This window comes from Deltaproteobacteria bacterium (genome assembly GCA_035063765.1).
GTDB lineage: Bacteria > Myxococcota_A > UBA9160 > UBA9160 > PR03 > CAADGG01.
In genome coordinates this window covers 1-50,053 of the sequence record JAPSFT010000026.1, presented here as the reverse complement: position 1 = coordinate 50,053, position 50,053 = coordinate 1, and the positions used below count along the sequence as shown (strand labels likewise).

General features: G+C 75.9%; 45 protein-coding genes and 1 pseudogene. 27 read left to right on the top strand and 19 right to left on the bottom strand.

Going from position 1 to position 50,053, the window contains the following annotated elements:
• Both OZ948_16985 and OZ948_16980 read left to right on the top strand, forming a co-directional pair.
• A partial coding sequence (locus tag OZ948_16985) for a hypothetical protein (protein MEB2346423.1) occupies positions 1 to 1,590 on the top strand: 1,590 nt, incomplete at its 5' end.
• Between the two features lie 6 nt (positions 1,591 to 1,596).
• Positions 1,597 to 2,382: a 7-carboxy-7-deazaguanine synthase QueE gene (locus OZ948_16980; GenBank protein ID MEB2346422.1), complete on the top strand. Its 786-nt coding sequence runs from the start codon at positions 1,597 to 1,599 to the stop codon at positions 2,380 to 2,382.
• Here OZ948_16980 and OZ948_16975 read toward each other — a convergent pair.
• The 6 genes from OZ948_16975 to OZ948_16950 all read right to left on the bottom strand — a co-directional run bounded on the left by OZ948_16975 (position 2,367) and on the right by OZ948_16950 (position 9,334).
• Positions 2,367 to 2,936, bottom strand: coding sequence for an HAD family hydrolase (locus OZ948_16975; GenBank protein MEB2346421.1), 570 nt, complete (start codon positions 2,934 to 2,936; stop codon positions 2,367 to 2,369). The two genes, OZ948_16980 and OZ948_16975, sit on opposite strands and share 16 nt — an antisense overlap.
• Complete coding sequence (gene plsX / locus OZ948_16970; GenBank protein MEB2346420.1) at positions 2,933 to 4,030, bottom strand: phosphate acyltransferase PlsX; 1,098 nt, start codon at positions 4,028 to 4,030, stop codon at positions 2,933 to 2,935. Before plsX ends, OZ948_16975 begins: the two co-directional genes overlap by 4 nt.
• Positions 4,027 to 6,138: a DUF3488 and transglutaminase-like domain-containing protein gene (locus tag OZ948_16965; GenBank protein MEB2346419.1), complete on the bottom strand. Its 2,112-nt coding sequence runs from the start codon at positions 6,136 to 6,138 to the stop codon at positions 4,027 to 4,029. The genes plsX and OZ948_16965 overlap by 4 nt, the downstream gene beginning before the upstream one ends.
• A complete protein-coding gene (locus OZ948_16960) occupies positions 6,135 to 7,118 on the bottom strand; it encodes a DUF58 domain-containing protein (GenBank protein ID MEB2346418.1) in 984 nt (327 codons plus the stop codon). The genes OZ948_16965 and OZ948_16960 overlap by 4 nt, the downstream gene beginning before the upstream one ends.
• 23 nt (positions 7,119 to 7,141) lie before the next feature.
• Positions 7,142 to 8,182, bottom strand: coding sequence for a MoxR family ATPase (locus tag OZ948_16955; GenBank protein ID MEB2346417.1), 1,041 nt, complete (start codon positions 8,180 to 8,182; stop codon positions 7,142 to 7,144).
• Positions 8,183 to 8,281: 99 nt separating this feature from the next.
• Positions 8,282 to 9,334 carry an aminopeptidase gene (locus OZ948_16950; protein ID MEB2346416.1) on the bottom strand — a complete coding sequence of 351 codons (1,053 nt, stop codon included), beginning with the start codon at positions 9,332 to 9,334 and terminating at the stop codon, positions 8,282 to 8,284.
• Between OZ948_16950 and OZ948_16945 the strand changes: the two genes are divergently transcribed.
• The gene (locus OZ948_16945) at positions 9,288 to 10,160 is read left to right on the top strand and encodes a 50S ribosomal protein L11 methyltransferase (GenBank protein MEB2346415.1); all 873 of its coding nucleotides are present in this window, start codon (positions 9,288 to 9,290) and stop codon (positions 10,158 to 10,160) included. The two genes, OZ948_16950 and OZ948_16945, sit on opposite strands and share 47 nt — an antisense overlap.
• Here the strand turns inward: OZ948_16945 and OZ948_16940 are convergent.
• On the bottom strand, positions 10,144 to 11,037 hold the full coding sequence (locus OZ948_16940; protein MEB2346414.1) for a GDP-mannose 4,6-dehydratase: 894 nt from the start codon (positions 11,035 to 11,037) through the stop codon (positions 10,144 to 10,146). The two genes, OZ948_16945 and OZ948_16940, sit on opposite strands and share 17 nt — an antisense overlap.
• Before the next feature lie 49 nt (positions 11,038 to 11,086).
• Here OZ948_16940 and OZ948_16935 point away from each other — a divergent pair, with 49 nt between their 5' ends.
• Both OZ948_16935 and OZ948_16930 read left to right on the top strand, forming a co-directional pair.
• Positions 11,087 to 11,806, top strand: a complete 720-nt coding sequence (locus OZ948_16935; GenBank protein MEB2346413.1) for an HAD-IA family hydrolase — start codon at positions 11,087 to 11,089, stop codon at positions 11,804 to 11,806.
• A gap of 527 nt (positions 11,807 to 12,333) precedes the next feature.
• The gene (locus OZ948_16930; GenBank protein ID MEB2346412.1) at positions 12,334 to 12,810 is read left to right on the top strand and encodes a dCMP deaminase family protein; all 477 of its coding nucleotides are present in this window, start codon (positions 12,334 to 12,336) and stop codon (positions 12,808 to 12,810) included.
• 20 nt (positions 12,811 to 12,830) lie between these two features.
• On the opposite strand, the pseudogene OZ948_16925 reads toward OZ948_16930, so the two are convergent.
• The 6 genes and pseudogenes from OZ948_16925 to OZ948_16900 form a co-directional block, all read right to left on the bottom strand.
• Positions 12,831 to 14,159: pseudogene (locus tag OZ948_16925) on the bottom strand (DUF1254 domain-containing protein).
• A 265-nt stretch (positions 14,160 to 14,424) separates the two neighbouring features.
• On the bottom strand, positions 14,425 to 15,534 hold the full coding sequence (locus tag OZ948_16920; protein MEB2346411.1) for a hypothetical protein: 1,110 nt from the start codon (positions 15,532 to 15,534) through the stop codon (positions 14,425 to 14,427).
• Between the two features lie 7 nt (positions 15,535 to 15,541).
• On the bottom strand, positions 15,542 to 16,009 hold the full coding sequence (locus OZ948_16915; GenBank protein ID MEB2346410.1) for a hypothetical protein: 468 nt from the start codon (positions 16,007 to 16,009) through the stop codon (positions 15,542 to 15,544).
• A 16-nt stretch (positions 16,010 to 16,025) separates the two neighbouring features.
• The gene (locus tag OZ948_16910; protein ID MEB2346409.1) at positions 16,026 to 17,084 is read right to left on the bottom strand and encodes a phosphotransferase family protein; all 1,059 of its coding nucleotides are present in this window, start codon (positions 17,082 to 17,084) and stop codon (positions 16,026 to 16,028) included.
• A 33-nt stretch (positions 17,085 to 17,117) separates the two neighbouring features.
• Complete coding sequence (gene coaE, locus OZ948_16905; protein MEB2346408.1) at positions 17,118 to 17,738, bottom strand: dephospho-CoA kinase; 621 nt, start codon at positions 17,736 to 17,738, stop codon at positions 17,118 to 17,120.
• Positions 17,739 to 17,775: 37 nt separating this feature from the next.
• Positions 17,776 to 19,395, bottom strand: coding sequence for a diguanylate cyclase (locus tag OZ948_16900; GenBank protein ID MEB2346407.1), 1,620 nt, complete (start codon positions 19,393 to 19,395; stop codon positions 17,776 to 17,778).
• A gap of 267 nt (positions 19,396 to 19,662) precedes the next feature.
• Between OZ948_16900 and pheA the strand changes: the two genes are divergently transcribed.
• The 16 genes from pheA to OZ948_16820 all read left to right on the top strand — a co-directional run bounded on the left by pheA (position 19,663) and on the right by OZ948_16820 (position 38,852).
• The gene (gene pheA / locus OZ948_16895) at positions 19,663 to 20,823 is read left to right on the top strand and encodes a prephenate dehydratase (GenBank protein ID MEB2346406.1); all 1,161 of its coding nucleotides are present in this window, start codon (positions 19,663 to 19,665) and stop codon (positions 20,821 to 20,823) included.
• Positions 20,820 to 21,917 carry a histidinol-phosphate transaminase gene (gene hisC / locus OZ948_16890; GenBank protein ID MEB2346405.1) on the top strand — a complete coding sequence of 366 codons (1,098 nt, stop codon included), beginning with the start codon at positions 20,820 to 20,822 and terminating at the stop codon, positions 21,915 to 21,917. The genes pheA and hisC overlap by 4 nt, the downstream gene beginning before the upstream one ends.
• Positions 21,914 to 22,810: a prephenate dehydrogenase gene (locus OZ948_16885; protein MEB2346404.1), complete on the top strand. Its 897-nt coding sequence runs from the start codon at positions 21,914 to 21,916 to the stop codon at positions 22,808 to 22,810. The genes hisC and OZ948_16885 overlap by 4 nt, the downstream gene beginning before the upstream one ends.
• 89 nt (positions 22,811 to 22,899) lie before the next feature.
• Positions 22,900 to 24,588 (top strand): 30S ribosomal protein S1, encoded by a 1,689-nt coding sequence (locus tag OZ948_16880; GenBank protein ID MEB2346403.1) that lies wholly within the window; start codon positions 22,900 to 22,902, stop codon positions 24,586 to 24,588.
• Positions 24,589 to 24,624: 36 nt separating this feature from the next.
• On the top strand, positions 24,625 to 24,954 hold the full coding sequence (locus tag OZ948_16875) for an integration host factor subunit beta (protein MEB2346402.1): 330 nt from the start codon (positions 24,625 to 24,627) through the stop codon (positions 24,952 to 24,954).
• A 32-nt stretch (positions 24,955 to 24,986) separates the two neighbouring features.
• On the top strand, positions 24,987 to 25,361 hold the full coding sequence (locus tag OZ948_16870) for a LapA family protein (GenBank protein ID MEB2346401.1): 375 nt from the start codon (positions 24,987 to 24,989) through the stop codon (positions 25,359 to 25,361).
• Between the two features lie 66 nt (positions 25,362 to 25,427).
• Complete coding sequence (locus OZ948_16865) at positions 25,428 to 26,414, top strand: tetratricopeptide repeat protein (protein ID MEB2346400.1); 987 nt, start codon at positions 25,428 to 25,430, stop codon at positions 26,412 to 26,414.
• Positions 26,411 to 29,110, top strand: coding sequence for a DNA mismatch repair protein MutS (gene mutS, locus OZ948_16860; GenBank protein MEB2346399.1), 2,700 nt, complete (start codon positions 26,411 to 26,413; stop codon positions 29,108 to 29,110). The genes OZ948_16865 and mutS overlap by 4 nt, the downstream gene beginning before the upstream one ends.
• Positions 29,107 to 30,318, top strand: coding sequence for an N-acetylmuramoyl-L-alanine amidase (locus OZ948_16855; protein ID MEB2346398.1), 1,212 nt, complete (start codon positions 29,107 to 29,109; stop codon positions 30,316 to 30,318). The genes mutS and OZ948_16855 overlap by 4 nt, the downstream gene beginning before the upstream one ends.
• 19 nt (positions 30,319 to 30,337) lie before the next feature.
• Positions 30,338 to 33,064 (top strand): [protein-PII] uridylyltransferase, encoded by a 2,727-nt coding sequence (gene glnD, locus OZ948_16850; protein ID MEB2346397.1) that lies wholly within the window; start codon positions 30,338 to 30,340, stop codon positions 33,062 to 33,064.
• The gene (xerD, locus tag OZ948_16845; protein MEB2346396.1) at positions 33,057 to 34,025 is read left to right on the top strand and encodes a site-specific tyrosine recombinase XerD; all 969 of its coding nucleotides are present in this window, start codon (positions 33,057 to 33,059) and stop codon (positions 34,023 to 34,025) included. Before glnD ends, xerD begins: the two co-directional genes overlap by 8 nt.
• On the top strand, positions 34,022 to 35,398 hold the full coding sequence (locus OZ948_16840; GenBank protein ID MEB2346395.1) for a hypothetical protein: 1,377 nt from the start codon (positions 34,022 to 34,024) through the stop codon (positions 35,396 to 35,398). Before xerD ends, OZ948_16840 begins: the two co-directional genes overlap by 4 nt.
• Positions 35,399 to 35,469: 71 nt before the next feature.
• Entirely contained in the window at positions 35,470 to 36,336 is an 867-nt protein-coding gene (locus OZ948_16835; protein MEB2346394.1) for a segregation/condensation protein A, read from the top strand.
• 10 nt (positions 36,337 to 36,346) lie between these two features.
• A complete protein-coding gene (gene scpB, locus OZ948_16830) occupies positions 36,347 to 37,018 on the top strand; it encodes an SMC-Scp complex subunit ScpB (protein ID MEB2346393.1) in 672 nt (223 codons plus the stop codon).
• Positions 37,019 to 37,074: 56 nt separating this feature from the next.
• On the top strand, positions 37,075 to 37,917 hold the full coding sequence (locus tag OZ948_16825; GenBank protein ID MEB2346392.1) for a pseudouridine synthase: 843 nt from the start codon (positions 37,075 to 37,077) through the stop codon (positions 37,915 to 37,917).
• 50 nt (positions 37,918 to 37,967) lie between these two features.
• Entirely contained in the window at positions 37,968 to 38,852 is an 885-nt protein-coding gene (locus OZ948_16820; GenBank protein ID MEB2346391.1) for a hypothetical protein, read from the top strand.
• Positions 38,853 to 38,886: 34 nt separating this feature from the next.
• Here the strand turns inward: OZ948_16820 and OZ948_16815 are convergent, their stop codons facing one another.
• Together OZ948_16815 and OZ948_16810 are read right to left on the bottom strand one after the other, a co-directional pair.
• The gene (locus tag OZ948_16815; protein MEB2346390.1) at positions 38,887 to 39,393 is read right to left on the bottom strand and encodes a CAP domain-containing protein; all 507 of its coding nucleotides are present in this window, start codon (positions 39,391 to 39,393) and stop codon (positions 38,887 to 38,889) included.
• A gap of 10 nt (positions 39,394 to 39,403) precedes the next feature.
• The gene (locus tag OZ948_16810; GenBank protein MEB2346389.1) at positions 39,404 to 40,774 is read right to left on the bottom strand and encodes a hypothetical protein; all 1,371 of its coding nucleotides are present in this window, start codon (positions 40,772 to 40,774) and stop codon (positions 39,404 to 39,406) included.
• A 221-nt stretch (positions 40,775 to 40,995) separates the two neighbouring features.
• Here OZ948_16810 and OZ948_16805 point away from each other — a divergent pair, with 221 nt between their 5' ends.
• Positions 40,996 to 41,685 (top strand): SOS response-associated peptidase, encoded by a 690-nt coding sequence (locus OZ948_16805; GenBank protein ID MEB2346388.1) that lies wholly within the window; start codon positions 40,996 to 40,998, stop codon positions 41,683 to 41,685.
• A complete protein-coding gene (locus OZ948_16800; GenBank protein ID MEB2346387.1) occupies positions 41,682 to 41,948 on the top strand; it encodes a hypothetical protein in 267 nt (88 codons plus the stop codon). Before OZ948_16805 ends, OZ948_16800 begins: the two co-directional genes overlap by 4 nt.
• A gap of 24 nt (positions 41,949 to 41,972) precedes the next feature.
• Here the strand turns inward: OZ948_16800 and OZ948_16795 are convergent, their stop codons facing one another.
• Complete coding sequence (locus OZ948_16795; protein ID MEB2346386.1) at positions 41,973 to 43,247, bottom strand: MFS transporter; 1,275 nt, start codon at positions 43,245 to 43,247, stop codon at positions 41,973 to 41,975.
• A gap of 187 nt (positions 43,248 to 43,434) precedes the next feature.
• Between OZ948_16795 and OZ948_16790 the strand changes: the two genes are divergently transcribed.
• Positions 43,435 to 44,616, top strand: a complete 1,182-nt coding sequence (locus OZ948_16790) for an FIST C-terminal domain-containing protein (GenBank protein ID MEB2346385.1) — start codon at positions 43,435 to 43,437, stop codon at positions 44,614 to 44,616.
• Between the two features lie 45 nt (positions 44,617 to 44,661).
• On the opposite strand, the gene OZ948_16785 is transcribed toward OZ948_16790, so the two are convergent.
• Complete coding sequence (locus OZ948_16785) at positions 44,662 to 45,474, bottom strand: enoyl-CoA hydratase/isomerase family protein (GenBank protein MEB2346384.1); 813 nt, start codon at positions 45,472 to 45,474, stop codon at positions 44,662 to 44,664.
• Positions 45,471 to 46,658: a CoA transferase gene (locus OZ948_16780; protein ID MEB2346383.1), complete on the bottom strand. Its 1,188-nt coding sequence runs from the start codon at positions 46,656 to 46,658 to the stop codon at positions 45,471 to 45,473. Before OZ948_16780 ends, OZ948_16785 begins: the two co-directional genes overlap by 4 nt.
• A gap of 79 nt (positions 46,659 to 46,737) precedes the next feature.
• Here OZ948_16780 and OZ948_16775 point away from each other — a divergent pair, with 79 nt between their 5' ends.
• The 3 genes from OZ948_16775 to OZ948_16765 are packed head-to-tail and all read left to right on the top strand — an operon-like array spanning position 46,738 to position 49,927.
• A complete protein-coding gene (locus tag OZ948_16775; GenBank protein ID MEB2346382.1) occupies positions 46,738 to 47,607 on the top strand; it encodes a GTP-binding protein in 870 nt (289 codons plus the stop codon).
• A 3-nt stretch (positions 47,608 to 47,610) separates the two neighbouring features.
• Entirely contained in the window at positions 47,611 to 48,963 is a 1,353-nt protein-coding gene (locus OZ948_16770) for an MATE family efflux transporter (GenBank protein ID MEB2346381.1), read from the top strand.
• 40 nt (positions 48,964 to 49,003) lie between these two features.
• Positions 49,004 to 49,927, top strand: a complete 924-nt coding sequence (locus OZ948_16765; GenBank protein MEB2346380.1) for an LLM class flavin-dependent oxidoreductase — start codon at positions 49,004 to 49,006, stop codon at positions 49,925 to 49,927.
• Between the two features lie 15 nt (positions 49,928 to 49,942).
• On the opposite strand, the gene OZ948_16760 is transcribed toward OZ948_16765, so the two are convergent.
• Positions 49,943 to 50,053, bottom strand: a 111-nt coding sequence (locus OZ948_16760) for an adenosylhomocysteinase (GenBank protein MEB2346379.1), incomplete at its 5' end; no start/stop codon positions are given.

Sequence of the window (50,053 nt, the reverse complement as noted above, 5' to 3'; positions counted from 1 at the left end):
GCGGCCGCCGGGGACGAGGAGATCGGCCCGCGCCGCCGCTTCGAGGAGGTGTCGCTCTTCGACCTCGCCGGCGAAGGCGAGGAGGCCGGCGACCGCAGCGGCCCGCGCCGGGGGCGCCGGCGCGGGCGCCGGCGCGGGCGCGGGCGCGGCGGCCGGGCGGGCGAGGGTGCACCCGGGCCGGAGGCCGACGAGCGCGAGGACGCCGAGTCCGAGCCCGCGCTCGCCGGGAGTCGGGACGCGGTGGAGCCAGGCGCCAGCGAACGCGACGAACGCGAGGAACGCGACGAGCGGGGCGGCCGGCGGCGGCGGCGCGGGCGCGGTCGCGAGCGTGACCGCGAGCCGGAGCGGCCGCGCGAGAGGCGGGCCGGCCCGGCGCCCGAGCCCGCGCGCCCGGAGCCCGAGAGCGACGACGACGAGGACCTCGAGGACGAGGAGCTCGTCACCCTCGCCGAGGTACCCGAGGTGGCGGAGGTCGAGGAGACGCCTCCCGAGCCGGGCTTCGAGGACGAGGAGGACGAGGAGGAATCGCCCGAGGACGCCCGCCTGCGCCAGGAGCGCGAGGCTCGCCGGCGCGCGCGCATCGCCAAGGTCGAGCCCGAGGTGGTGGCGCCCCCGCGCCCGCCGCGCCGGCGCGCCGCCTTCCTCGCCCACGCCGACCGCGAGTCGATCGGCGCGGCCGTGCTGCTGGCGCGCGAGACGCGGCTGGTCGAGGGGATCTGGGTCTACCCGCAGGCCGACCTGATGACCTTCTTCCGCGGTGTGGCGACCGATCTGCGCGAGGACACGCCGATCTGTGTGATCGGCTTCACGGCCTCGCCGGCTCGCGACACCCTCCAGGCCGCGTCGCTCTACCGGGACCGCCTCACCTGGTTCGATCACCATGCCTGGCCGCCCGAGGATCTCGAGCGGCTGCGCGCGGCGATCGGGACCGAGGCGGTGCACGTGGAACCCGGGGCGGGCAGCGTGCTGCCGCTCGTGCTCGCCACCTGCGAGCGGCGCAGCCGCTTCTCGGACAAGCTCGTGGACCTGCTGGCGGGCCGCTTCACGCGCCACGACTGGGAGCGCTGGGGGCGGCTGTGGTGGTGGCGGCTCGGCGAGCTCGCCGGCAAGAGCGGCGAGCGGCGCGCCGAGCTCGAGGCCCTGGTCGGCGGGCGGCCGTCGGACCTGACGCGCGAGGCCTCGCGCGCGACGGAGCCGCCGCTCCCGGCCGAGGCCGAGTGGGCGGCGACGCGCGACTTCCGGCTCGCGCACTTCGGCGGCTACGCCATGGTGCGCGTACCGGTGCCGCCCGAGCTCGATCTGCAGCTTGCCGCGCGCATCGTGCGCGAGCGCTACGCCGCGGCGCTGTCGGTGGCCTGGAGCGAGGGCGGCGAGGTCTTCGCGCTCGGCTCGGACGAGGGCGCGAGCCGCCGCTCCTTCGACCTGGCCGCGATGGTCGAGCACCTTGCCGAGAAGTTCGCGTGGGTGAAGCCCCTGGCCGACGGGGATCACGTGGCGCGCTTCCGGGTCGAGGGCGCCGTGGCGGAGCCGTCGCGGATCGACGAGATCGCAGCCGAGATCGCGATGGGACGCTCGATCCTGGAGGGCTAGCACTCCGTGCCCTTGCGGGGCCGCTTCGTCGAGGTCTTCTCGTCGGCCCAGGGCGAAGGGCCGCACGTGGGCGCGAGCACGCTCTTCGTCCGGCTCGGGGGCTGCGATCTGCGCTGCCGCTGGTGCGACTCCCCCCATACCTGGCGCCCGACCGACACCTGCCGGCTCGAGACCCGGCGCGGGAGCGGGGCCTTCCGCGTGGTACCGAATCCGGTCGCGATCGACGAGATCGTGGCGGCCGCCGAGGCGCTCGAGGTCGAGCGCCATCGCTTCGTGTCGCTGACCGGAGGGGAGCCGTTGCTCCAGCCGGAGGTGGTGGCCGCGCTCGGCGCCGCGCTGCGCGGCCGCGGCCCGCGCCTCCTGCTCGAGACCGCTGGCCATCTGCCCGATGCGCTGGCGGCGGTGCGCGAGGCCGTCGACGTCGTGTCGATGGACTGGAAGCTCGCGAGCGAGGTGCGCCGGGAGGGCGAGCCGAGCGCGGTGCTCGCGCAGCCGGGCCGCTCGTTCACGGCCCTCCACGAGCGCTTCCTCATGGTCGCGCGCGGCGCGCCCGAGTCCTACGTGAAGCTCGTCGTGAGCGAGACGAGCCGCGACGAGGAGCTGCGCGCCGCGTGGGAGGCGATTGCACGCGTCGACCCGGCCACGCCGGTGGTGCTCCAGCCGGTGACGCCGCGTGCCGGGGCGCTCCGGCCCCCGGCGGAGCGCCTGCTCGCGCTCCAGCGCGAGGCGGCCCGCACCCTCGAGGACGTGCGGCTGATCCCGCAGACGCACCCCCTCTACGGCGCGCCGTAGCCGAGGATGCGGCGCGCGGCCTCCGCGAGATCGCGGGCCTCGAGCGCGAAGGGGTCCTCGCCCGCACGCGCGCGCGCGGGCGCCGCGATCCCCACCCGCACCGCGCCGCGACAGCCGGCGCGGCGGGCGGCCTCCACGTCGCGCGACCCGTCGCCCACCATCCAGCTCGCCGCGAGATCCGCGCCGAGCTCGTCGCGCGCGCGCAGCAGCAGGCCGGGCGCCGGCTTGCGGCACGCGCAGCCGTCGGCGGGGGCATGGGGACACAGGAGCGTGGCGCCGAGCACGACGCCGCCGGCGGCCAGGTCGGCCGCCAGCCGGCCCTGGAAGCGCTCGAAGTCCGCGAGCCCGAAGCGACCGCGCCCGATCCCGCTCTGGTTGGTGGCGATCGCGAGCACGTAGCCGGCGCGGGCCAGCGCGAGGGCGCCGGCCACCGCGCCGGGCAGGAGCGCGTAGTCCTCCGGGCGGTGCGGGTAGCCCGTGTCGCGCACCAGCGTGCCGTCGCGGTCGAGGAACACGAAGGGCCGCGCGCGCGGCCCGGGGCGCGGGCCGGTCACGGTCCCGCCGGCGGGCGCGGCGGCGCGAGGCGCGCGGCAATCGCACCGCAGACGTCGTCGCGCACGGCCTTGGCGGCGACCTTCACCGCGTTCTCGAGCGCACGGGCCTGCGAGCGGCCGTGGGCCTTGATCACGATGCGCTCGAAGCCGAGGATCGGCGCGCCGCCATAGGCGGCGTAGTCGAGGAGGTTCGAGACCCGCGCCAGGCCGTCGCGGAGCAGGAAGCGGCCGGCGCGCCAGCGCAGGCGCTGGCGGTACACGCCGTCCCCCATCCGCGTCATCACTTCGCCCATGCTCTCGAGCAGCTTCAGGACCACGTTGCCGAGGATGCCCGGACACACCACCACGTCGGCCGCCCCGAGCGGCACGTCGCGGCCCTCGACGTTGCCCCGGAAGGCGAGCCCGGGGGCGGCGGCGAGCAGGGTGTGGGCGGCGCGCAGGAGCTCGTCGCCCTTGCCGGCCTCCTCGCCGATGTTGAGCAGGCCGACGCTCGGGCGCTCGACCTTCGAGATGCAGGAGGCATAGGCGGCGCCCATCAGCGCGAACTGGAGCAGGTCCTCGGGCTCGCTGTGGACGTTGGCGCCGACGTCGAGGAGCAGCGCGAAGGGGTCGGGGTTGTGCGGGCGCGGCAGGGTCGGGTGGACGGCCGCCAGCGCCGCCCGCCGCACGCCGGGCAGGCGCGGGATCGCGCGCACGGCGTGGAGCAGGAGCGCCCCGGTGTTGCCCGCCGAGACCAGCGCCTGGGCGCGGCCGTCCGCCACCGCGCGCGCCGCGAGCGCCAGCGAGGAGGCCTCGCGCCGCGCCGCCGCCTGGGGCGACTCGTCCATCGGCACGGCGTCGGGCGCGTGGAGGAGCTCGACGCGCCCGGGAGCGAGGCCGGCGCGGGCGAGCGCGGGAGCCAGGCGCTCGGCGTCGCCCACCAGCAGCAGCCCGATGTCGCTCTCGCGCGCGAGCGCGACGGCGGCGCGCAGCGGTGCCCCGGGCGCGTGGTCGCCCCCCATGGCGTCGAGCGCCACGGTGCGCGGCGGCGCAGGCTCCGCCCGCTGCTCCTCGCGTGGCCGGCGTCCTCGAGGCCTTCGGGCGGCGTCCGTCATCGGCGGCGCAGGGTATCACGCAGGGTGCGCAGCGCGGCGCGCGGCGCCTCTGGATGCTGGCCGCCGAAACGCTCGGCGAGATAGGCCTCGGTGAGCGACCAGAGCGCGGCGGCGGCGGCGGGCGGGACGGCGCGCCCCGCCTCGCGCGCGAACTCCCGCGCCGGCACGGCGCGCGCACGGACGAGGCCGCGGCGCTGCTCGAGCAGGCGCAACGCCTCGGCGTAGAGCCGGGTCGCGCGCTGGCCGAGCGAGCCGCTCGGGCGGGCGCTGCGGCCGCGGCGGCGGCGCCAGCGCCACACCGTCCACGCGAGCGCCGTGGCCCCGACCAGCGCGATCGCGTACGGGGCGGCCGCGCGCGGGTCGAGGCGCTCGCGGGCGGGCGCGCGCGGTGCGGGGCCGGCTCCGGGGGCGCGCTGCGCGTCGCGCCAGCGCCGCCAGGCGAGCCAGCCGCTCCGCAGCGCGCGCATCTGGTGCGAGCGATCGAACTCGACCACGTGCTGGAACCACCAGTGCTCGGCGGCGCTGCCGAGCTCACGCAGCCCCCGGAGGAGGCCGGACCCTTCGGCGTGCAGGCGCGCGTCGACCGGGGTCGGGTCGTAGCGGACCCAGCCCGCGCGCTCGAAGTGCACCTCCACCCAGGCGTGGGCATCGGACCGGCTCAGCTCGACGAAGCCGCCGATCGCGTTCTCGCTGCCACCCGCGAAGCCGTTCACGAGCCGCGCCGGGAGCCCGATCGCGCGCGCCAGCACGACCATCCCGCTGGCGAAGTACTCGCAGTGGCCGGCGGTGTTCTCGAGGAGGAAGGCCTCGACGGGCGAGCGCGGGTCGCCGGGGCGCTCGGGCGGGGGGCGGTCCGCGTAGCGGCCGGTACGGCGCAGGTGGCGCTCGAGCGCGGCGGCGCGCTCGGCATCGGTCGCGGCGCCGGCCACGATGCGGAGCGCGAGCGCCGTCACGGCCTCCGAGAGCGGAGGAAGCGCGAGGAAGCGCTCCCCGCCCTCCGCGGGCGGAAGCGCGCGCTCCTCGCCGAGCCGTGCGGGATCGGCGGGCCTTGCCTCGATCGCGACCTCGTACTGGATCCGGTCGAGCTCGCTCTCGGGGGCGTAGAGGCCGCCGTTCGGGTCCGCCTCGAGGCGCCCGAAGCTGCCCTCGACCCGAGCCGCTGCGCCGGCGGCGAAGAGCACGCCCGCCGCGACCGGCTGGCGCAGGACGCGCTGGACCAGGTCCGCGCGCTTCGGACCTCCCGGCACGCCCACGCCGAGATCGGCGGCCCGCGCGAGCAGCCGGCGCGCGGGCGGCGTCACCGACCAATGACGGCCGTCGAAGTGGTCGAAGGCGAGCCCGCGCCAGTACGCCTCGGCGCGGGGCGGGACCTCACCGCGCAGCGTCTCGACGCGCAGCACGACGGTCGGATCCTGGCGGATCCGGCCCAGGTCGCCGAGCGCGATCCGGTCCGAGAAGCCGGCCTGCGGCGCCGCGAGCAGCCCGGGCGCGGCGAGCGCGCCGCTGCGCACGCGCGGCAGCACGAGGAAGATCGCGACCGCGAGCACGAGCGAGAGGCCGGTCGCGACGATCGTCGTGCGCGCGAGGCCGGGCGCGATCGCGCGCTCGGCGCGCCAGGGCTCGCCGTGCGCGAGCGCCTCCGCCCAGAGCGTGTGCACGACCAGGGTCCAGGTCATCGCGAGCACGAAGACCACGAGCAGGGGCGGGAAGAGCAGGCTGTCGGTCAGGTTCGCCGCGAGCAGCACCTGGAAGAGCGCGAGCGCCACCAGCAGGAAGTCGGAGCGGCGCGGGCGCGCGTCGAGGAGCTGGAGGCCCAGGGCGAGGTGCGCGAAGTGGGCGAGCGCCACGAGCGCGAGGGCGCCGTGCAGCCAGAGCCCGATCGCGAGCGCCACGACCGCGCCGAGCGCACCGTTGAGGACGAGGGCGCTGCGCTGCCAGGCGCGCGGGTGGTCGCGCAGGCGAAGGCTCGCGAGGAGCGCCGCGCCCTGCAGCACGACCGCCGGGGCGAGGAGCTCGCCCGTCACGACCAGCGCGAGGCTCGAGACCCCCGCCAGCACGTAGGAGGAGCGCGGGCGCGGCGGCAGCGAGCGCTCCGCTCGCGCGCTCACGGCGGGCCTCCCCGGCCGTCGGGCGCCTCGGGCGCGACGCGGGCCAGGATCCCCAGCAGGCGGGCGCGGTGGAGCGGCCCCGTGTCCGCGGCGAAGCGCGCGCTGTCGGTGCGCAGGCCGACGCGCAGGCCGGCGCGCAGGCCGGCCTCGGCCTGGGACGCGGCCCGCGACACGGCGCTCTCGAAGGCGGTGCCGTCGGCCATGCCTGCGGTGCGCAGCCGCACCTCCGTCTCGCCGGCCGTCTCGCCTTCGGCGTCGCGCACGAGCAGGAGGCCGCGGCGGAGCGAAGCGGGCCAGTGGACGCGGCGCGGGGCGTCGCCACGCGCGAACGCGCGCAGGCTGCTCACCTCGCTCGGCGCGGCGCTGCGCCCGCGGCGGGCGAAGCCCTCCCGCCGCGGCTCGCCGAGCACGGCGGGCGCCGCCGCCGGCACGAGCGAGGGGTAGACGAGGGCGCGCGCCGGCCGCTCGATCCAGAGCGACTTCGCGAACAGCCCGAAGGGAAAGCGCGTCGTGACGCGCAGGCCCGCGAAGCCGAGCTCCCCCCGACTCCCGGGGGTGTAGGTATAGCTGCGCCGCTCGCGTCCGCCCGGCGCGATGCGCAGCGCGAGCACGCGCCCGAGCGGCGCCGGGCGCTGGGTCCCCGCCCCGGCGCAGTCCTCGACGACGATTGCGTGGGCCCAGAAGCGCTGGGTGTTGGCGACCTCGAGCACGACGCGGCCCGGCTGGCCGGCGAGCCACTCGGGGGGAAGCTGGCGCAGGACGTCGATCCCGCGCAGCGCCGTCTCCGAGAGCACCCCGGAGAGGACCAGGAAGGCGAGCATCCCGGACAGGATCAGGTAGAGCAGGTTGTTGCCGGTGTTGAGAGCGGCGAAGCCGACCCCGAAGGCGAGCGCGAAGAAGATCCAGCCGGCCCGGGTCGGGACGAGGGTCCGGGGCGGGCGCAGGTGGCGGCGCGCGAAGGAGCGCAGGCGCGGGAGCAAGGGGGCGCCCTCCCGGGCGCCGCTCAGAGCGGGACCGCGACGCCGTCCAGGATCTCGCGCACCAGCCACTCCGCCTCCTCGGGCCCGCGCCCGCTCCACTCCGCCGCCGAGGAGGCCATCGCGCCATCCGCGAGGCCGTGATGGGGGTCGAGCGCGAGGCGATGGGCCAGCACCGCCACCGCGAGATCGCGCACGTCCTCGGGGATGCAGTAGTCGCGGCCGTCGACGAGCGCGCGCGCCTGGGCGGCGCGGCGCAGCGCGACGGCGCCGCGGGGCGAGGCGCCGAGCCGGATCGCGGCGTGCGCGCGGGTCGCGCGCACGATCTCGAGCAGATAGGCCACGAGCCCGTCGTCGAACTTCACCCGTCCGGCGGCCGCACGCATGGCGAGCAGGTCCGCGCCCGTGAGGACCGGCTCGAGGCGCGGCAGCTCGGTCGCCGCGGGATCGTCGCGCAGCACGGCCGCCTCGTCCTCGGGGGCCGGGTAGCCGATCCGCAGCCGCAGCAGGAAGCGGTCGAGCTGCGACTCGGGGAGCGGATGCACCCCGTGGTGCTCGAGCGGGTTCTGGGTCGCCACGACCAGGAAGGGCTCGGGCAGGCGGTGGACCGTGCCGTCCACCGAGACCGAGCCCTCGGCCATCGCCTCGAGCAGCGCCGACTGGGTCTTCGGGCTGGCGCGGTTGATCTCGTCGGCGAGCACGACCTGGGCGAAGAGGGGCCCCGGCTGGAAGACGAAGCGCCCGCTCGGCCGGCCCTCGAGCAGCTCGGGCACGGCCGAGCCGACCAGGTCCCCGGGCAGGAGGTCGCTCGTGAACTGGATGCGCTTGAAGCTCGCGGCGAGCGAGCGGGCGAGGGCGTGGGCGAGGGTGGTCTTGCCGACCCCCGGCACGTCCTCGAGCAGGATGTGGCCGCCGGCCACCCAGGCCTCGACGGTCTGGCGTACCACCTCGCTCTTGCCGCGCACCGCGCGCTCCACGTTCGCGCGCAGCCGGCGGGCCTGCTCGGCAGCGCGGATCGGATCGAGGGCGGACGGGTCCAGCGGGGCGCCGCGCGGGTCGAGGGCCATGGCGCTCCTGATCGGCGCGTCGGGGCGGGCGCTGGAGGGCGGTCCGGGCCGGGAAGCGTGCCTCGCGCGCGCCGCGGACGACGATTCCCGGCCGCCCTGTCAGGGGCGGGCGGCGGTCGGGGCAGGGTCGGCCCGCGGCGGGAGGCCGAGCGCGCGGCGGGGGTCGTCCGCCCGGGCCGCCTCGCGCAGCGCCGCGACGAAGGCCGCCAGGTCGCCGCCGTGGGTGGCGAGGTGGCGGGCGAACGCGTCGAGATCGGCCTCGTAGGTGGCGGCGAGGGCGAGGCAGGCGTCGCCGAGCCGGGCGGTGGCGGCCACCGCGGCGGGATCGAGGGTCTCGAGCGGGAGCGCGGCGAGGGCGGTGCGGGTGGCTTCCGCGGCGGCGGTGCGCGCGGCCTCGCGCGCGGGCGAGGCCGGCTCGCGATAGAGCGCGGCGACCTGCTCGCGCAGCGCGCGCAGGGTGCGCGCCACCGCCCGCTCGTCGGCGATCCGGCGCCGCTCCGCCTGCGCGGCGTCCTCCCCGGCGCGGGCCGCGAAGAAACGCACGGCTCCCTCCTGGCCGACGAAGGTCGCAACCCCCTCGTTCCAGTCGGCGTCCCCGGCGACGAACACCGTCGCGTGGACGAGCTCGTGGAGCAGCGTCTCGGCGAGCGCCCCGGGGCCGCGGCGCACGAGCGGCGTCGCAACCGGGTCGTCGAACCAGCCGAGCGTCGAGTAGGCCGGCACCGGGACGAGGCAGGTGTCGAGCCCCCCCGCGCGCAGGCGTGCGGCCTCGTGCTCGGCGCGCGCGAGCGCGAAGAAGCCCTTGTAGGGAACGATGCCGACGATCGGGAACCAGAAGCCCGCGGGCTCCACCTCGCCCGGGCGGGTCGCCACGAGCGCGGTCACGACCCGGTCGCCGGGCCAGGCCGCGTAGGTCCTATACTGGTCGCCGACCTCGAGGCCGAGCGCGCGCGCGTAGTCGAGCACGGGCGCGACCTCGGCGAGCGCGCGGCGCACCTCGGGCGGCGCGGCGGGATCGGCGACCACCTCCTCGATCGGGCGGGCCGCGCGCAGGAGCCGGAGCTGGCCCTCGGCGAGGTGGCCGACGTAGCAGCCGGGGAGGACCGTGATCGCGAGCCCGAGTGCCGCCAGCGCCCCCGCCTTCGCACGCATCCGCGCGCGCGCGGCCGGCGCGCGCGCGGAGCTCGCGGCGGCGGAGGCCTGGGAGGCGGGCGCGGCCGGCATCGAGGAGCGCGACGACGGCACGCTCCTCGTGTGGGCGCCGGCCGCGCGCGCCGGGGCCGTGCGCGCGGCGCTCGTCGCGGCGCTCGGAGCCGGCGCGGTCGGGGGGGTCGAGCCCGAGCCGGCAGCGGACTGGCCCGAGACCTGGAAGCAGGGCCTCCGTCCGCTCGTGGTGTCGGAGCGGCTCGTCGTGCGGCCGCCCTTCGCGCCGCACCCGCTCGCGCCCGGCCAGCGCGAGGTGGTGATCGAGCCGCGCCAGGCCTTCGGCACCGGCGCGCACGCGACCACCGCGCTCGCGCTCGAGGCGCTCGACGAGGCGCTCGCGGAGCGCCGGGGCGCGCGCGTCCTCGACGTCGGCTGCGGGAGCGGGGTGCTGGCGCTCGCCGCGCTCGCCCTCGGCGCGGCGCGCGCGGTGGCCTGCGACCTCGACCCGATCGCCGCGCGCGAGACCCGCGAGAACGCGGCGCGCAACGCGCTCGCGCCGCTCGCGGCCTTCGCGGGCTCGCTCGACGCGCTGGCGCCCGCGCGCTTCGAGCTGGTGGCCGCGAACCTGATCCGCCGCGAGCTCGAGCCGCTGCTCGCCGGGCTCGTCGCGCGCACCGCGGCCGGCGGCGCGCTCGTGCTCTCGGGCCTGCTCGCCGGCGAGCGCGCGCCGATCGAGGCGTCGCTCGCCGCGCGGGGCGCGCGGGTCGGCGCCGCGCGCGTGCGCGAGGACGCCGGCGGTGACGCCTGGCTCGCGCTCACGGCGACGCGCTGACCCGCGCGCGCCAGTCGTCGAGCAGGCGCGCGAGCGTGTCGTCGAGCGGGATGCGCGGGGCCCAGCCGGTGGCGCGGCGCAGGCGCCCCGCGTCGCCCACCGCCGCGTTGGTGGGCCGCCAGCGCGCCGGGTCCTCGCGCACCTCGGGCGCGGCGCGGCAGGCCGCGAGGAGCCGGCGCAGGAGCTCGCCGATCGGGAGGGCCACGCCGCTCGCCACGTTGTACGCGCCCGCCGGCACCCGGCGGTCGAGCAGGAGCCGGTAGGCCTCGACCACGTCGGCCACGTCGAGGAAGTCGCGCAGCGAGGCGAGGTTGCCGACCGCGAGCCGCGGCGCGCGCCGCCCGGCCTCGATCTCGGCGAGCTGGCGCGCGAAGCTCGACGCGACGAAGACGTCGGCCTGGCCCGGCCCCGTGTGGTTGAAGGGGCGCGCCCGCACGACGTCGAGGCCGCGCGCCGCGAACGCGGCGCCGAGCCGGTCGGCCACCGCCTTGGCGCGCGCGTAGGGCGTGGCCGGGAGCAGCGGCGAGGCTTCGTCGAAGGGGGCACCGCCGCCCCCGCCGTAGATCTCGCCCGAGCTGACCACGAGCACGCGCGCGGCCGGCGCCCGCTGCGCGGCAGCCCGCAGCACGTGCAGCGTGCCGAGCGCGTTGACCCGCGCCGCCGCCGCCGGGTCCGCGAGCGACGCCGTCACCGACGCCAGCGCCGCGAGGTGCACGATCGCGTCGGGGCGCGCCGTGGCGATCGAGTCCGTGACGGCCGCGGGATCCCGGACGTCGACCTCGCGGTCGACGCCCCGCACGGCGTGGCCGGCGGCCTCCAGGCGGGGCACGAGCCAGGAGCCGACGAAGCCGCACGCGCCGCTCACCCAGATCCGCACGCGGGGCAAGCTGCCAGAGCCCGCGGCGCTGTGCTACACGCCGGACGTCTTGTCCGCGCCGCCCGTGACCGCCGTGCTCTTCGACGCAGGGGGCGTGCTCCTGCGACTCGACTATGCGGCGATCGCTCGCCGCGCCGGCGAGCTCGGCTTCGCGCTCGACGACGAGGCGCTGGCGCGCGCCGAGGCCCACGCGCGCCGCGCGATCGACGCGCGCGCGGCCCGCCACGGCGCGGTGCCCGGCACCGACGCCACGCGCGTGCCCGACTACTTCGACGACCTGCTGGCAGCGGCCGGCGTGCCGGAGGCGGTGCGGCCGCCGCTCGTGGGCCGGCTGCGGGCGGACAACCGCGAGGCGGGGCTCTGGCGGGTCCCCTGCGAGGGCGCGCACGAGACGCTCGCGGCCCTGCGCGGGGCCGGGCTGCGGACGGGTGTCGTCTCGAACGCCGACGGCCGGGCCCGGCTGCTCCTCGAGCAGGCGGGCCTCGCGGCCTCCTTCGACGTGATCCTGGACTCCCACCTCGAGGGGGTCGAGAAGCCGGATCCCGAGATCTTCCGGCGCGCCCTCGTGCGGCTCGGGGTCGGCCCGGCGCAGGCGGTGTTCGTGGGCGACATCTGGTCGATCGACGTCGAGGGCTCGCGCGCGGCGGGCTTGCGGCCGATCCTGGTGGACGTGACCGGGGGCTACGCCGATCGGGATTGCGAGCGGATCGCAGGGCTTCGCGAGCTGGGCGAGCGGCTCGGGCTCGGGCGGGGGGAGGCGCGCCTTTGATCCTCGGAGTCGCGGGGCCCAACGGGGCTGGCAAGGGCGAGGTGGTGGCCTGGCTCGAGAAGCGCAGCTTCACGCCGCTCTCGCTCTCGGACGTGCTGCGCGACGAGCTGCGCGCGCGCGCCGTCGCCGAGACGCGCGAGGCGATGATCGAGGCCGGGCGTGCGCTGCGCGCGGCGCACGGGCCCGCGGTCCTGGCCGAGCGCCTGCGCGCGAAGCTCCAGCCCGACCGCCACTACGTGATCGACTCGATCCGCCATCCCGCCGAGGTGGAGGCGCTGCGCGGGCTCGGCGCGCGCTTCCGGCTGCTCTGGGTGGACGCCGAGCCGGCGCGCCGCTTCGAGCGCCTGCGCGCCCGCGCCCGCCCGGGCGACCCCGAGACGCTCGAGCGCCTGCTCGTCCTCGAGGGACGCGAGCGCGGCAGCGCCGACCCCGCCATGCAGCAGCTCGACGCCGTCGAGCGCCTGGCGGACCTGCGGCTGCGCAACGACGGCACGCTCGAGGCCCTCCACGCCCGGGTGCAGGAGGTGCTGGCCGCGTCGCTCGGATTCGAGCGCCCGAGCTGGGACGCCTACTTCCTCTCGATCGCGCAGGTGGTGGCCTCGCGCAGCAACTGCGTGAAGCGCCACGTCGGCGCGGTCATCGCCCGCGACCGCCGGATCGTCTCCACCGGCTACAACGGCACCCCGCGCGGGGTGCGCAACTGCAACGAGGGCGGCTGCCCGCGCTGCAACTCCCTCGCCGAGTCCGGCAGCCGGCTCGACGAGTGCCTGTGCTCGCACGGCGAGGAGAACGCGATCATCCAGGCCGCCTACCACGGTGTGTCGGTCCGGGGCGGCTCGCTCTACACCACCTTCTTCCCGTGCCTGCTCTGCACGAAGCTCGTCATCAACGCGGGCCTCGCCGAGGTGGTCTACAACGCGAGCTACCACCTCGACGCCCGCGCCGAGGCGCTGCTCGCCGAGGCCGGCGTGACGGTGCGCCAGGCGGCGCTGCCGGGCGCGTAGCCACGCGCCCGGCAGGCCTGCTACGGCGCCGCCTTCACCGCCGGGACCCGCCACGAGCCGTCGAGGATCGAGGGCGGCGTGTCCTTGGGCCAGTACAGGCGCAGCATCGGGACGAAGCGGCCGGCCGGCGCGGGGAGCCAGTTCGCCTCCTTCTCCGGGCCCGGGTGTTCGTGCTGGAGGTAGAGGTCCACGGAGCCGTCCGCGTTCGCCTGCAGCGCGTCACGCGCGCTCAGCGTGTAGCGGTCGAGCGGGTTGTCCACGAAGAACATCTGCTCGTCGTACATCGTGAGCGACCAGAAGCCCTTCACCGGCGGCAGCTCGCCCTTCGCGAAGTGGATCACGTAGCGCTTGTTGCCGTCGTAGGGCTGCCCCTGCGCATCGCGCTCGCTCGCCGGGTAGACGGCGTCCTCGGGCCGGTTCGCACCGAGGCCGATCGCGGTGATCATCGCGCGGTTCAGGTAGTCCGTGCCGTAGATCCCCGTGCGGGTCGTGAACACCCAGCCGTTCTCGTTCCGCCCCGCCTCGTCGAAGTAGGCCAGGATCTTCGCGAAGGTGGGCTTCGGGACGGCGCGCAGCGCGTCGGCCGCGGCCGGGTCGAGCTTCGTGATGTCGAAGGGCTGCCCGGGCACGATCCCGAGCTTCGCGAGCTTCGCCACCATCGGTGCGTCGGCGGCGGCCGGGGGATTCGCCTCCATCAGCGCGGCCAGCATCCCGAAGTAGGCGGCCGCGTCGAGGGCGTTCACCTGGTCCCGGACGGGGGTCTTCATGTCGATCGCCGGGTCGACCTTGCCGGGCGGCGGCGTGTAGGGCTTCCCGTACGAGGAGAGCGGGACGAGCGAGATCGCGTCCTGCATGGCGTGCACGGCCTCGTAGTCCTCGGGGGTGCCGGTGCAGTAGATGCGCCCGAGCAGCCAGACCAGCGAGGTCGGCGACTCGTACTGGACCACGCCGGGAGGCAGGGTGCCCTTCCAGCCGGGCCCGGTGATCGCGTAGACCTGCGCCCGGGTGCCGGTCGTGCGCTTGCCGGGCACCTCGAACACCTCGGTCCAGCCGTCGAGCATCGGCATCAGGTAGTAGCGGTCGTGGGCGTCGGGAAGGGACAGGATCCAGGGCTCGGCCCCGACGTCGAGCCAGGCGGTGGTGTAGAGCGTGTCCGCGTTGGGCGCCGTCACGTCGCGGAACTTCGCGGTCGGATAGGCGCGCATGCGGATCAGGTGCCCCATCGGCGCCCGCGTGCCGCCCGGCTGTTCGACGTTCGTCATCACCCGCCGGGTCATCTCCATCGTGACGAGCGGGTAGCCGTAGACGTAGGCCTCGGTACCGAGCGCAGTGGCTTCGGCCGGGGTGAGCGCAGCGGCAGGGGACGCCGCCCCGAGCAGCACGAGCCCGAGAGCGACGAAGGGCATGGCAAGACGCATCGATCCTCCTCTTCGGTCCGATCCGAAGCACCGTGGGGCCCATGCCAGCGGTGGCGCGGCCTTCGTGATCGCGGCCGCGCACCCCTGTCTGGGCGTCTGTTCGGGGGTCGGTAGCCAGCGCTTCGCACCCGGGCCTGTCATGTCACGCCACGCGGGGCGCCGCCCCGGCGGATCCTCGCGTGGCCCCGGCGGATCCTCAGCGGGCGCCGTCGAGGAGGGAGGCGAAGCCGCTCGGGGCGTGGGGGCCGATCACGAGCTGCTCGAGGACACCGATCCCCGCGCGGCCCTCGAGGCGGGCGTGGCAGAGCGTCTGGACGTGGAGGTGGCGCGGGTCGAGGGGCGCGCACCCGGCGAGGCTCCAGGACTCGCCGGCCACGGCCTCGGGGCCCTTCCACATCCCGTGGCCCCACTCGGGGTGGAGGTAGCCGATCCCGAGCATCTGGAAGTGCAGGATCGGCTCGAGGACGAGCGTGCGCCGGCCGCCGCCGGGCGCGATCAGGTCGATCTCGGCGCGTGCCGCGCGCCGCGTGCCGGGCTCCCAGCGCACCCGGTGCGCGACGTCCCGGGCCGGGGCGAGACCGGCCGGGTCGGTGGGGTCGCCCTCCGGCCCGAGCAGCGGAACCACCGCGCCGTACTGGTGCCAGCGCCCGCCGGTCGCGTCCTCGTTGACGTCGAAATGCGTACAGCAGTCGTCGAACCAGACGGGCGCCCACAGCCAGAAGAACTGCGGCGCACCCGCGACGGGCCCGGGCGCGCGCTCGCCGATCGGGCGGATGCCCCAGGAGCGGTCGCGGGTGCCGAGCACCGCCGTGGGCTCGACGGCCACGCGCTCGCCGGCCACCTCGAGCGCGCCCTGCCAGGTGCCGAACTGGGTGAAGCGCGTCACGTCCATCAGGAGCCGGCCCTGCTCGCGGCGCACGAAGCGGGGTTCCTCCACCGCGGCGGTGCGCGCGGCGAAGCGGAGGTCCGCGCCGAGGCCCCACTCGTTGGGCGCCACGCGCAGGCGCAGCGTGCGCATCGGCTCCTCGATCTCGACCGTGATCGGGCCCACCTGGAGCGCGCCGCCGGGTGCGGCTTCGCGCGAGGCGTGGAGCGCGTGCTGGCGGCCGCCGCGCACGACGCTGAAGGCGGCGTCCCGGATCCCGCGGTTCGGGTAGAGCCCGAAGGCCGCCGCGAAGTAGAGCGATCCGTCGCGCGCGTAGCCGTTGAAGAAGAAGCGGTCGTAGGCGTTGCGATCGCCGCTCGCAGGATGGAGCAGCGGCTCGGGGGTCTGGTGGATCGGATGGTCGTCGAGCCGGTGCAGCATGGGGCCCTCAGCCTCGTGAGATCTCTTCGAGCAACGATCCCTGCGCGAGCGGCGCCAGATCGCGGATCGCCTGGGCGGCGAGGTGGCCGCCGAGGAGCGCGCACACCGCGCCGGCGGCCGGCGGGGAGGCCGCGTCGAGCGCGACGAAGGCGGCCGTGAGGGCGGCGCGCGCGGCCTCGACCCGCGCCTCGGGCGCCTCGGGCCAGCCGGCGATCGGATCGGCGAGCCGCGCCGCGAGCCCGGCCTCGCCCGCCTCGCGCAGCGCCTCCGCGGCGTCGCGCAGCACCGCCTCGATCGACGCCGCCTCCGCCGCGAGGGGCGCGCGCGCCCACTCGAGCCGGCGCTCGAGGTTGCGCAGCACCTCCACCGCCGCGTAGAGCTGGCTCCGCGCGGCGCGCGCCTCGACGTGCGGCAGCACCTGCTCGAGGAGCGCCTGCGAGACGGCGGCCAGCATGCGCTCGGCGGGGATCCGCAAGAGAAGGGCTCCTCTCCTAGCCGGGCAGGGGCAGCCAGCCGCGCAGGGCGGCCAGCAGCGCGTGGAGGAACGCGAGCTGATGGTCGAAGATCGCCATCCGCAGGTCGCCGGTGCGGCCCTCCCGGAGCGCGCGCACGCCGGTCCCCATGATCGCGATCATCTTCACGATCGCGAGCACCTCGTAGTAGCGCAGCCGCTCGGGGTCGATACGGCACTGCGCGGCCTGCTCGTAGAGCGCGAGGAGCTCGGCGGGCGGCGCGAGGCAGGCGGCGCGCGGCGTCTGGGCGCGCCAGAGGTGCGAGAAGCACCAGGCCAGGTCCTCGGCCGGGTCGCCGAGGTGCACCATCTCCCAGTCGAGGATGCCGGTGAGCCGGGTGTCCGCGCCCGCGCGTGACACCAGCCAGTTGCCGAGCCGGTAGTCGCCGTGGAGGAGCGCCACCTCGCTCGCGGCGGGCGCGTGGCGGCGCAGCCAGACCAGCGCCTCCGCCACGACGGGCGCGGGCGCCGTGCCGCTTCGCTCGATCCGCGCCGCCCAGCGCTCGACCTCGGTCGCGGCCGCATGCCGCTCCGGGTCGCCCAGGAAGTCCAGGCCCCGCGCGCGCCAGTCGACGGCGTGGAGGCCGGCGAGGGCCGCCATCACCTGGGGCGCCAGCGCTGCGCGCTCGACCTCGTCGAAGGGGCCTTCGCCACGCGGGCCGGGCGCGGGGATCGGCACCTCGCCCGGGAGGCGCTCCATCACGTAGAAGGGCCGATCGAGGACCGCGGGGTCGCGCTCGAACCAGGGCGTGCGCGGCGAGGGCAGGGGATCGCCGGAGAGCGCGTGGAGGACCCGGAACTCGGGCTCGAGGTCGTAGGGCTCGAGCAGGCCGGCCGGCGGCTCGCGCTTGAGCACCCACGCGCTCTCCCGCTTCGCACCGGCGCCGTCCTCGGTCTCGAGGGTGAAGGTCAGCGTCTCCTGCGAGAAGCCTTCGGTCCGGGCCTCCAGCTCCCGCACGCGCAGCGCGCGAGCGCCAGCCATCCGTGCGGCGAGGAAGCGGCCGAGGCGTCCGGCGAGGTCGTCCACGACGCGCGGCACGCTATCCCAGGGCCCGCGGGCCGGCCAAGGCGATCAGCCGGCGAGCTGCTCCCAGAGCGCGTCCACCTGGCGCTCGGTCTCCGCGAGGCTGCCCCCGTTGTCGATCACGTGATCGGCGAGCGCGCGCTTCTCGTCGATCGGGAGCTGGGCGGCCAGGCGCGCCTCGGCCTGCTCGGCGCTGCAGCCGTCGCGCGCGATCGTGCGCGCGAGTTGGAGCGCGCGCGGTGCGTAGACGAGCACGGTGGCCTCGAAGGGCAGCGCCGAGGCGCCGCCCCGCGCCCCGGCGGCGCGGCTCTCGAAGAGCAGCGGGATGTCGAGCACCACGAGCGGTGCCTTCGCGCGGCGCGCCGCGTCGAGCTGGCGCGCCATCTCGAGCCCCACCTTCGGGTGCACGATCGCCTCGAGCCGCCGGCGCGCCTCGGGGTCGCCGAAGACGCGCTCGCCCAGGCGCTTGCGGTCGAGCGCACCCTCGGTGTCGAGGATCCCGGGCCCAAACGCGGCCACGAGCTCCGCGAGCATCGGCGCGCCGCGCGCCTGGAGCCGGTGCACGATCTCGTCGGCGTCGATCACCACGGCACCGCGCGCGCGCAGCATCGCCGCCACCGTGCTCTTGCCGGTGCCGATGCCGCCGCTCAGCGCGAGGACGCGGGTCACGGGCCGGCAGCGTACGGTGCGCGGGCCGCGCGCGCGACTACGAGCGCCCGAGCTCCTCCAGGCCCGCGACGCAGTTCTTGCCGGCGGCCTTGGCGCGGTAGAGCGCGCGGTCCGCGACGTCGAAGAAGGCGCGCCGGTCGCCCGCGTACTCGGCCACGCCGATCGAGACCGTGACCCGCATCGGCTCGCCCGCGGGGTCGAGGCCGAACAAGGCCTCGGCGACCGCGGTGCGCACCTTCTCGGCCAGGTAGGCGACGCCCTCCAGGTCGGTCCCGGGCGCCAGCACCACGAACTCCTCGCCGCCGTAGCGGGCCAGCACGTCGGACTCGCGCACGGACTCGTTCAGGATCCGCGCGATCCGCACCAGCACCGCGTCGCCCGCGGCGTGGCCCAGGCGGTCGTTGAGCGCCTTGAAGTCGTCGATGTCGATGAGCAGCAGCGCCAGCGTCTCGCCGGTGCGCGAGACGCGCTTGATCTCGCGGGTGAGCGTCTCCTGGAAGTAGCGGTGGTTGTGGAGCTTGGTGAGCCCGTCGGTGATCGAGAGCTGCTCGAGCACCTCGTTGGCCTGCTGGAGCTGCTCGTTCTGCTCGCGGAGCTGGCGGTGGTGCTGCTCGATCTCGGCGCGGTTGCGGCGCAGGCGCCGCGCCATGTCGTTGAAGGTGCGCGTGAGCAGTCCGATCTCGTCGCGGCGCGGCTGCTCGGCGATCTCCACCTCGAGCTCGCCCTGCGAGATGCGCCGCGCGGCCTCCGAGAGCTGCTCGAGCGGGCGCACGATCGCGGAGGTGATCTCGTAGGCGAGGAAGCTGAAGAGGAGCACGACGGCGAGGTCGATCACGAAGATGCGCGTCACTACCGTGAAGAGCGGCGCGTAGGCCGTCTCGAGGAGCTGTGCGACCACGAGGCTGGCGCCGCCGCTCGCGAGGGGCTGGACGACGGCGATCGCGCGGCGCTCGCCGGCGGCGCGGAACTCGCGGAGCCCCGGGCCCGCCGGGCCGGCGAGGAGCGCGGCCGGGAAGCTCGCGAAGGTGGGCTCGCCGGTCGCGCCGCCGCGCGCGAGGATCCGGCCGCGCGGATCGACCAGGTGGAGCCAGGCGGCGGGCGCGGAGCCGCCGGCGCCCCGCAGCGCCTCGGAGGGCTCGAGCGAGGCATCGAGCCGCCCGATCGCCTGGCCGCGGTCGTCGAGCACGGGCACGCCCATCACGAACCGATCGCCGGCGGGACGCAGGAGGGCGTCGGCAGGGAGGCCCGGCTCGCGCGGAGGAGGGCTCGGGGTCCCGGCGCACAGGACACCGGCGGTGTCGCGCAGGGCGAGGCCTGCCAGCTTCGAGCGCCCGCGGTGCCCGCGCAGGAGGCTCTCCGCCCCCGCCCGCGCCCCGGCGTCGCCGCCGGCGGCGGCGCGCACGGCGGGCGCCTCCGCGAGCCTCGCGAGCTCGTGCGCGAGCTCCGCCTGCTCGTGTCCGAGTGCCTCCCCGGCGGCTTGCAGGGCGGCGGGAAGCTCGTGCTCGAGATGCGAGCGCAGGAAGGAGTAGCTCGAGTGCACCGCCACCCAGCTCACCACGACCGCAGTGAGGAAGGTCGACAGGAAGACGAAGAAGATGATCTTCGTCGCAAGGCTGTCGCGCGGCTGCCGGCGATCGGCGAGCCAGGGATCGGGCATCGGAAGGAGCTCCCCGCGTCCTCGCAGCATCGGCGCTCGCGCCGGCGCGCTTGATGGCCGGACGGGGCTTCACCCCCCCGGCGGGTCCCGGCGCCAACCCATCGGAAAGCCGAGCGAATCTTTGCGACCCGCGACCGCCTCGAGTAGAATGCGCGCGCTTTTTCGCGGGGTTGGCCCGCCTTCCGAACCTCACTGCGCCCGCCCGGCGCCGGCGCCCTTCGGGGCCGGCTGCCGCCCCCGGGCCCGCCGGAGCACCGGGATCACCGGATGACTCGCAGCCCCGAAGCCCAGGCTCCGCCGCCGAGCGCCGGCCCGGCCGGTGACGCCGCCGCCGCCACCGGCGAGCTCGGGCACCTGCGTGCCGAGATCGACCGGGTGGACCGCGAGATCCTGACCCGGCTCAACGAGCGTGCCGCGCTCGGCGAGCAGGTGGGGCGGGTGAAGGCGCGCCTGGGGACCGAGGTCCTGTCCGCGGCGCGCGAGCGCGATCTCGTGGCGGCCCTGCGCGCCGCGAACCCGGGCCCGTTCCCGGACGCCGCGATCGAGCCCGTGTTCCGCGAGATCATCTCGGCCACGCGCGCGCTCGAACGCCCGCTGCGGATCGCCTACCTCGGCCCCGCCGGCACCTTTGCCCACGAGGCCGCGCGCCGGACCTTCGGCGCGTCGGTCGAGCTGGTCGCGGTGAGCCCGATCGCCGAGATCTTCGCGGCCGTCGAGCGGGGCGCCGCCGACCACGGGATCGCGCCGATCGAGAACACCACCCAGGGCGTCGTCACCGAGACCTACGACACGCTGGCGACGGCGGAGGTGGCGCTGTGCGGCGAGGCGCTGCTGCGCGTGTCGTATCAGCTCCTCTCGCGCAGCGGCCGGCTCGAGGAGGTCCGGCGCGTGGCGTCGCATCCGCAGGGCCTCGCGCAGTGCCGGAGCTGGCTCGACCGCCAGCTCCCGGAGGCCGAACGCGTCGAGACCTCGAGCACCGCGGCGGCCGCGCGGCTCGCGGCCGGCGACGGCGACGTCGCGGCGGTGGCGAGCGCGGTTGCCGGCGAGACCTACGGCCTGCTCCCCGCGGCGCGCGCGATCGAGGACCGGCGCGACAACACGACGCGCTTCCTGCTGCTCGGGCGCAAGCCGCCCGCGCGCAGCGGCGCCGACCTCACCTCGGTGCTCTTCACCGTGCGCAAGGCGCAGCCCGGCGCCCTGCACCGGCTGCTCGAGCCCTTCGCCCGCCACGGCGTGAACCTGACCGCGATCCAGTCGCGGCCGATGCCCGGCAAGCCCTTCGAGTACCTGTTCTTCCTCGACCTCGAAGGCCACCGCGAGGACGCGGCCGTCGAGGCGGCGCTCGCGGAGGCAGCCGCCCACGCGCACTCGCACCGCGTGCTCGGCTCCTTCCCGCGCGCCGGCATCGGCGAGGGAGCCGCGCCGTGAGTCTCGCGGAACGCGTGAAGCCGTGGATCCGGGACCTCGCGCCCTACGTCCCGGGCAAGCCCATCGAGGAGCTCGAGCGCGAGCTCGGCGTGAGCGACGTCGTGAAGCTCGCCTCCAACGAGAACCCGCTCGGTCCCTCGCCGAAGGCCGTCGCGGCGGTCCGCGAGGCGCTCGGCGGGCTGCACCGCTACCCGGACGGCGCGAGCTTCCGGCTGCGCGAGAAGCTCTCGCGACGCCTCGACGTCGCGCCCGGGCAACTCGTCTTCGGCTGTGGCGCCGACGAGATCCTCGAGCTCGTCGCGAAGGCCTTCCTCGGGCCGGGCGACGAGTGCGTGTTCGCGTGGCCCTCCTTCGCGATGTACCCGATCGTGACGAAGGGCATGGGCGCGACGCCGGTGGCGGTGCCGCTCGACGCGGACCTCGTCCACGACCTCGCTGCGCTCGCAAGCGCGGTGGGCGCGCGCACGCGCGTCGTCGTGGTGTGCAACCCGAACAACCCGACCGGAACGAGTGTCGGCGCCGCCGGCTTCGACCGCTTCGCGGCCGCGCTGCCCGCCGACGTGCTGCTCCTCGTCGACGAGGCCTACGTCGACTTCGCGCGCCGCCCCGACTTCCCGGACGCGCTCGCCTGGGTGCGGCGGCGGCCCGGCACCCTGGTCGTGCGCACCTTCTCGAAGAGCGTCGGGCTCGCCGGGCTGCGCGTCGGCTTCGGCGTGGCCGATCCCGAGCTGGCCGGGTACCTCGAGCGCGCGCGCCACCCCTTCAACGTGAACCTGCTCGCCGAGGCCGCGGCGGTGGCGGCACTCGACGACCGCGAGCACCTCGAGCGTACGCTGCAGCTCAACGCCGAGGGCCTCGACTTCCTGAGCCGGGAGCTCGGCGCGCTCGGCATCGAGGTCTGGCCGAGCGAGGCCAACTTCCTGCTGGCCCGGCCGGGCCCCGGCGCCTACGAGCGCCTCCTGCGCGAGGGCGTGATCGTGCGGCCGCTCGCGGGCTTCGGGATGCCCGACCACGTGCGCATCACGATCGGGCTGCCCGAGGAGAACGAGCGGCTCGTGAAGGCGCTGCGCCGGATCGCGGAGGAGCGCGCATGAGCGCCGGCCGGCCCGGAGACGCGACGCCCGCACCGCTGCGCTTCGAGCGGATCGCCGTCCTGGGCCTCGGGCTGCTCGGCGGCTCGCTGGCCTGGGCAGCGCGCGAGCGGGCGCTGGCGGCGGAGGTGGTGGGCTGCGGGCGGCGCGCGGAGCCGCTCCGCCGCGCCCGCGAGCGGGGCCTCGTCGACCGCACCACCGCCGACCCGGTCGCGGCCGTGGCAGGCGCCGACCTGGTCGTGCTCGCGACGCCGGTGGGCGCGATGGCGCCCCTGCTCGCGCAGGTGGCGCCGGCCCTCGCGCCGGGGGTGCTCGTCACCGACGTCGGCAGCGTGAAGGCGCTGCTCGCGGACACCCTCCCGGGGCTGCTTCCCCCCGCCGCCCGCTTCGTCGGCTCGCACCCCATGGCCGGGAGCCACGAGAAGGGGCCCGACCACGCCCGGCCCGATCTCTTCGAGGGCGCCGTCTGCGTCGTGACCCCCGTCCCGGGCGATGCCCCGGAGGCGGTCGAGCGGATCGAGGCCCTGTGGCGGGCGGTCGGCGCCCGGGTGGTCCGCCGGGACCCGGCCGGGCACGACCGCGAGGTGGCATGGATGAGCCACCTTCCCCATGTTCTCGCCTTCGCGTACGCCCGGGCGCTCGGGGAAGCCCCGGCGGGTGCGCGTGCCGTGGCCGGGCCCGGGTTCCGAGACTTCACCCGCATCGCGCGGAGCGACGCGGAGTTGTGGGCCGACATCCTGGTTGCCAACGCGAAGGCGGTGGGCGGCCCGCTGGCCCGGGTGGCCCGCGAGCTCGCCGAGGTCGCCCGAAGGCTCGAAGCGGGCGACTCCGACGCACTCGAGCGATGGATCACGGAGGCTCGCGCGCGGCTCGCCGACGACGGCCGCGAGGAATAGAGGCAGGCATCTCGCCCGAACCGGGGGCGCAAACCCGGAAATCCAGGCCACGCAGGGGCGTGGCCCCGAAGGGAGTTCACACCAACCGCATGACTGATTCGCATTCGACCGAGAGCTTTGCGGAGCTGTTCGAGAAGGCGGCCCGCACCATCAAGGAGGGCGAGGTCGTCCAGGGCACCGTGCTCGGCATCGACAACGAGCACGTGCACGTCGACGTCGGCTTCAAGTCCGAGGGCCTGATCCCGCTCTGGGAGCTGATGGCCGACGACGGCCGCGTGCTCGTGAAGCCGGGCGACCGGGTGGACGTGTTGATCGAGGAGACCGAGGACGCCGACGGGCGTATCGCGCTCTCCAAGGAGAAGGCGGACCGTCTCAAGATCTGGGACGAGATCAGCCGCGCCTACGAGGCCGACGAGGCCGTGGACGGCGTGATCGTGGCGCGCGTGAAGGGCGGCCTCTCGGTCGACATCGGCGTGAAGGCGTTCCTGCCCGGCTCGCAGGTGGACCTGCGCCCGGTGCGGAACCTCGAGGCGCTGATGGGCGAGCGCACCCAGTTCAAGATCATCAAGTTCAACAAGCGGCGCGGCAACATCGTGCTCTCGCGCCGGGCGCTGCTCGAGAAGGAGCGCGAGCGCCAGCGCCGGGAGACGCTGCAGACCCTCGAGGTCGGCCAGATCGTCGACGGCGTGATCAAGAACATCACGGACTACGGCGCGTTCATCGACCTCGGCGGGATCGACGGCCTGCTCCACGTGACCGACATGTCGTGGGGCCGGGTCAACCACCCGAGCGAGATCTTCCAGGTCGGCGACCAGCTGAAGGTCAAGGTTCTCAAGTTCGACCCGGAGACCGAGCGCGTGTCGCTCGGCCTGAAGCAGATCCAGCCCGACCCGTGGGTGGACGCCGCGCACAAGTACCCGATCGGCAAGCGCATCCAGGGCAAGGTCGTGTCGCTCACCGACTACGGCGCGTTCCTCGAGCTCGAGCCGGGCATCGAGGGCCTCGTGCACGTGTCGGAGATGTCGTGGACGAAGCGGGTCAAGCACCCGTCGAAGGTGGTCTCGGTGGGCGACGCCGTGGACGCCGTCGTGCTCGACATCGACGAGGGCAACCGGAAGATCTCGCTCGGCATGAAGCAGATCGAGCCGAACCCGTGGAGCTTGATCGAGGAGAAGTACCCGGTCGGCACCCACGTGCGCGGGACGGTCCGAAACATCACCAACTTCGGGGTCTTCGTCGGGCTCGAGGAGGGCATCGACGGCCTCGTGCACGTCTCGGACGTCTCGTGGACGGAGCAGATCAAGCACCCGAGCGAGAAGTTCAAGAAGGGCGACGAGGTCGAGGCGGTCGTTCTCAAGATCGACAAGGAGAACGAGAAGTTCTCGCTCGGCATCAAGCAGCTCCAGGCGAACCCCTGGGACGACATCCAGCGGCGCTACCCCCTCGGCTCCGAGGTCGAGGGCGAGGTGGCGAGCGTGGCCGACTTCGGCGCCTTCGTGCGCCTGTCGGAGGGCATCGAGGGCCTGATCTACACCGGCGAGCTGGCGGCGGAGCCGGTGGCGAAGCCCTCGGACGTCGTGAAGGAGGGCGACCGCGTCAAGGCGATCGTCACCCGCGTCGACCCGAACGAGCAGAAGATCTCCTTGTCGATCAAGGCGATCCACGACCAGCACACCCGGCAGGCGCTGGCCGAGCAGGCGGCGCAGCAGTCGAAGAGCCAGCGCTCGACGCTGGGCGACCTGCTGGCCGAGAAGCTCGGGCGCAAGAGCGAGGAGTAGGAGGCGGCTGCCGGGCCGACGGCTCGGGGGGAGGCGATGACGAAGAGCGGTCTCATCGAACAGGTCGCGGAGCGCACGCCGCACATCTCGAAGAAGGACACCGAGGTCGTGGTGAACACGATCTTCGATGCGATGACCGATGCCTTGCGCCGCGGCGAGCGCATCGAGATCCGCGGCTTCGGGAGCTTCCAGGTGAAGGTCCGCGAGGCGCGCGACGGCCGGAACCCGAAGACGGGGGAGATGGTGAACATCCCGGCCAAGCGCACGCCGTTCTTCAAGGTGGGCAAGGAGCTGAAGGAGATGGTGGACCGCGCGCCCGCCGGCGGCGGCGCCACCGGTGACTCCGGAGAGCGGCTCCGGGCCTGATTCCCCCGCCAGCGCCCCCCGGGAGCTTCTCGATGCGGACGTTCCGCCGCCTGCTCGCGCTCGTGGCCTTCGTCGCCGCGCTGGTCCTCGGCTGGCGTTTCGCCGGCGCGAACCTCGCGCCCGTGAGCGTCGACTACCTGTTCGGTGCGGCCGAGGGTCTACCGATCTGGCTGGCCCTGCTGGCGGCCTTCGCCGTGGGCTTCGCCCTGGCCGGGCTGGCCGGCCTCTACCAGATGGCGCGCCTCGGGCTGACCGCCCGCCGCTGGCGCAAGGTCGCACAGGGGCTCGAGGCGGAGCTGCACCAGCTCCGCAATCTTCCCCTCGCCGCCCCCTCGGATGCCGCGCTGCGCGGCTCGGCCGGCGCGCCGGCGCCCGGCACCCTCGACCCCGCGCCCCGGGGCCGCTGAGGCGTCGTGCCGGGCTGGTGGCGAGGGCGCTGGCGGGAGGAGGCCCCGCAGGACGCCGGGGCGGCCGTGCGCCGGGCCCTCGTCGCGGTGCTCGACCGCGACCTCGAGCGCGCCGAGGGCCTGCTGACCGGCGTCGTGCAGCAGGACTCCGGCGAGCTCGACGTCTACCTGGCGCTCGCGCGGCTGTTCCGGGAGCGCGGCGAGGTCGGGCGCGCGATCCACGTGCACCAGAACCTGCTGCTGCGCCGGGACGTCGGCGAAGCCGCCCGCTTCGCGGCGCTGGTCGGGCTCGCCGACGACTTCCGCGCCGGCGGCTTCCTGCGCCGCGCGATCAGCGGCTACGAGGAGGTGCTGCGCGAGCGCCCGGATCATCCCCGCGCGCTGCGCGCCCTGGTGCGCCTGCTGGCCGGTGCGCACGAGCCGCGCCGCGCGATCCCGCTGGCGCGCCGGCTGGCGCGGGTCGAGGGCCGCGAGCCGGGCACCGCCGAGGCGCCGCTCTGGGCGGAGCTCGCCGAGCTCGAGCGCGCGCAGGGCCGCGGCGACGCGGCGCGCAAGGCGCTGCGCCGCGCGCTGCGCCGGGACGCGGACTGCACGAGGGCGTGGCTGGCGCTCGGCGAGGTCGAATCCGAGCTGGGCCGGCCGCGCAAGGCGCTCGCCGCCTGGCGCCGCGCGGTGTCGCTCGATCGCCGCGCGGGGCCGCGCGCGTACCCGCGCCTGGCGGCGACCGCCGCCGCGCTCGGTCGCAGCGGTGACCACGAGGCCTGGCTGCGCGGACTCACCGACGAGCAGCCCGATGACCTCGAGGCGCGCCTCGCCCTGGCGCAGGTGCTCGCGGCGCGCGGCGCCGCCGACGAGGCCGAAGCAGCCCTGCGCGCCGCGCTCGAGCGCGACCCCGACGCGCTCGCGCCGCACCTGGCGCTGGGTCGCCTGCTGCTCGCCGAAGGCCGCACCGACGCAGCCGCCAAGGCGCACGAGGAGCTGCTCGGCGTCCTCGAGCGCCGCGCCGACGCCGGCATCCTCCGCGACGGCTTCGAAGTGGACGCCTTCGCATGACGCGCAGTGCACTCGACACGCCGATGATGCGCCAGTACCTCGCGCTCAAGGCACGCCATCCGGACGCGCTGCTCTTCTACCGGATGGGCGACTTCTACGAGCTCTTCCTCGCCGACGCCGAGCGTGCGGCGCCGCTGCTCGACATCACGCTCACGACCCGCGACAAGGGCAAGCCCGATGCGGTGCCGATGTGCGGCGTGCCGGTCCACGGCGTCGACCCCTATCTGAAGCGGCTCGCCGAGCTCGGGCTGCGGGTCGCGATCTGCGAGCAGGTCGAGGATCCGCGGGCGACCGGCGGCCGGCGGCTCGTGCGGCGCGAGGTGGTCGAGGTGGTGACGCCCGGCCTGCTCGGGGACCCGGAGGGCCTCGACGCCGCGCGCGAGGTGGCGCTGGCCGCGCTCGCCCTCGGCGCACCGGGCGAGGAGGCCGGCCTCGCCGCGCTCGAGGCGTCGACCGGCGAGTTCCGGGCCACCGCCACGGCGGCAGACACCACCGGCCTGGCTCCCGGACCGCTCGTCGAGGAGCTGCGCCGGATCGCGCCACGCGAGCTGCTGCTGGCGGCGCCGATCGAAGCGACGCTCGCCGCCTCGCTCGGCGCGGCGCTCCCCGGTGTGGTCCTGACCCCGGTCGACCCCGCAAGCTTCGCCCCGCGCGAGGCGCCCGCGCACCCCGACGGCTTCGACCCCCAGGCCGCCGACGCGGCCACGCGCGCCGCCGCCGCGGTGCTGGCCTACCTCGGCGCGCTCCAGCCCTTCGCGCTGCGCCACGCCGCCGTCCTGCGCCGCTACGCGCTCGGTGACGCGATGGTGCTCGACGCCGCGACCCGCACCCACCTCGAGCTCTTCACGAGCGCCGAGGACGGCAGCCGGCGCGGCACCCTGGTCGAGCGCCTCGATGCGACGCTGACCCCGATGGGCGCGCGGCGCCTCGCCCGCTGGCTCGGCTACCCGCTGCTCGATCCGGCCGCGATCGGCGCCCGCCAGGACGCCGTCGCGTGGCTCGCCGAGCGCGACCGCCGGCGCGCCGCGATCCGCGAGCGGCTGCGCCCGGTGCGCGACCTCGAGCGCGGGCTCGCGAAGGCCGCGCGCCCGAGCGCGACGCCCCGCGATCTCGCCGCGCTGCGCGCGTCGCTGGCCGCGCTGCCGGCCCTGGCGGAGGCCTTCGCCCCGGGCGGCGACGACTGGCTTCCGGGCGCCGAGGGCGCGCCCCCGCCCGCGCTGCCCCGGCCGCGGCCGGTCGAGGCGGCCTGGCGCCTGCTCGAGGACGCGCTCGTCGACGAGCCGCCCGTCCTCCTGCGTGGCTCGCGCGGCGCCGGGGAGACCGGCTTCGTGCGCGACGGCTACCGGCCCGAACTCGATGCCCTGCGCGACGCGGCCCGCAAGGGCCGCGAGTGGATCGCCGGGCTCGAGGCGCGCGAGCGCGAGCGGACCGGCGTGGCGAGCCTGAAGGTCCGCTTCCACCCGGTCCACGGCTACGGGCTCGAGGTGACGAAGTCGAACCTGGGCCGCGTGCCCGGCGACTACGAGCGCAAGCAGACCCTGGCCGGCGCCGAGCGCTTCACCACGCCGGAGCTGCGCGAGATGGAGGCGCGCGTGCTCGGCGCGCACGAGCGCGCCGCCGCGCTCGAGCGCGAGCTGTTCGAGGAGGTGCGCGCGGAGCTGCTCGAGCACGGCGCCGCGATCCGCGCGGCCGCCGAGGCGGTGGCCGCGCTCGACGCCCTCCAGAGCCTTGCCGAGGTGGCGCGCCGCGACGGCTGGGTGCGCCCCGTGGTGGACGGCGGGGAACGGCTCGAGATCCACGCGGGCCGGCACCCGGTGGTGGAGGCCATGCGGGCGTCGCGGACGGGGGAGGCCTTCGTCCCGAACGACACCTGCCTCGACCCCGCGGACGCGCGCATCCTGCTCCTCACCGGCCCCAACATGTCGGGCAAGAGCACCTACCTGCGGCAGGTGGCGCTGATCGCGCTCCTGGCCCAGGTCGGGAGCTTCGTGCCCGCGGAGTCGGCACGGATCGGGGTGGTGGACCGCATCTTCACCCGGGTCGGAGCGTCGGACCGGCTCGCGCGGGGCGAGTCCACCTTCCTGGTCGAGATGCGCGAGACCGCGGAGATCCTCGCCCAGGCCACGCGACGGAGCCTCGTCATCCTGGACGAGATCGGACGCGGCACCAGCACCTTCGACGGCCTCTCGATCGCGTGGGCGGTCGCGGAGCACCTGCACGACGCGCCGGGGCTGCGCTGCCGGACGCTCTTCGCGACGCACTACCACGAGCTCGTCGAGCTGGCCGCCAGCCGGCCCCAGCTCCGCAACGCGCACTTCGAGGTCCGCGAGTGGGGACACGACGTGGTGTTCCTGCGGCGGCTGGTGCCGGGGGGCGCGAGCCGCTCCTACGGGATCCAGGTGGCGCGGCTCGCGGGCCTGCCCGACACCGTGATCGCGCGTGCCCGCGAGGTGCTGGCCACGCTCGAGGCGCACGCCGCGGACCCCGTCGCCGCACCCGCCACGCCGCGTGCCCGCCCCGCGCCCGCCGCCCCGCAGCTTCCGCTCTTCGAGCCCTCCGAGCCGCCGCTGCGCCCGGGCGAGCGCAGCGTCCTCGAGGAGCTGCGCGGGCTCGTCCTCGACCGTACCGCGCCGCTCGACGCGCTGCTCCTGCTCCAGCGCTGGCGCGAGCGGCTCGGCGGGGGAGGGCGCGGATGACGCGGGCCCGCACGTCGGCCCCCTCGCGGGTCCGGAGGCCCGCGCTCGCGCTCGCCGCGGTGCTGCTGCTCGCTCCCGCCGCCGATGCGGCGCCGGGTCGCGTGCTCGACGTCCGCCACTGGTCGTACGCGGGCTACACGCGCGTCGTGGTCGAGCTCTCGCAGCCCGCGAGCAGCGGTGCGGCCTCCGCGGGTGCGCCGGGGATGGCGCTGCGCCAGGCGCCTGCCGATCCGGCCACCGGTGCCCCGGCCCGCCTCTACCTCGACCTGCCCGGGATCCACGTCGGCCGCACGCGCGAGGAGCCGATCCGGGTCGACGACGGCCTGCTGCGCCGGATCCGGCTCGGCCAGTTCACCGTCGGGACCACCCGCGTGGTGCTCGACCTCGACCACTGGGAGCGGCACCGGCTGCTCCGGCTCACCGGTCCCGAGCGGGTCGTGATCGACGTCTTCGGCGCGCGCCAGGGTGCGCCCGCCGCCAGCTCGACGGCGCGTCCCTCGATGGAGCTGCGCCCGGTCGAGCGCGTCGTCGTGGATGCCGGGCACGGCGGCAGCGACCCGGGCGCGATCGGCCACGGGCGGCTGCGCGAGAAGGACGTGACGCTGCGTCTGGCGCGCGCGCTGCGCCGGGAGCTCCTGGCGCGCGGATTCGACGTCGTCCTCACGCGCGACGGCGACCGCACGCTCTCGCTGCTCGAGCGCACGGCGCTTGCGGAAGGGGCGGAGGCGGATGTGTTCGTCTCGCTGCACGCGAACTCCGCCCGTAACCGCGCGGCCGCGGGCATCGAGGTCTACACGCTCGACGAGAACGCGCTCCGCCAGACCCGGCGGCTCGCGGCCCGCGAGAACGGGGTGGCGCCCGGCGAGGTCGACGCGCTCCAGGGCCTGCTCACCCGGCTGCGCGTCTCGGAGGCCTCGGACCGCGCCGACCTGCTCGCGGACCTGGTGCACGAGGAGATCGTGCGCGGCATGGGCCGGCGCTGGCCTTCGGTGGCGGCCGGGCGCGGCCGGCTGCGCGGGCCCTTCTACGTGCTCTACCTCTCCGACATGCCGGCGATCCTGGTCGAGACCGGCTTCGTGACCCACAAGGGCGACGCCCGCCGGCTCCGCGACCCGGACTACCTCGACGCGATGGCGCGCCGGATCGCGCGCGGGATCGAGCGCTTCCGCGAGCAGAGCGGACCGCTCGTGGCGGAGCACCAGCCGTGAGCGCGCCGGAGGCTCGCCCGTGAGCGTTCCCGAGCCGGTCCGTCCCTGGCTCGCCGAGCTCGGCGAGCGGGGCGCGCCGGGCGGCGAGAGCGCCGGCGACGTGCTGCGCGCCGTCCGGGGCTACGTGGCGGCCGCCCGCGCGCACCTGGCGGAGGTCCATCGCAGCTCCCGCTCGGGCTCGCGCGTCAACGCGCTGCACTCCGACCTGATGGACCGGCTCGTGCGGCGCCTGTTCCAGATCGCGGAGGCGGAACACTTCGCCGCGCAGCCCGAGACCGAAGAGCGCATCGCGGTGCTCGCGGTCGGAGGCTACGCGCGGCGCGAGATGGCGATCCACTCGGACGTGGACCTCCTGCTCCTGCACGCGGGGGCGGTGACACCCTACGTGGCGCGCATCGCCGAGCGGATCCAGCTCTGGCTGTGGGACGCCGGGCTCACGGTGGGCTGCGCGACGCGCACGATCGCCGACACGATCGAGCTCGCGCGCCGCGATGCCACCGTCTTCACCGGTGTCCTCGACACGCGCTTCCTGTCGGGCGACCCGGTCTTCTACCACGAGTTCCTGGAGGCGATCCGGCGCGAGCTGCTCCTCGACGTCGAGCACTTCCTGGCCCGGCAGGTCGCTGCGATGCACGAGCGCCACGCCGCCTACGGCGAGTCGCTCTACCTGCTCCAGCCCAACGTCAAGGAGGGTGCCGGCGGGCTGCGCGACTACCACGCGGCCATCTGGGCGATGCGCGCCGTGCTGCCGACCGCGCGCGGGCTCGAGGACCTGCTCCACTACGGGCTGCTCAGCGAGTCCGAGATGGAGGCCTATCGCGACGGCCTCGACTTCCTGTGGCGCGTGCGCAACGAGCTGCACCTCTCGGCCCGGCGCCGCCAGGACCAGATGAGCTTCGACGCGCAGGAGCAGATCGCGGCGGCCTTCGGCTACCCCGACCGTGGGCCCGAGGAGCCGTTGCCCGTCGAGCTCTTCATGAGCGACTACTACCGCGGCGCGCGTGCGATCCGGACCTGGTCGGAGATCGCGATCGAGCAGTGCCGCGCCCGCGTGCGGCGGGCCCCGCTGCCGGCCGCTGCACCCGTGAGCGTCGAGGACGGCTTCCGGCTGGTGGGCGGTCATCTCGAGATCCCCCACGCCGCGCACCTGCGCGAGCGGCCCCTGCGCCTGCTCACTGCCTTCGCCGTGGCACAGGACCACGACGTGCCGCTCTCGCGCACCGCCCAGCGGCTGGTGCGCGAGAACCTGCACCTCGTCGACGAGCGCCTGCGCCGCGACCCGGAGGCCAGCGCGTGCTTCCTGCGCATCCTCGAGAGCGAACGGCGCGTGATGCGCTCGCTGATGGTGATGAACGAGCTCGGCCTGCTCGCGCGCTTCCTGCCCGAGTGGGAGCACATCGTCTGCCGCTGGCAGCACGTCGTCTACCACACCTACACGGTCGACGTACACTCGATCTTCCTGGTCGAGGAGCTGCGCCGTCTGTGGCGGGGCAAGTACGAGCGCGCACTGCCCGAGCTCACGGAGCTGATGCGCTCCTGCGAGGACCGGCCCGCGTTGTTCCTGGGCTCGCTGCTCCACGACATCGGCAAGGGCTTCGGCGGGGAGCACTCGGCCCGGGGCGTCCCACGCGCGCGGGCCTGCCTCGAGCGGCTCGGCCTCGCGCCCGAGCGGATCGAGCGGGTCGTGTTCCTGGTCGCCCACCACCTCTCGATGTCACACGTCGGCCAGCGGCGGGATCTCGCGGACCCGCGCATGATCCTCGAGTTCGCCAAGCTGGTGGGCGACCGCACCAACCTGAAGAACCTCTACCTGCTCACCTTTGCCGACATGCGTGCCTCCTCGAAGTCGGGCTGGACCGAGTGGCGCGGCGCGCTCCTGCGCGAGCTCTACGAGCGCACCGCCGAGGTCCTCGAGACGGGCCGGCCCGACGAGGCGGCCGCTCTCGCGACGATCGAGGCGCGGGTCGAGAAGCGCCGCCAGGCGGCGCGCGAAGAGCTCCAGGCGCTCGGCGTCGCCGAGGCGAAGATCGACGGCTTCTTCGAGGAGATGCCGCGCCGCTACTTCGTGTCGCACACGCCGCGGCAGATCGCACGCCACGCCAAGCTGCGGCTCTCGTTCTCCGACGCCAAGCAGGTGGTGACGGCGGTGCGCGAGATGCGCGGAGGCTTCTCGGAGCTGATCGTGTGCACGCGCGACGTCCACGGGCTCTACTGGCGGATCGCCGGGACGCTCACCGCGCGTGGGATCAACATCCTGTCCTCGAACGTCTACACGACGCGCACGGGGCTCGCGCTCGAGGTCTACCGGGTGGCGACGCCGGCCGGCGATGCGGCGGAGCGCGCGCGGACCTGGAGCGGCTTCGAGCAGAGCCTCGAGCGGGTGCTGGCGGGCGAGCTGCAGGTCGAGGATCTCGTGCAGCGGCGGCGGCGCCCGGTCGGACTGCCCGCGAGCCCTTCGCGGCTGCCGCCGAGCGTCGAAGTCTCGAACGACGAATCCGACTTCTACACGATCGTCGACGTCGCGGCGAACGACCGGCTCGGGCTCCTCTACGACCTGACCCGCACGCTGGCCGGACACGGACTCGAGATCTACGTCTCGAAGGCGACCACCGTGCTCGACCAGGTCGCCGACACCTTCTACGTGAAGGATGCGGCGGGCCGCAAGCTCGTGGACCCGGGGCGGGTCGAGGCGCTGCGCCGCGCGCTGCTCGACGCCGTGCAGCTCGACGAGGCCGCGCATGGCTAGCGCGCGCGCGGGCGGCCCCGCCGGCCTCGAGCTGGCCCGGGCGGTGGACGGCTTCCTCACGCACCTGGCCGCCGAGCGCGGGCTCGCGCGCAACACGCTCGCCGCCTACGCGCGCGACCTCGCGCGGCTGGCCACACATCTCGAGCGCGCCGGCGTGGCCGAGCCGGCAGCGATCCGCCCCGAGCACCTGCGCCGCTTCGCCGAGGCGCTCGACGCCGCGGGCCTGGCGCCGGCGAGCCGCGCCCGCGCGCTGGTCGCCGCGCGGCGCTTCGCCCGCCACCTGCTCGCGCGGGGCGTGCTCGCGCGCGATCCCGCCGAGGGGCTCCTCGCGCCGCGCCAGGCGCGCCGGCTCCCGCGCGTGCTGCGCGAGCCCGAAACGGAGGCGCTGCTGGCGGCCGCCGCGGGGGAGGGCGCCCTCGCCCTGCGTGACCGTGCGATGCTCGAGGTCCTCTACGGCGCGGGCCTGCGTGTCTCGGAGCTGGTCGAGCTGCCGCTCGCGGGTCTAGACCGCCGCGCCGGCTTCGTGCGCGTGCGGGGCAAGGGCGGGCGCGAGCGGATCGTCCCGCTCGGCGAGCCGGCGCTCGCGGCCCTCGACGCCTGGCTCGCCGAGGGACGCCCGCGTCTGGCCCACCGCGGGCGGCGCGCCGCCGACGCGGTGTTCCTGTCGAGCCGGGGCACGGCCATGACCCGCCAGAATTTCTTCGTGCGCCTGCGCGGGCTCGCGCGGCGCGCGAACCTGCCCGCCGAGCGCGTCTCGCCCCACGTCCTGCGCCACTCCTTCGCCACCGACCTGCTCGAGGGCGGCGCCGACCTGCGCGCGGTCCAGGCGATGCTCGGGCACGCCGATCTCGCGACCACCCAGATCTACACGCACGTGAGTCGGAGGCGGCTGCGCGAGACCGTGGAGCGGCATCACCCGCGCGGCGCCCGGCGCGCCCCGGCGGAGCCTGGCCGCCGGTGAGCGCGCTGGATCCCGAGGCCCTCGCGCGCGCGCTGCCGCCGGCGGCGGGCGGCCTGCTGGCGGCGGTGAGGGCGGAGGCGGAGCGGCGCGGCATCGCGCTCTGGCTGGTCGGCGGGCCGGTGCGCGATCTCCTCCTGCGCCGCCCGCTGCGCGACCTCGACCTGCTCCTCGAGCCGCACGGCGAGGGCGGGGCCGAGGCGCTGGCGCGTGCCGCGCTCCCCGGCGCGCGGGTGGCCGGCCACGACCGCTTCGGAACCGTGCGGGTCGCGGACGGCAACGCCGCGATCGATCTCGCCGTCGCGCGCCGCGAGCACTACGCGCGGCCGGGTGCGCTGCCGGCCGTCGAGCCCGGACCGGTCGAGGACGACCTGCGCCGGCGCGACTTCACGGTGAACGCGCTGGCGCTCGCGCTCACCCGGGCCGCCCGGCGGGGGCGGCCGGCGCTGCTCGATCCCGGTGGTGCGCGCGAGGACCTGGAGGCGCGGGTGCTGCGCGTCTTCCACGCCCGCAGCTTCCACGACGACCCGACGCGCGCGCTGCGCGCCGCGCGGCTCGCGGCGCGGCTCGGCTTCCGGCTCGCGCGCGGCACCCGCTCGGCGCTGCGCGATGCGCTGCGCGACGGCGCCTTCGCGGCGGTGTCGGGCGAGCGCTTCCGGCGCGAGCTCGAGCAGGTGTTCTCCGACGCGGCGCTCGGGCTCGATCCGGCAGCAGCGCTGCGCCTGCTCGACGAGTGGCACGTCCTCGGTGCGCTCGAGCCGGGTCTCGGCCTCCCGGCCGCGGCGGCACCGGCGCTGCGGCGCGTCGGCCGGGCGCTCGCCGGGCCGCCCTGGCCGCCCCAGCGCGCGCGCCCCTGGGTCACCGGCTTCGCGGTCTGGCTCGCGGCGGTCGATCCCACGCTGCGCCGCCGCACCCTGCGGCGGCTCGCCGTGCGCGGCGAGGGGGCTGCGCGGATCACGGCCCTGCCGCGTGCACGCGTGCGCTGGCAGCGCGAGCTCGCGCGTGCGCGCGGGCGCGGCGCGATCGACGCCGCGCTTGCGCCGATCGACGACGAGAGCCTGCTGGCGCTCTGGAGCCTCGCCACGCCCGCGGATCGCCGGCGCATCGCGCGCTGGGCGAGCGAGGATCGGGGGCGGCGCGCGCCGGTGACCGGTGCGGACCTGGTGGCGGCCGGGCTCGCGGGCCCGGTGGTCGGGGTGGCCCTCGCGCGGATCCGCGCGGCGTTCCTCGACGGCGCCGTGCGCGAGCGCGAGGCGGCGCTCGCGCTCGCGCGCGAGGTCGCCGCGCGCGAGGCGCGGCGGGCCCGGCGGCACGCACGGCGCGGCGCCGGCGCAGCGCCGGACGCCGGTTGCCCGCCCGACCCCGATCTGCCATGATGCGCGCCAGCTCCCCCCAGACGGCGCGCCGCCGGCACGCCAGGCCCGTTCCTCCTCCGGGAGCCGCCTCGATGTCCGCCGCCGACAGCCCTTCCACCGAGCGGAGCACGCTCGCCGGAGCGACGTCCGAGAGCCTGCTCTTCGAGCCGCTCGCCGAGGGCAGCGCGGCCTGCTCGATCCGCCTCCCGGTCTTCGACGGGCCGCTCGACCTCCTTCTCCATCTGATCCGCGAGGACGAGCTCGAGATCACGGACCTGCCGATCGCGCAGGTCGCGCGCCAGTATCTCGAGTACCTCGAGCTGATGCGCGAGCTCCACCTCGACGTCGCCGCCGAGTACCTGGTGATGGCCGCGACCCTGGCCTGGATCAAGTCGCGGATGCTGCTGCCCCCGGCCGACGACGAGGCCGAGGAGGACGGCCTCGACCCGCGGGCCGAGCTGGTCGCGCGGCTGCTCGAGTACCAGCGCTTCCAGGAGGCGGCCGCCGAGCTCGGCCAGCGGCCGCTGCTCGGCCGCGAGATCTGGGCGCCGCCCGGCGAGGCGCCGCCGCCCCTGCCCGAGGCCGAGCGCGAGATCGAGGTCGGCTTGCTGCCGCTGCTCGAGGCCTTCCGGCGCGCGATGCGCCAGACCCAGGCGGCCGGGCATGCGCACGAGGTGGTCACCGAGGCCGTCACGGTGCGCGAGCGCATGGTGACCGTGATCGACGCGCTCGAGGCCGCCGAGGTGGTCGAGTTCGAGGCGCTCCTGCGCGGCCCCGACGGCCGCTACGCCTCGCGTGCGGTCCTGGTCGCCACCTTCCTGGCGATCCTCGAGCTCGCGCGGATCACGGCGCTGCGGATCTTCCAGAGCCTCGACGACGCGGGCGCGCCCGAGGGTCCGATCCGGCTGCGCCGGGCGGGCGAGGGGGATCTGCGCGAACGCCTCGCCGAGGCGGTCTGAAGGAGGCCCGATGGAGGCTCGCGAGAAGCGCCAGGTGCTCGAAGCGCTGCTGCTGGCGGCGGCCGAGCCGGTCTCGGCCCAGAAGCTCGCAGGGGTGCTCGGCGAGGAGACGACACCGACGGAGGTGCGCGGGCTGCTCGCCGCGCTCGAGGCCGAGTACGCCGAGGCGGGGCGCGGCTTCCGGATCGAGGAGGTCGCCGGCGGCTTCCAGCTCCGTACGCTCCCCGAGCTCGCGCCGTGGCTGCAACGGCTGCGCCCGCAGCCGCCGCTGCGCCTCTCGCGCGCCGCGCTCGAGACCCTCGCCATCGTCGCCTACAAGCAGCCGATCACGCGGGCGGAGCTCGAGCTGGTGCGCGGGGTCGACGTCGGCGCCGTGGTGACGAGCCTGCTCGAGCGGCGGCTCGTGCGGATCGCGGGACACCGCGAGGTGCCCGGACGCCCGATGCTCTACGCGACCACCCGGCGCTTCCTCGAGGTCTTCGGGCTGGCCTCGCTCTCGGACCTGCCGACGCTGCGCGAGATCGAGGAGCTCCTGCGCGACCGCGCGGCGGCGGCCAGCGAGGCTGGCGAGCTGCCGGCCGGCGCGGCGGCCGCGACCTCCCCGTGTGACGGCGACGAGGAGGAGGGCGACTTCGATCCGGACGCAGAGCCCGAGCTCGAGCCGCCCGTCACCACCCACTAGCCGATGGACGTCGCCCGCCCGCGGCGCCGGCCGGTTCGCGAGCCGGCCTTCTAGGCATGTCCGCCGAGCGCGTGCAGAAGCTCCTAGCCGGCGCCGGACTCGCCTCGCGCCGTGCAGCGGAGGCGTGGATCCGCGCGGGCCGGGTGCGGATCGACGGCACGGTCGCCCGGCTCGGCGACCGTGCCGACCCGGCCAGCCAGACGGTCACGGTCGACGGCCGGCGCGTCGCGCTCGCGCGCCACGCCTGGTGGATCGTGCACAAGCCGCGCGGCGTCCTGACCACGGTGCGTGACCGCGAGGGCCGGCGCACGGTGATGGACCTGCTCCCTCCCGGGCTGCCGCGGCTCTTCCCGGTCGGCCGCCTCGACTTCGACACCGAGGGGCTCGTCCTGCTCACCAACGACGGCACCGTCGCCCACGCGCTGCTCCATCCCTCGCTCGGCAGCGAGCGCGAGTACCAGGTGACCGCCCGCGGCCGCATGAGCGACGCTTCCCTGCGCCGACTGGCGGCGGGGGTCGAGCTCGACGACGGGCCGACAGCGCCCGCGCGGGTCGGCCCCGCGCGCTTCGCCGCGCGCGCGGGCGCGACGCGCTTCGTGCTGGCCGTGCGCGAGGGCCGCAAGCGCCAGATCCGCCGCGCACTCGCGGCGCTCGGGCACCCGGTCGTGCGGCTCGTGCGCACCCGGATGGGGCCGCAGCGGCTCGGGCGGCTGCCGGCGGGGGGCGCGCGGCCGCTCACCGGGGGCGAGGTGCGGGCCCTCGAGCGCCACGCGGCCGCCCTCGCGCGGCAGCGTGGGCAGCAGGCCGGCGGCAGGCCGGCGGCGCAAGGGCCGGAGCGGCCGCACGAAGCCCGGCGTGCAGCTCGCGCGCAACCTCGCGGACCCGATCAAAATCCTTGATTCCGCAAGGGTTTTCGGTCTACGATCGGGCACTCCGAGAGGCTTGGACGATGTCGCAGCAGCCGCCCCGATCCCTCCCCTCGCGGGTTGCGCCGCGGGTTTCCCGTGGCCTCGCCGCGCTGGCCCTCGCCTGGCCGCTCAGCGCCGCCGGCATCACCGGCGTGTGTCCCGACGGGAGCGTCTTCGTCGTGAAGCGGCAGGCGGACGTGCCCTGCCGCGAGGCGAAGCGGGTCGAGCCGTCGCGCGTGCCGCCGCTGCGGCCCGAGAACCTGCCGCGGGCGTATCTCTGGGAGCTGCACCGCCAGAAGATCGACGAGAACAACCCCTACAACCTGATCGAGCGCGCCGAGAAGGTGCGCACGCTCGGCAACGCCGATCTCGGCGGCGCAGGGGCCGGGGCCGGCAGCGCCACTCCGGGTGCGGCGCCCGCGGCCGCACTGCCCCAGGTCTCCGCCGCGCCGCCCGTCCCGCCGCCGGCGCCCGCCGCTCCCCGCCCGAGCGATCTCGCCCTCACCGACGGTGAGCTGCGGGACCTCTTCTACCTGGTCGAGCTGTCCCAGAAGCGCACGCCCGCGACCTTCCTGCGCGCGGGCAAGGCGGGCGACGACAGCCTGCGCGTCTCGATCGCGCACTCGCAGGCCTTCGAGGAGCGGCTGCGCAGCGCCGGCGCCGAGGGAGGGCCCGTCCTGCTCTTCAGCGTGCAGCCGCGCGACGCCGAGCGCTTCCTGCCGAACTTCAGCTTCGTGCAGGGCCATCTCACCTTCTCGCCGCAGCGCGACGACCCGCGCCAGCTCGGCGTCCTCTCGGGCAGCCTCGGGGATCTCGCCGCCGACGAGCTGGTGCTCGGCTACGTGATCCTGCCCGCCAGCTTCGACCTCGGGCGCCCGCTCGACGTCTACTGGGACGACCGCCAGCTCGCCACCACCTTCCGCTGAACGGCGGCGGCCGGAACGGTCCGCAGGCTCCCGCTCAGCGGGGGACGGTGACGTAGAGCTGGGTGTAGAAGAACCGGCCGTCGGGCGCGCGGGCGATGCCGATCCCGGTCACGTTGAACATCGGGGCCAGCAGGTTCTGGCGGTGCAGCGGGGACGCGAGCCAGCCGGTGACGATCTCGCGGTTGGGGTCGCCGCGGTTCGTGAGGCCCACGTTCTCCCCCGCCAGCGAGATGCCGGTGACACCGCCGCGGGCCAGCCGGTCGGGCGGTGTCAGCCCCTCCGGCGTCTCGTGGGCGAAGTAGCCGCGCGCGATCATGTCGCGGCTGTGGGCGCGCGCCACCCGATCGACGCGCGGATCGCGCCGGAGGGCGATCAGGCCCTCGCGCTCGCGCACCTGATTGACGAGCTCGTGGAAGGCGGCCTCGAGGCGGGCGAGCTCGGGATCGGCGCCGTCCGCAGCCCGCGCAAGCGGTGCGAGGACGGCGAGCGTGGCCCACAGGGCAACCAGGAAGACGACGGCCTGGAAGGGCGTCCGGGGCATGGAAGGGGCCTCAGGGCGTCGCTGCCTTGGCTTCGTCGAGCAGCTCGCGCCGGACGAGCTTGCCACCGGCATAGTGCGAGCGCGTGTCGACCAGGCCGTCGCCGTCGGTGTCCTCCTCGAGCGTGCTGGGGCGCCCCTTCTCGTCGAAGTGCGTGATCTTCTCGGGGCGGCCGTCGCCGTCGGCGTCCTCGGAGCGGCGGACGATCTTGCCGGCGCTGAAGTAGTCGACCGTGTCGCGCACGCCGTCGCCGTTCGCGTCCTGCTCGTGGCGCGCGATCCGGCCCTTCGCGTCGTAGGTCGTCCAGGTGTCGGGCTCGCCGTCGTGGTCGCCGTCGGTGCGGCGGCGGGCGAGCTCGCCGCCCTGGTACGTGCTCCAGGAGTCGACCTCGCCGTCGCCGTCGGTGTCCTCGTCCCGGCGCGCGATCGTCTCGCCGTCCTGCTCGTACCAGGTGGTGCGCTCGGGCCGCCCGTCGTGATCCTCGTCGAGCAGCTCGCGCCGCCGGCCGTCCGACTCGTAGACCCAGCGGTCCGCGCGCCCGTCGCCGTCGCGGTCCTCGACCTCGTCGGCGGCCGCGGCGCCCGGGCTCGGGGCGGCCCCGCTCGGCGCCTCGGCCGGCGTGGGCTCGGCCGCGGGTGCTGCCCCGGGTGCCCGGCCGGCCCGGAGCGCCGCGAGCTCATCGGCGATCGAGAGCGAGGGGCGCGCGCTCGCGTAGCCGGCGGCGGGGCTGCCGCTGCCACCCGCCGCCGGGTGGCCGGGAGCGCCGCCGCGCTGCTCGAGGAGCTGCTGCTCGATCGCCTGCTGCTGCGCCTGCTCGGCCGCCATCTGGGATTGCTCGTGCGTGCCGTAGGGCGAGTCGTCGGGGAAGGGCACCCCCGTCTGCTCCTGGATGCGCTGGTAGGCGCGGCGGCGGAAGGCCTCGTCCTTGCCGGCGCTCACCTTGCGGTCGAGGGCCACGAACGGCCAGGCGACGACGGCGAAGGGCCAGAAGAGGGGGTTGCTCCAGAGCGGATCCTCGCGGCGCCGGATCTGGCGCGTGTCGATCGTGACGGCACCGCCGAGCGACTGCATCGCCGCCGAGGGCGTCACCTGCTGCGGGTAGCCCTGCGCCGGCGGGTAGCCCTGCGCTTGCGGATAGCCGCCCATGCCGGGGACACCGCTGCTCGAGGTGCTCCCGCTCGCCTGCCCGGGGCCGCCCATGGTCTGGCTCTGCTGGCCGTAGCCCGGCATGGCGGGTGCCGCGGCGCCCGGCGGGATGATCGTCGCCGTGGCGCCGGTGTTGAAGATCGGTGCATTGGGGAGGCCGGTGCTGCGCGCGGCACAGCCGGCGTGCCCGAAGGGCACCGAGAGCAGCAGCGCGGCGAGCACGAGGCGGGAACGCATGGGTACACCTCGGACGGGGCGGGCGGAATCGCCCGGCGGGCGATGCTGCAAGAAGCGTGCTCCGGATGCGAGGGGAGCCGATCCGCGCGGGCCCGCGCACGCCTGGTCCCCCCGTCTGCGCTCCGCCTGCGAGCCCCCTGCACCGGCCCGGATGGGAAGCCCGCTTCCCTTTCCCGCACGCGGATTTCCCTCGATGCCTGCGATGCTAGCCTCGCCCCCGGATGTGCGGGCGCTTCTTCCTCGCGACGCCGGGCCCGGAGCTGGCCCGCCACTTCGGGCTCGCGGCCGTGCCCGACGTCCCGCCGCGCTTCAACGTGGCGCCCGGCCAGCCCGTCCCCCTGGTCCGCGTCGAAGGGGAGCGGCGGGTGCTCGCCGCGCCGCGCTGGGGCCTCGTACCGGCCTGGGCCGCGGATCCCGCCTCCGGCCGCCGCCCGATCAATGCGCGCGCCGAGACGGCCGCGGGGTCGCCGCTCTTCCGCGCAGCGCTCGCCCGCCGGCGCGGCCTCGTGCCCGCCGACGGCTTCTACGAGTGGCAGCACGCGGGCCGCAGCGCGCGGCCCTTCGCGATCCGCCCGGGCGCGGGCGGCCTGCTCGCGATGGGCGCGCTCTTCGAGCGCTGGCAGCGGGGCGCCGAGGCGCTCGAGAGCTGCGCGATCCTGACCGTGCCCGCGGCCGGAGCGGTGCGCCCGCTCCACGACCGCATGCCGCTCCTGCTCGCGCCCGCCGACTACGAGCGCTGGCTCGACCCCGCCCTCGACGACCCCGCGGCGCTCGCGCCGCTGCTCGCGGGGCGCGGCGCGGAGGGGCTCGTGGCGCATCCCGTCGACCGCCGCGTGAACGACGTGCGCGAGGACGACGCGCGCCTCCTCGAGCCGGAGCGCGATCTCTTCACGGCCGGGGGGGCCGCGTGAAGGGCGTCCTCGTCACGCTCGCGCTGCTCGCCACCGCGGGCGCCGCGCTCTACTGGACCACGCTGTCCCACGCGGGCGTCACCTGCGAGGTCTGCATCCGCTACGAGGGCCGCGAGCGCTGTGCGAGCGCTGCCGCCCCCACCGAGCGCGAGGCCGAGCAGGCGGCCACGACGACCGCCTGCGGCGTCCTCGCCGGGGGCGTGACGGGCGCGATCGGCTGCCAGGCGACGGTGCCCTTCTCGCGGACCTGCCACGCGCGTTGAGCAAGCGGCGCCCGAACGGGGCGTTCAGGTCTCGCCGCTCGTCTCCTCGAGCTCGCGCTGCCGGGTCTCGGGCAGCCGGACGAGCAGGATCCCGGGCACGAAGAGCGACGCCGCCACGAGGCTCACCATCGCCGGCAGGTCGAGCCCGAGGACGGTGCCGGCGCCGACCACCCACAGGCCGAGGATCCAGCCGATCGTCTGGAGCAGCGTCAGCCAGGCCGCCGCGGCACCGCGCTGGGCGGTCGGGAAGAGCTCGGTCGCGAAGACGCGGATGATCACGTCGCCCGCGGAGCTGGCGAAGACCACCGCGACGAAGGCGAGCGGCAGCACCCAGCCGGGACCGTTGTAGAAGAGGATGCCCGCGACCGGGAAGAGGACGAAGGCGAAGAGCCCCACCTGGCGCCGCCCGATCCGGTCGCCGAGCCGGCCCGCGACGACGTTGCCGACGATGCCGACCGCGCCGCTCGTCATCAGCATCGCGGCGTAGCGCCAGGGCTCCCAGCCGTGCTGCTCCTGCACGAAGAGCGAGGCGAACTGGAAGAGCGAGATCGCTCCGAGCGCCTGGATCATGCCGGCGGCGCCGAGCAGCGAGGCACGGCCCGGGTTGGCGCGCGCGAGCGCGAGCAGCGAGCGCAGCGGGGCGGCGGAGGACGCGAGCCCGGCCTGCTCCGCCTGGTGGCGGCGGAAGCGCGCCGTCTCCGCGATCCGGCGCCGGAACATCGGGAGCAGCAGGAGCGGGATCGCACCGATCGCGTAGAGCGAGCGCCAGCCCCCGGGCAGCAGCTCGATCGTCGCGAACAGGAGTGCGCCGGCCCCGTGCCCGCAGGCCGAGAGCGCTCCCAGGATCCCGACACCCCAGCCGCGGTGCTCGGCCGGGAGCTCCTCGGCCAGCATCACCACGCCGACGGCGGCGAGCGTCGAGAGGAAGGCACGCGAGAGGAGCTGGAAGGCGACGAACTGCACGGGCGTCTGCGCGAGCGCGGTCGCCAGCGTGAACACGCTCATGCCGAGCACCGAGAGCAGGAAGACGCGGCGGCGTCCCAGGCGGTCGGCGAGCGGCAGCAGGAAGAAGGCGGCGAGCCCGCCGAGGCGCACCGCGCCGAGGTAGAAGCCGAGCCGCTCCTGCGCGATGCCGAGATCCCCGGCGATGTGCTTGAGCGCGGAGGTGAGGAGCGAGAGGTCGTAGTTCTCGAAGAAGAGCCCGAGCGCGACGATGCCGAGGATCCGCAGGTGCCGGTCCTCGAGCGCGGGCACGCGACCCAGGAAGGGCGGGATCCACCACGGGTTGCGGGTGCGCATCCGGGCCGGCTCCGGAGCCGGCGCCGGCGCGCGCGAAAGGGGATCCCTCACGGCGCGCGACGGTAGCCGGGCGGAGGCCCCCGGGCCGGCCGCGAGCGGGCGTCGGCGTGCGGGCGCGGACCCCGAGCGGCGGAAGCGGCCGGCGAGACGGAAGCGGCCTCCCGGGAGGGGCCCTACGCTCGGAGCGATGCGCTGGGCGTCCGCCGCGTCCGAGCTGCCCGACCCCGACGCCGCCGCCGACGAGGTCGCTGCGGCGGTGCGCGACGCCCTCGGCAGTCCTCCCGACGCCGCCTTCCTCTTCTTCGGCGCGGCCTTCGCGCCCGCCGCCGCGCGGCTCGCGGAGCGGCTGCGCGGCCGGCTCGGGGGCGGTCTGCTCGTCGGGTGCAGCGGCCGGAGCGTGATCGGGGCCGGGCGCGAGATCGAGGGGCGGCCCGCCGTCGCGCTCACCGCCGCGCGCCTTCCGCACGTGGCCGTGCGCCCGCTGCGGGTGGCGGGAGAGGGCTTCCCGCGCGGCACCGACGCCTGGTGCGAGGCCTTCGACATCGATCCCGCCGCGCACCCGCACTTCGTGCTGCTCGCGGATCCCTGGAGCTGCGACGCCGAGGCGCTCGTGCAGCAGCTCGACCGCGACTTTCCGGGCGCGGTCTCGATCGGCGGGCTCGCGAGCGGCGCGGAGCGGCCCGGCGAGAACGCGCTCGTGCTCGAGGACCGCGTGCACGCCGACGGCCTCGTCGGGGTGGCGCTCTGGGGCGACCTGGTCGTGGACGGGGTGGTCGCGCAGGGTTGCCGGCCGATCGGCCACCCCCACTTCGTGACGCGCGCGCGCGACCACCTGCTGACGGAGCTCGACGGGCGCCCCCCGATGCAGGTGCTGCGCGCGCTCTACGAATCATCGGGGGCACGCGACCAGGCCCTGATGCAGAGCTCCCTCTTCCTCGGCATCGAGATGCACCCCGAGCTCCACGAGTACCGCCGCGGCGACTTCCTGATCCGCAACCTGGTCGGCGCCGACCCCGACGACGGTGCGCTGGCGGTGGCGGCGCCCCTGCGCGACGGCCTCGTCGTGCAGTTCCACCTGCGCGACGCACAGACCTCGGCCCTCGATCTCGAGGAGCGCCTCGAGCGCTACCGGAGCACCCCGCGCCCGGGCGGGGCGCCGAGCGGCGCGCTGCTCTTCTCCTGCCTGGGCCGGGGCGCCGGCCTCTACGGGGTGCCCGACCACGACAGCGACGCCTTCCGCCGCCACCTGGGGGCGCTGCCGCTCGGTGGCTTCTTCTGCAACGGGGAGATCGGGCCGGTGGGGGTGCGCAGCTTCCTCCACGGCTACACGAGCGCCTTCGGGATCTTCCGGCCGCTTTCCGCGATCTGAGGACCCGCGCGAGCGCCGGGCGCCCGCCCGTGTGCGATCGCGCCTTCACTCGCTCGGGAAGGCGCGCCGCGCCGGCTCCTCGCGGGAGGCGGCGGCCAGCAGGTCGCCGTCGTTCTCGGTGACGTCGCCGAGGCGCGCCGCGAGCGCGTAGGCGCGGAGCTGGGTCTTGGTCATGTGGACCGCAAGCTCCGGCTTCGCCGCGAGCCGGCGTGCCCAGTCCTCGACCACGGCGTCGAGCTCGGCGGCGGGCACCGCCCGGTGCAGGGCGCCCCAGGCCTCGGCGCGCCGGGCGTCGAAGCGCTCGCAGAGCAGGATCGCCTCGCGGGCGCGGGCGGCACCGATCTCGTGGACGAGGCGCGCGCTCGCGCCCCAGCCGAGCGGGATGCCGAGGTCCACCTCCGGGATCGAGAAGACCGTGTCCTCGGCGGCGATCCGGAAGTCGCAGGCGAGCGCGAGCGCGAGGCCGCCGCCGACCGCGTGGCCGTGGATGCGCGCGATCGTGACCACCTCGCACTCCTCGATCGCCCGGCAGGCGCGCAGGCCGATCTGGGCGGCCTGGCGACGCTCGCGCCCGCCCGCCCCGGAGGCCACGGCCATCCGCTCGCGGCCCGGCGGGCTGCGCCGGTCGGCACCGGCGCAGAAGGAGACCCCGCGCCCACCGAGCACGACGACGCGGGTCGCGTAGTCGCGCTGGAGGCCGGCGAAGAGCGCCGCGATCTCCTCGAGCGCCGTGGTGTCGAGCGCGTTGCGCCGCGCGGGACGCGCGAGCCAGACGCGCAGGATCGCGCCGTCCCGCTCGGTCTCGAGGGTCTGCCACCGTTGCGCGGGCGAGGGCCCGCCGTTGCCCGCATTGCTCATGGTCGCTCCTCCGTCTCTTCGAGCCAGGCCAGGATCCGCGCGCGGTCGCCGTCGAGAGCCGGCGCCGCCGGCCGGGTCGGGGGATCGGGCGCACCGTCGAGCTTGATCGGATTGCCCGGCACCGGAAAGGGGCCGAGTCCCGGCTGCTCGACCTCGACGATCATCCGCCGCGCGCGCACCTGGGGCGTGGCCGCCACCTCGGCGACGTCCTGGATCGGCGCGCAGGGAACCCCGAGCGGCTCGAGCAGGGCCACCCACGCGGCGCGCGGACGGGCGGCGAGCGCTTCGGCGAGCGCGTCGCGCAGGGCGTCGGCGTGGGTGCTGCGCGCGGGGGCGGTGGCGAAGCGGGGGTCATCGGCCAGGGCAGGGCGCCCGATCGCGGCGGCGAGCACGCGGAAGAGCGCATCGGTGCCGCAGGCGATCACGAGCGGCCCGTCGGCGGTGGGATAGGCCTCGAAGGGCGCGATCGAGGGATGGCGCGTCCCGAGCGGGGCGGGCACCCGGCCGGTCGCGGCGAAGCGGGCGAGCGCGTTCTCGAGCAGCGCCACCTGGCAGTCGAGCATCGCCACGTCCACGCGCCGGCCGCGGCCGCTCGCCGCGCGCTCGGCCAGCGCCGCGGCCACCCCGAGCGCCGCGAAGAGCCCCGCCGCCAGGTCGCCGATGGAAGTGCCGACGCGCACGGGCGGCCCCCCGATCGGGCCCGTGATCGAGAGGATCCCGCCGAGCGCCTGGGCGACGAGGTCGTAGGCCGGGCGCTGCGCCCACGGCCCGGTCTGGCCGAAGCCCGACACCGAGGCGACGACGAGGCGCGGGTAGCGCTCGTGGAGCCCCTCCCAGCCGTAGCCGAGCCGCTCGAGCACGCCCGGACGGTAGTTCTCGACGAGCACGTCGGCGCGCGCGAGCAGGCGCTCGAAGAGCGCGCGGTCGGCCGGCTCGCGCAGGTCGAGGGCGAGGCTCTCCTTGCCGCGGTTGAGCGACAGGAAGTAGGCCGAGGTGCCCGCCACGAACGGCCCGATGTGGCGCGCCTCGTCGCCCACGCCGGGCCGCTCCACCTTGATCACGCGCGCGCCGAGCTCCTGGAGCTGGAGCGTGCAGAAGGGGCCGGCGAGCACGCGCGTCAGGTCGACGACGAGGGTGCCCGCGAGCGGGGCGGAGGCGGGCGGGGGCGTCGTGAGCGGGCACATGCGGGGGCGCAGGGTATCGTTCCCGGCCCCACCGCGAACGACCCGAGGGCCCCGCCTGGCACGCGCCGACCGCATCCCCGTGCTCGTGGTCTCGGGCTTCCTCGGCTCGGGCAAGACCTCGCTCGTGCGCCACCTGCTCGACGAGGCCCGGCGCCGGGGCGAGCGCCTGGCCGTCGTGTCGAACGAGTTCGGCGCGCTCGGGATCGACCGCGCGCTGCTCGGCGGGGCCGCCGCCGCGGGCGCGCCGGCGATCCGCGAGCTCGACGGCGGCTGCGTCTGCTGCGAGCTGAGCGACGACCTCGTGCGCACCCTCGAAGCGCTGCGCCGCGAGGTCGCGCCCGACCGGATCGCGATCGAGACCTCGGGCGTGGCGCTGCCCTACGACGTGCAGCTCTCGCTCTGGCGGCCGCCGGTCGCCGACTGGATCGCGGACGACCTCGGGATCGTGCTCGTCAACGCCGAGCAGCTCGCGGAGGGCCGCGAGCTCGGCGAGACCTTCGAGCAGCAGGTGAGCGCCGCCGACCTGCTCGTCCTGAACCAGGTCGACCGGGTGCCGGAGGCGCAGCTCCCGGCGCTCGAGGCGCGCCTGCGGGCGCTCGAGCCCGAGGCCCGGATCGTGCGCGCCGTCCACGGCCGGCTGGCGCCGGCCCTGCTCGAGCCCCCGGCGACCGACGCGCCCGGCCCTCCGCCCCCGCGCGGGCATCCCCACCCCCACGCCCACGAGGCCTTCACGCACGAGACGATCGAGGTGGAGGCCGGCGTCGCGGAGCGCGCGCTGGTCGAGCGGCTGCGGGCGCTCGGCGCGCTGCGCGCGAAGGGCTGGGTCGAGACCGAGGCGGGCCCGCGCCTGGTCCAGGGCGTCGGGCGGCGCATCGAGCTCTCGCCGGGGGCGCCGCCGGGGCCGGCGTGGCGGGGCCGGGTGGTGGTGATCCGCCGCAGCGGCGGCTGATCGGTGTCGGAGACACCCGTCCGTGTCGAGGTACGGCGGCTCGCGGCCCTGGCCTGGCCCGTCGCCGCCACCCAGGTCGGCAACATGCTGCTCGGCGTGGTGGACACGCTGATGCTCGGCCGCTTCTCGGTGGAGGCGCTGTCGGCTGCGGCACTCGCGAACGTCTGGGTCTGGGGAACGCTCCACGTCGCGATGGGGGTCGTCTTCGGGATGGACCCGATCGTGGCCCAGGCGCACGGCGCACGCGACGGCGAGCGCGTCGCGCTCGCGCTCCAGCGCGGCCTCGTGCTGGCGCTCGGGCTCAGCGTCCCGCTCGGGCTCGCGTGGCTGCTCACCGAGGAGTTCCTGCGCGCGATGGGGCAGGACCCCGCGCTGGCGGCGGCCGCGGAGCGCTTCACGCGGCTCCAGATCCCGAGCGTGCCCTTCTTCCTGGGGTTCTGGGCGCTGCGCCAGTACCTGCAGGGGCGCGAGATCGTGCGCCCCGCGCTCTGGGTGATGGTGGGCGCGAACCTCGTCAACCTGGCCGGGAACTGGGCCTTCGTCTACGGCCACCTCGGGATGCCTCGCCTCGGCCTCGAAGGCTCGGCGATCGCCACGAGCCTGAGCCGCGCGGCGTGCCTCGTCGGCCTGGCCGCGCTCGTGCTGCGCGCGGGGCTGCACGAGGGCGCCTGGGTGCCCTGGTCGCGGCGGGCCCTCTCGCCGCGCGGCATCGCCGAGATCCTCGCGCTCGGCCTGCCGGTCGGACTCCAGATCTCGCTCGAGGCCTGGGCCTTCTCCGGAGCTGCGCTGCTGGCAGGCCGGATCGGCACCGAGGCGCTCGCGGCCCACACGATCGTGCTGAACATGGCGGCGCTCTCGTTCATGATGCCGCTCGGGATCGCGCTCGCGGCGGTGACGCGGGTCGGCAACCTGATCGGCGCGCAGCGGCTCGAGGAGGCGCAGCGTGCGGCGTGGGTGGCGCTCGGTCTCGGCGCAGCGGTGATGGCGGCCTCGGCGCTGGTCTTCCTCGGCTTCCGCTTCGAGCTGCCCCGGCTCTACACCACCGATGCCGCGGTCGTGGCGCTGGCGGCCACCATCCTGCCGATCGCTGCGGCCTTCCAGATCTTCGACGGCGTGCAGGTGGTGGCGTGCGGGGTGCTGCGCGGGATGGGGCGCACGCGGCCCGCGGCGGTGTTCAACGCCGTGAGCTACTGGCTGCTCGGGATCCCCCTCGGCTGGTGGCTCGGGCTCCACGCGGGCTGGGGGCTCGCCGGCATCTGGTGGGGCCTGTGCATCGGGCTCGCGGTGGTGGCGTCGCTGCTTCTCGGTTGGATCCGGCATCGGGGGCCCGCGCACGCGGCGGTCCAGCTCGCCTAGCCAGCTACCATCGCGCCCCGCTGGCGCCCCAGGAGGTCCCGTGCGCTTCACCTTCGCCGAGTCGATGTGCGACCCCGCCCAGTACCTGCCCCTCGCGGTCGAGGCCGAGCGGGCAGGCTTCCACTCCTTCACGGTGCCGGACAGCCTCTGCTACCCGGAGGTCTCGGATTCGAAGTACCCGTACACGCCCGACGGGCAGCGCGAGTTCCTGCGCGGCCGGCCCTTCCTCGACCCGTTCTGCCTGATCGCGGCGATGGGCGCGGTGACCGAGCGGCTGCGCTTCACCACCTTCGTCGTGAAGCTTCCGATCCGGCACCCGGTGCTGGTGGCGAAGCAAGCGGCGTCGGTGGCGGTGCTGACGGGCGGGCGTTTCGCATTCGGGGTCGGGCTCTCGCCCTGGCCCGAGGACTTCGCCGTCACCGGGACCGACTGGAAGACGCGCGGGGCGCGCATGGACGAGATGATCGAGATCGTGCGCGGACTCACCACAAGGCCGGGCAGCCCGGCCGCGCAGCGAGCGGCCAGCGAGCGGAGCCGGTTCGGGCCAGGCGGCTTCTTCGCCTACGAGGGCGAGCACTACCAGGTGCCGAGCATCGCGATCTGCCCCGTGCCCGCGGCCCCGATCCCGATCCTGATCGGAGGTCATGCCGAGCCGGCGTTGCGGCGCGCCGCGCGGCTCGGCGACGGCTGGATGCACGCCGGCGGCGAAGCCGGAGACCTGAGCCGCCTCCTGGCACGCCTGCGCGCGCTGCGCCGCGAAGCCGGCCGCGAGCACGAGCCCTTCGAGGTCCACGTGATCGCGCTCGAAGCCTACACGCTCGACGGGGTGCGCCGGCTCGAGGACCAGGGCGTCACCGACGTGATCGTCGGCTTCCGCAACGCCTACGAGCCCGACACCCTCCCGCTCCCCCAGAAGATCGACGCCCTGCGCGCCTACGCCGACCGCATCGTTGCAAAGCTCTAGGGGACAGTCCCCGGCTCAGTAGCGATAATGGTCCGGCTTGTAGGGACCGTCGATCGGGACGCCGATGTAGTCGGCCTGGCGGGCGGTGAGGCGGGTGAGCTTCACGCCGAGCTTCTCGAGGTGGAG

Bases quoted from the DNA above. Each gene is read 5' to 3' on its own strand.
- plsX (MEB2346420.1), bottom strand. From the start codon at position 4,030: ATGACGGACGCCGCCCGAAGGCCTCGAGGACGCCGGCCACGCGAGGAG.
- OZ948_16955 (MEB2346417.1), bottom strand. From the start codon at position 8,182: ATGGCCCTCGACCCGCGCGGCGCCCCGCTGGACCCGTCCGCCCTCGAT.
- OZ948_16950 (MEB2346416.1), bottom strand. From the start codon at position 9,334: ATGCGTGCGAAGGCGGGGGCGCTGGCGGCACTCGGGCTCGCGATCACG.
- OZ948_16920 (MEB2346411.1), bottom strand. From the start codon at position 15,534: ATGCTGCACCGGCTCGACGACCATCCGATCCACCAGACCCCCGAGCCG.
- OZ948_16900 (MEB2346407.1), bottom strand. From the start codon at position 19,395: ATGCCCGATCCCTGGCTCGCCGATCGCCGGCAGCCGCGCGACAGCCTT.
- pheA (MEB2346406.1), top strand. From the start codon at position 19,663: ATGACTCGCAGCCCCGAAGCCCAGGCTCCGCCGCCGAGCGCCGGCCCG.
- OZ948_16885 (MEB2346404.1), top strand. From the start codon at position 21,914: ATGAGCGCCGGCCGGCCCGGAGACGCGACGCCCGCACCGCTGCGCTTC.
- OZ948_16880 (MEB2346403.1), top strand. From the start codon at position 22,900: ATGACTGATTCGCATTCGACCGAGAGCTTTGCGGAGCTGTTCGAGAAG.
- OZ948_16875 (MEB2346402.1), top strand. From the start codon at position 24,625: ATGACGAAGAGCGGTCTCATCGAACAGGTCGCGGAGCGCACGCCGCAC.
- OZ948_16870 (MEB2346401.1), top strand. From the start codon at position 24,987: ATGCGGACGTTCCGCCGCCTGCTCGCGCTCGTGGCCTTCGTCGCCGCG.
- mutS (MEB2346399.1), top strand. From the start codon at position 26,411: ATGACGCGCAGTGCACTCGACACGCCGATGATGCGCCAGTACCTCGCG.
- OZ948_16855 (MEB2346398.1), top strand. From the start codon at position 29,107: ATGACGCGGGCCCGCACGTCGGCCCCCTCGCGGGTCCGGAGGCCCGCG.
- xerD (MEB2346396.1), top strand. From the start codon at position 33,057: ATGGCTAGCGCGCGCGCGGGCGGCCCCGCCGGCCTCGAGCTGGCCCGG.
- OZ948_16835 (MEB2346394.1), top strand. From the start codon at position 35,470: ATGTCCGCCGCCGACAGCCCTTCCACCGAGCGGAGCACGCTCGCCGGA.
- scpB (MEB2346393.1), top strand. From the start codon at position 36,347: ATGGAGGCTCGCGAGAAGCGCCAGGTGCTCGAAGCGCTGCTGCTGGCG.
- OZ948_16825 (MEB2346392.1), top strand. From the start codon at position 37,075: ATGTCCGCCGAGCGCGTGCAGAAGCTCCTAGCCGGCGCCGGACTCGCC.
- OZ948_16820 (MEB2346391.1), top strand. From the start codon at position 37,968: ATGTCGCAGCAGCCGCCCCGATCCCTCCCCTCGCGGGTTGCGCCGCGG.
- OZ948_16815 (MEB2346390.1), bottom strand. From the start codon at position 39,393: ATGCCCCGGACGCCCTTCCAGGCCGTCGTCTTCCTGGTTGCCCTGTGG.
- OZ948_16810 (MEB2346389.1), bottom strand. From the start codon at position 40,774: ATGCGTTCCCGCCTCGTGCTCGCCGCGCTGCTGCTCTCGGTGCCCTTC.
- OZ948_16805 (MEB2346388.1), top strand. From the start codon at position 40,996: ATGTGCGGGCGCTTCTTCCTCGCGACGCCGGGCCCGGAGCTGGCCCGC.
- OZ948_16795 (MEB2346386.1), bottom strand. From the start codon at position 43,247: ATGCGCACCCGCAACCCGTGGTGGATCCCGCCCTTCCTGGGTCGCGTG.
- OZ948_16790 (MEB2346385.1), top strand. From the start codon at position 43,435: ATGCGCTGGGCGTCCGCCGCGTCCGAGCTGCCCGACCCCGACGCCGCC.
- OZ948_16785 (MEB2346384.1), bottom strand. From the start codon at position 45,474: ATGAGCAATGCGGGCAACGGCGGGCCCTCGCCCGCGCAACGGTGGCAG.
- OZ948_16780 (MEB2346383.1), bottom strand. From the start codon at position 46,658: ATGTGCCCGCTCACGACGCCCCCGCCCGCCTCCGCCCCGCTCGCGGGC.